This is a genomic window from Gordonia sp. LUNF6 (assembly GCF_047041125.1).
Classification (GTDB): Bacteria; Actinomycetota; Actinomycetes; order Mycobacteriales; family Mycobacteriaceae; genus Gordonia; species Gordonia sihwensis.
Genome location: NZ_CP178181.1, coordinates 3202846 through 3258039, shown reverse-complemented (window position 1 = coordinate 3258039; position 55194 = coordinate 3202846). Strand labels below are relative to the sequence as shown.

Annotated in this window: 57 protein-coding genes (2 of these 57 cut by a window edge); 31 read left to right on the top strand and 26 right to left on the bottom strand. The window is 67.6% G+C overall.

Translation table 11 applies throughout. The features are described 5' to 3' along the window. From ACK8HH_RS15240 to ACK8HH_RS15195, 10 genes are all read left to right on the top strand, one after another. Window positions 1-496: the final stretch of an acyl-CoA dehydrogenase family protein gene (locus ACK8HH_RS15240; protein WP_278124945.1), read on the top strand. The gene continues 596 nt to the left of window position 1, outside the view; 496 of the gene's 1092 nt are visible here — the last part of the coding sequence; the start codon falls outside the window, past its left edge; its stop codon occupies window positions 494-496. Then, window positions 487-1653, top strand: a complete 1167-nt coding sequence (locus ACK8HH_RS15235; protein WP_006897292.1) for an acyl-CoA dehydrogenase family protein — start codon at window positions 487-489, stop codon at window positions 1651-1653. Before ACK8HH_RS15240 ends, ACK8HH_RS15235 begins: the two co-directional genes overlap by 10 nt. A 9-nt stretch (window positions 1654-1662) precedes the next feature. After that, window positions 1663-2697 (top strand): bifunctional MaoC family dehydratase N-terminal/OB-fold nucleic acid binding domain-containing protein, encoded by a 1035-nt coding sequence (locus ACK8HH_RS15230; RefSeq protein ID WP_412475311.1) that lies wholly within the window; start codon window positions 1663-1665, stop codon window positions 2695-2697. Then, entirely contained in the window at window positions 2694-3095 is a 402-nt protein-coding gene (locus ACK8HH_RS15225) for a MaoC/PaaZ C-terminal domain-containing protein (RefSeq protein ID WP_006897290.1), read from the top strand. Before ACK8HH_RS15230 ends, ACK8HH_RS15225 begins: the two co-directional genes overlap by 4 nt. Next, complete coding sequence (locus ACK8HH_RS15220; RefSeq protein ID WP_006897289.1) at window positions 3095-4273, top strand: lipid-transfer protein; 1179 nt, start codon at window positions 3095-3097, stop codon at window positions 4271-4273. Before ACK8HH_RS15225 ends, ACK8HH_RS15220 begins: the two co-directional genes overlap by 1 nt. A gap of 40 nt (window positions 4274-4313) precedes the next feature. Then, window positions 4314-5939, top strand: a complete 1626-nt coding sequence (locus ACK8HH_RS15215; RefSeq protein WP_006897288.1) for an AMP-binding protein — start codon at window positions 4314-4316, stop codon at window positions 5937-5939. Between the two features lie 134 nt (window positions 5940-6073). Next, window positions 6074-6442 carry a DUF732 domain-containing protein gene (locus tag ACK8HH_RS15210; RefSeq protein ID WP_278124940.1) on the top strand — a complete coding sequence of 123 codons (369 nt, stop codon included), beginning with the start codon at window positions 6074-6076 and terminating at the stop codon, window positions 6440-6442. Between the two features lie 35 nt (window positions 6443-6477). Next, window positions 6478-6891: an elongation factor Tu gene (locus ACK8HH_RS15205; RefSeq protein WP_231650061.1), complete on the top strand. Its 414-nt coding sequence runs from the start codon at window positions 6478-6480 to the stop codon at window positions 6889-6891. A gap of 572 nt (window positions 6892-7463) precedes the next feature. Continuing rightward, entirely contained in the window at window positions 7464-8159 is a 696-nt protein-coding gene (locus tag ACK8HH_RS15200) for a hypothetical protein (RefSeq protein ID WP_006897285.1), read from the top strand. 135 nt (window positions 8160-8294) lie between these two features. Then, complete coding sequence (locus ACK8HH_RS15195) at window positions 8295-8567, top strand: hypothetical protein (protein WP_006897284.1); 273 nt, start codon at window positions 8295-8297, stop codon at window positions 8565-8567. Window positions 8568-8577: 10 nt separating this feature from the next. On the opposite strand, the gene ACK8HH_RS15190 is transcribed toward ACK8HH_RS15195, so the two are convergent. Continuing rightward, window positions 8578-10200 (bottom strand): ABC-F family ATP-binding cassette domain-containing protein, encoded by a 1623-nt coding sequence (locus ACK8HH_RS15190; protein WP_278124938.1) that lies wholly within the window; start codon window positions 10198-10200, stop codon window positions 8578-8580. Between the two features lie 161 nt (window positions 10201-10361). Next, complete coding sequence (locus ACK8HH_RS15185) at window positions 10362-11000, bottom strand: TetR/AcrR family transcriptional regulator (protein WP_006897282.1); 639 nt, start codon at window positions 10998-11000, stop codon at window positions 10362-10364. Window positions 11001-11117: 117 nt separating this feature from the next. Between ACK8HH_RS15185 and ACK8HH_RS15180 the strand changes: the two genes are divergently transcribed. Then, window positions 11118-12446 (top strand): flavin-containing monooxygenase, encoded by a 1329-nt coding sequence (locus tag ACK8HH_RS15180; RefSeq protein WP_278124937.1) that lies wholly within the window; start codon window positions 11118-11120, stop codon window positions 12444-12446. After that, complete coding sequence (locus ACK8HH_RS15175; protein ID WP_278124935.1) at window positions 12443-13585, top strand: serine hydrolase domain-containing protein; 1143 nt, start codon at window positions 12443-12445, stop codon at window positions 13583-13585. Before ACK8HH_RS15180 ends, ACK8HH_RS15175 begins: the two co-directional genes overlap by 4 nt. 7 nt (window positions 13586-13592) lie before the next feature. Here the strand turns inward: ACK8HH_RS15175 and ACK8HH_RS15170 are convergent, their stop codons facing one another. Further along, complete coding sequence (locus ACK8HH_RS15170) at window positions 13593-14045, bottom strand: MarR family winged helix-turn-helix transcriptional regulator (RefSeq protein WP_278124933.1); 453 nt, start codon at window positions 14043-14045, stop codon at window positions 13593-13595. A gap of 97 nt (window positions 14046-14142) precedes the next feature. Between ACK8HH_RS15170 and ACK8HH_RS15165 the strand changes: the two genes are divergently transcribed. Next, the gene (locus ACK8HH_RS15165) at window positions 14143-14526 is read left to right on the top strand and encodes a DUF5313 family protein (RefSeq protein ID WP_006897278.1); all 384 of its coding nucleotides are present in this window, start codon (window positions 14143-14145) and stop codon (window positions 14524-14526) included. 5 nt (window positions 14527-14531) lie between these two features. Here the strand turns inward: ACK8HH_RS15165 and ACK8HH_RS15160 are convergent, their stop codons facing one another. The 3 genes from ACK8HH_RS15160 to ACK8HH_RS15150 form a co-directional block, all read right to left on the bottom strand. Then, window positions 14532-15134, bottom strand: coding sequence for a hypothetical protein (locus tag ACK8HH_RS15160; protein ID WP_006897277.1), 603 nt, complete (start codon window positions 15132-15134; stop codon window positions 14532-14534). Window positions 15135-15234: 100 nt separating this feature from the next. After that, window positions 15235-16086 carry an SDR family oxidoreductase gene (locus ACK8HH_RS15155; RefSeq protein WP_006897276.1) on the bottom strand — a complete coding sequence of 284 codons (852 nt, stop codon included), beginning with the start codon at window positions 16084-16086 and terminating at the stop codon, window positions 15235-15237. 58 nt (window positions 16087-16144) lie between these two features. After that, window positions 16145-17692, bottom strand: a complete 1548-nt coding sequence (locus ACK8HH_RS15150; RefSeq protein ID WP_006897275.1) for an MFS transporter — start codon at window positions 17690-17692, stop codon at window positions 16145-16147. Between the two features lie 118 nt (window positions 17693-17810). Between ACK8HH_RS15150 and ACK8HH_RS15145 the strand changes: the two genes are divergently transcribed. Further along, entirely contained in the window at window positions 17811-17948 is a 138-nt protein-coding gene (locus ACK8HH_RS15145; protein ID WP_156150444.1) for a hypothetical protein, read from the top strand. A gap of 39 nt (window positions 17949-17987) precedes the next feature. Here ACK8HH_RS15145 and ACK8HH_RS15140 read toward each other — a convergent pair whose 3' ends face one another. From ACK8HH_RS15140 to ACK8HH_RS15120, 5 genes are all read right to left on the bottom strand, one after another. Then, on the bottom strand, window positions 17988-18419 hold the full coding sequence (locus ACK8HH_RS15140; RefSeq protein ID WP_006897274.1) for a DUF6918 family protein: 432 nt from the start codon (window positions 18417-18419) through the stop codon (window positions 17988-17990). A gap of 14 nt (window positions 18420-18433) precedes the next feature. Continuing rightward, complete coding sequence (locus ACK8HH_RS15135) at window positions 18434-19294, bottom strand: MaoC/PaaZ C-terminal domain-containing protein (protein ID WP_006897273.1); 861 nt, start codon at window positions 19292-19294, stop codon at window positions 18434-18436. A 3-nt stretch (window positions 19295-19297) separates the two neighbouring features. Continuing rightward, complete coding sequence (kstD, locus tag ACK8HH_RS15130) at window positions 19298-21013, bottom strand: 3-oxosteroid 1-dehydrogenase (RefSeq protein WP_006897272.1); 1716 nt, start codon at window positions 21011-21013, stop codon at window positions 19298-19300. 134 nt (window positions 21014-21147) lie between these two features. After that, window positions 21148-22005: a class I SAM-dependent methyltransferase gene (locus ACK8HH_RS15125; RefSeq protein WP_412475310.1), complete on the bottom strand. Its 858-nt coding sequence runs from the start codon at window positions 22003-22005 to the stop codon at window positions 21148-21150. Between the two features lie 48 nt (window positions 22006-22053). After that, window positions 22054-22851, bottom strand: coding sequence for a VOC family protein (locus tag ACK8HH_RS15120; protein ID WP_278127453.1), 798 nt, complete (start codon window positions 22849-22851; stop codon window positions 22054-22056). Between the two features lie 200 nt (window positions 22852-23051). Between ACK8HH_RS15120 and ACK8HH_RS15115 the strand changes: the two genes are divergently transcribed. Both ACK8HH_RS15115 and ACK8HH_RS15110 read left to right on the top strand, forming a co-directional pair. Further along, window positions 23052-23675: a ClpP family protease gene (locus ACK8HH_RS15115; protein ID WP_006897265.1), complete on the top strand. Its 624-nt coding sequence runs from the start codon at window positions 23052-23054 to the stop codon at window positions 23673-23675. Then, window positions 23672-24259, top strand: a complete 588-nt coding sequence (locus tag ACK8HH_RS15110) for a ClpP family protease (protein ID WP_006897264.1) — start codon at window positions 23672-23674, stop codon at window positions 24257-24259. Before ACK8HH_RS15115 ends, ACK8HH_RS15110 begins: the two co-directional genes overlap by 4 nt. A 2-nt stretch (window positions 24260-24261) precedes the next feature. Here the strand turns inward: ACK8HH_RS15110 and ACK8HH_RS15105 are convergent, their stop codons facing one another. The 3 genes from ACK8HH_RS15105 to ACK8HH_RS15095 all read right to left on the bottom strand — a co-directional run bounded on the left by ACK8HH_RS15105 (window position 24262) and on the right by ACK8HH_RS15095 (window position 26212). Continuing rightward, window positions 24262-24576 (bottom strand): helix-turn-helix domain-containing protein, encoded by a 315-nt coding sequence (locus tag ACK8HH_RS15105; RefSeq protein ID WP_006897263.1) that lies wholly within the window; start codon window positions 24574-24576, stop codon window positions 24262-24264. Between the two features lie 86 nt (window positions 24577-24662). After that, window positions 24663-25046: a hypothetical protein gene (locus ACK8HH_RS15100; RefSeq protein WP_006897262.1), complete on the bottom strand. Its 384-nt coding sequence runs from the start codon at window positions 25044-25046 to the stop codon at window positions 24663-24665. After that, a complete protein-coding gene (locus ACK8HH_RS15095) occupies window positions 25046-26212 on the bottom strand; it encodes a Rieske 2Fe-2S domain-containing protein (RefSeq protein ID WP_412475309.1) in 1167 nt (388 codons plus the stop codon). Before ACK8HH_RS15095 ends, ACK8HH_RS15100 begins: the two co-directional genes overlap by 1 nt. Before the next feature lie 157 nt (window positions 26213-26369). Between ACK8HH_RS15095 and hsaA the strand changes: the two genes are divergently transcribed. The 6 genes from hsaA (at window position 26370) to ACK8HH_RS15065 (ending at window position 32334) form a co-directional block, all read left to right on the top strand. Continuing rightward, window positions 26370-27554, top strand: coding sequence for a 3-hydroxy-9,10-secoandrosta-1,3,5(10)-triene-9,17-dione monooxygenase oxygenase subunit (gene hsaA / locus ACK8HH_RS15090; protein WP_006897260.1), 1185 nt, complete (start codon window positions 26370-26372; stop codon window positions 27552-27554). Between the two features lie 38 nt (window positions 27555-27592). Beyond that, window positions 27593-28507 carry an iron-dependent extradiol dioxygenase HsaC gene (hsaC, locus tag ACK8HH_RS15085; RefSeq protein ID WP_006897259.1) on the top strand — a complete coding sequence of 305 codons (915 nt, stop codon included), beginning with the start codon at window positions 27593-27595 and terminating at the stop codon, window positions 28505-28507. A 126-nt stretch (window positions 28508-28633) separates the two neighbouring features. Next, window positions 28634-29209 carry a 3-hydroxy-9,10-secoandrosta-1,3,5(10)-triene-9,17-dione monooxygenase reductase subunit gene (gene hsaB / locus ACK8HH_RS15080; protein WP_412475308.1) on the top strand — a complete coding sequence of 192 codons (576 nt, stop codon included), beginning with the start codon at window positions 28634-28636 and terminating at the stop codon, window positions 29207-29209. Continuing rightward, window positions 29200-30396 (top strand): hypothetical protein, encoded by a 1197-nt coding sequence (locus ACK8HH_RS15075; protein ID WP_082083898.1) that lies wholly within the window; start codon window positions 29200-29202, stop codon window positions 30394-30396. The genes hsaB and ACK8HH_RS15075 overlap by 10 nt, the downstream gene beginning before the upstream one ends. A 26-nt stretch (window positions 30397-30422) precedes the next feature. Further along, a complete protein-coding gene (locus ACK8HH_RS15070; RefSeq protein ID WP_062366001.1) occupies window positions 30423-31205 on the top strand; it encodes an SDR family oxidoreductase in 783 nt (260 codons plus the stop codon). After that, the gene (locus ACK8HH_RS15065) at window positions 31198-32334 is read left to right on the top strand and encodes a sulfotransferase family protein (RefSeq protein ID WP_062365998.1); all 1137 of its coding nucleotides are present in this window, start codon (window positions 31198-31200) and stop codon (window positions 32332-32334) included. Before ACK8HH_RS15070 ends, ACK8HH_RS15065 begins: the two co-directional genes overlap by 8 nt. On the opposite strand, the gene ACK8HH_RS15060 is transcribed toward ACK8HH_RS15065, so the two are convergent. After that, complete coding sequence (locus tag ACK8HH_RS15060; protein WP_412475307.1) at window positions 32310-33878, bottom strand: DUF222 domain-containing protein; 1569 nt, start codon at window positions 33876-33878, stop codon at window positions 32310-32312. The genes ACK8HH_RS15065 and ACK8HH_RS15060 overlap by 25 nt on opposite strands. Before the next feature lie 86 nt (window positions 33879-33964). Continuing rightward, window positions 33965-34834: an alpha/beta fold hydrolase gene (locus ACK8HH_RS15055; protein ID WP_412475306.1), complete on the bottom strand. Its 870-nt coding sequence runs from the start codon at window positions 34832-34834 to the stop codon at window positions 33965-33967. A 174-nt stretch (window positions 34835-35008) separates the two neighbouring features. Between ACK8HH_RS15055 and ACK8HH_RS15050 the strand changes: the two genes are divergently transcribed. Then, window positions 35009-36235, top strand: a complete 1227-nt coding sequence (locus ACK8HH_RS15050; RefSeq protein WP_045537452.1) for an Nramp family divalent metal transporter — start codon at window positions 35009-35011, stop codon at window positions 36233-36235. Window positions 36236-37122: 887 nt separating this feature from the next. Here ACK8HH_RS15050 and ACK8HH_RS15045 read toward each other — a convergent pair. The 9 genes from ACK8HH_RS15045 to ACK8HH_RS15005 all read right to left on the bottom strand — a co-directional run bounded on the left by ACK8HH_RS15045 (window position 37123) and on the right by ACK8HH_RS15005 (window position 44335). Then, window positions 37123-38238 carry an acyl-CoA dehydrogenase family protein gene (locus tag ACK8HH_RS15045; protein WP_375003657.1) on the bottom strand — a complete coding sequence of 372 codons (1116 nt, stop codon included), beginning with the start codon at window positions 38236-38238 and terminating at the stop codon, window positions 37123-37125. Next, window positions 38235-39200, bottom strand: coding sequence for an acyl-CoA dehydrogenase family protein (locus tag ACK8HH_RS15040; protein WP_412475305.1), 966 nt, complete (start codon window positions 39198-39200; stop codon window positions 38235-38237). Before ACK8HH_RS15040 ends, ACK8HH_RS15045 begins: the two co-directional genes overlap by 4 nt. A 3-nt stretch (window positions 39201-39203) precedes the next feature. Next, entirely contained in the window at window positions 39204-40406 is a 1203-nt protein-coding gene (locus ACK8HH_RS15035; protein ID WP_006895764.1) for an acyl-CoA dehydrogenase family protein, read from the bottom strand. Further along, window positions 40406-41317, bottom strand: coding sequence for an enoyl-CoA hydratase (locus ACK8HH_RS15030; RefSeq protein ID WP_006895760.1), 912 nt, complete (start codon window positions 41315-41317; stop codon window positions 40406-40408). The genes ACK8HH_RS15035 and ACK8HH_RS15030 overlap by 1 nt, the downstream gene beginning before the upstream one ends. A 59-nt stretch (window positions 41318-41376) precedes the next feature. Beyond that, complete coding sequence (locus tag ACK8HH_RS15025) at window positions 41377-41826, bottom strand: hypothetical protein (RefSeq protein WP_006895758.1); 450 nt, start codon at window positions 41824-41826, stop codon at window positions 41377-41379. Beyond that, a complete protein-coding gene (locus ACK8HH_RS15020) occupies window positions 41823-42416 on the bottom strand; it encodes a helix-turn-helix transcriptional regulator (protein ID WP_006895756.1) in 594 nt (197 codons plus the stop codon). Before ACK8HH_RS15020 ends, ACK8HH_RS15025 begins: the two co-directional genes overlap by 4 nt. Before the next feature lie 5 nt (window positions 42417-42421). Beyond that, entirely contained in the window at window positions 42422-42772 is a 351-nt protein-coding gene (gene fdxA / locus ACK8HH_RS15015) for a ferredoxin (RefSeq protein WP_006895755.1), read from the bottom strand. Between the two features lie 4 nt (window positions 42773-42776). Beyond that, the gene (locus ACK8HH_RS15010; protein ID WP_412475304.1) at window positions 42777-43376 is read right to left on the bottom strand and encodes a DUF2249 domain-containing protein; all 600 of its coding nucleotides are present in this window, start codon (window positions 43374-43376) and stop codon (window positions 42777-42779) included. 77 nt (window positions 43377-43453) lie between these two features. After that, on the bottom strand, window positions 43454-44335 hold the full coding sequence (locus ACK8HH_RS15005; RefSeq protein ID WP_045539912.1) for an IclR family transcriptional regulator: 882 nt from the start codon (window positions 44333-44335) through the stop codon (window positions 43454-43456). A 51-nt stretch (window positions 44336-44386) separates the two neighbouring features. Between ACK8HH_RS15005 and cysD the strand changes: the two genes are divergently transcribed. From cysD to ACK8HH_RS14990, 3 genes are all read left to right on the top strand, one after another. Beyond that, window positions 44387-45343, top strand: coding sequence for a sulfate adenylyltransferase subunit CysD (gene cysD / locus ACK8HH_RS15000; RefSeq protein WP_006895750.1), 957 nt, complete (start codon window positions 44387-44389; stop codon window positions 45341-45343). Continuing rightward, entirely contained in the window at window positions 45343-47229 is a 1887-nt protein-coding gene (gene cysC / locus ACK8HH_RS14995; protein WP_412475303.1) for an adenylyl-sulfate kinase, read from the top strand. Before cysD ends, cysC begins: the two co-directional genes overlap by 1 nt. Window positions 47230-47312: 83 nt before the next feature. Then, window positions 47313-47963 (top strand): hypothetical protein, encoded by a 651-nt coding sequence (locus ACK8HH_RS14990; RefSeq protein WP_412475302.1) that lies wholly within the window; start codon window positions 47313-47315, stop codon window positions 47961-47963. A gap of 40 nt (window positions 47964-48003) precedes the next feature. Here ACK8HH_RS14990 and eccA read toward each other — a convergent pair whose 3' ends face one another. Next, window positions 48004-49764, bottom strand: a complete 1761-nt coding sequence (eccA, locus tag ACK8HH_RS14985; protein WP_278124910.1) for a type VII secretion AAA-ATPase EccA — start codon at window positions 49762-49764, stop codon at window positions 48004-48006. Window positions 49765-49928: 164 nt separating this feature from the next. Between eccA and purL the strand changes: the two genes are divergently transcribed. The 5 genes from purL to ACK8HH_RS14960 form a co-directional block, all read left to right on the top strand. Continuing rightward, a complete protein-coding gene (gene purL, locus ACK8HH_RS14980; RefSeq protein ID WP_045539527.1) occupies window positions 49929-52223 on the top strand; it encodes a phosphoribosylformylglycinamidine synthase subunit PurL in 2295 nt (764 codons plus the stop codon). A gap of 75 nt (window positions 52224-52298) precedes the next feature. Continuing rightward, window positions 52299-53996, top strand: a complete 1698-nt coding sequence (locus ACK8HH_RS14975) for an alpha/beta hydrolase (protein ID WP_278124907.1) — start codon at window positions 52299-52301, stop codon at window positions 53994-53996. A 122-nt stretch (window positions 53997-54118) separates the two neighbouring features. After that, complete coding sequence (locus ACK8HH_RS14970; protein WP_278124905.1) at window positions 54119-54607, top strand: CD225/dispanin family protein; 489 nt, start codon at window positions 54119-54121, stop codon at window positions 54605-54607. A gap of 34 nt (window positions 54608-54641) precedes the next feature. Beyond that, window positions 54642-55109: a DUF2752 domain-containing protein gene (locus tag ACK8HH_RS14965; RefSeq protein WP_278124903.1), complete on the top strand. Its 468-nt coding sequence runs from the start codon at window positions 54642-54644 to the stop codon at window positions 55107-55109. 9 nt (window positions 55110-55118) lie between these two features. Further along, window positions 55119-55194, top strand: the beginning of a protein-coding gene (locus ACK8HH_RS14960) for a hypothetical protein (protein ID WP_278124901.1). It continues 563 nt past the right edge of the window; 76 of the gene's 639 nt are visible here — the first part of the coding sequence; its start codon is at window positions 55119-55121; the stop codon falls past the right edge of the window.

The following is a 55194-nucleotide window of genomic DNA, read 5'->3' as shown; positions in this document are numbered from 1 at the left end:
CGTGCCGCACTCGCACGTCGTCGCCGACGATCCCCGCCCGGCCGTCGACGCGTACCGGGCGCTGTTCGCCGCGTACGTCGACGGACTGGTGGCCGGTGCTGTCAAGCGGACCGCCGAGCACGTCTCGACCCGCCACCAGTTCGGCAAGCCGATCGCCGGATTCCAGGCCGTCGGCCAGCAGTTGGCGGACGTCTACGTGATCTCCCGGACCATGAATCTGGTCGCCACGGCGGCGGCGTGGGACATCGCGAACGGCGTCGATCCCGAGCAGGATCTCGCCACGGCGATGTATTGGATCGCCGCCGAACTGCCGGCCACTCTGCGCACCATGACGCACCTGCACGGCGGCGTCGGCGTGGACGTGACCTACCCGCTGCACCGCTACTTCTCACTGGTCAAGGACGCCGCTCGTCTGGCGGGCGGCGCACACGCCACGCTCGACAAGCTGGCCGACGAGACCGTTCCCGCCGGACAGGAGGCGCTCGCATGTTCGTAGCGTTCACCGACGAGCAGATCGCCTTGCGCGACGAATTGCGCGCCTACTTCGCCGGCCTCATCAGCCCGGACGAGGAGCGCACGATGCGCACCGAGCGGCACGGTCCGAGCTACCGCAACGTCATCTCCCGCATGGGTGCCGACGGCTGGCTCGGTGTCGGGTGGCCGAAGGAGTTCGGCGGCAAGGGCTTCGGCGAGATCGAACAGCAGATCTTCACCAATGAGGCGGTGCGGGCCGACGTTCCGCTGCCGTCGGTGACTCTGCAGACCGTCGGCCCCACCCTGCAGCGTTACGGGACTCAGGAGCAGAAGGACTTCTTCCTGCCGAAGATCCTCGCCGGCGAGGTGCACTTCGCGATCGGCTACACCGAACCCGACGCCGGTACCGACCTCGCCTCGCTGACCACGCGGGCCGTCGTCGATCCGGCCACCGGCGACTACATCGTGAACGGTCAGAAGATCTTCACCACCGGCGGCCACGACGCCGATTACATCTGGCTCGCCTGCCGCACCGATGCCGAGGTGCCGAAGCACAAGGGCATCTCGATCCTCATCGTCGACACGAAGGATCCCGGCTTCACCTGGACGCCGATCATCACCGCCGACGGTGCGCACCATGTCAACGCCACCTACTACAACGACGTCCGCGTGCCCGCGAGCATGCGCGTCGGGGAGGAGGGCGACGGCTGGAAGCTGATCACCACCCAGCTCAATCATGAGCGCGTCATGCTCGGGCCGTCGGGGCGCATCGGCGGGCTGGAGGACCGGCTGCGCGCGTGGGCCCGGTCCGCCCAGTACGAGGGCGCCCCGGTGATCGAGCAGGAACAGGTGCGACGGCTCCTCGCGCAGATCGGCGCATACGAGCGGCTCAACGAGCTGCTGAACTGGCAGGTCGCGTCGAACGGAGAGATCTCCATGGCGGATGCCGCGGCGACGAAGGTCTTCTCCACCGAGCGGCTTCAGACGATCTACCGGCTGATCGACGACGTCGTCGGACGCTTCGGCGACTTCACCGAACCGGTCACGTCGGAGTTCGCCGAATGGCTCGACATGCAGGCGAAGCGCAACGTCGTCATCACCTTCGGCGGCGGTGTCAACGAGGTGATGCGCGACATGATCGGCACGGCCGGCCTCGGCCTGCCGCGGACGAAGCGATAAGGGGGCGGGATGACGATCACCCGAGAGGCGATCACCGGGCAGTCGACGCCTGAGCAGATCCGTGCCGCGGCGGCTGAGATCGCCGCCCGGGGCGCCAGCGCTCCCCGGACCGGCCGGGACCCGATCAACCAGCCGATGGTGAACAACTGGCTGGAGGCGATGGGCGATGAGAACCCCATCTACGTCGACGACACCGCAGCGCGCGCCGCCGGTCATCCCGGCGTGGTGGCGCCCCCGGCGATGGCGCAGGTGTGGACGATGCGCGGGCTGCACGGTGTCCGTACCGACGACGATCCGCTGGGTCTGGCGACTGAACTCTTCGACGCGGCCGGTTACACCTCGGTGGTCGCCACCAACTGCGACACGGTGTACCACCGGTACACCCGTCCGGGTGAGGAGGTGACGATCACCTCGGAACTGACCGAGGTGGTGGGGCCGAAGCAGACCGCACTCGGGGAGGGCTGGTTCTTCACCACGCGCAACACCTGGCGTGTGGGCGAGGAGACCGTCGCCGAGATGGACTTCCGGATCCTCAAGTTCCGTCCCGCCGCACCGGTGTCGGAGACACCGCGGGAGCAGACCGCCGACTTCGCCGGTCTCGATCCGGCCAAGCTCATTCGACCGTCGGCCTCGCGCGACACCCGCTTCTTCTGGGACGGCGTGGCCGCCCACGAACTGCGCATTCAGAAGGTGCAGGACGGCTCGCTTCGGCATCCGCCGATTCCCGCGGTCTGGACCGAACGCGGCGCCGACGGCGAGTACCCCGACACCGCCTACGTGGTCGCGGCCGGGACCGGCACCGTGTACAGCTACGTCGTCCACCACGCGCCGCGGGTCCCGGGACGGGAACTGCCCTTCGTGGTGGCGCTCGTGGAGCTCGACGAGGGCGTCCGCATGCTGGGACAGCTGCGCGGCGTCGATCCGGACGCGGTGCGGATCGGAATGCCCGTCGAGGTGGAGTTCCTCGATTTCCCGGGAGACGACGACTCCGGCGGCGAGCCGTGGTCGCTCTATGCATGGCGAGCGAAGGAGACGGCGAAGTGACCGTGCAGACCATCCAGGTGGGCCAGACGCTGCCCCCGCTGGTGATCGACGCGTCGCCGACATTCGTCGTGGCATCGGCGATCGCCACCCGCGACTATCAGGACGTCCATCACGATCGAGACCTGGCCCAGCAGAAGGGCTCGAAGGACATCTTCGTGAACATCCTGACCGACACGGGTTTGGTGGAGCGCTTCGTGACCGACTGGGCGGGTCCGCGGGCGCGGATCGGCGCCATCGAACTCAAGCTCGGGGTGCCCTGGTACGCCTACGACACGCTCACCTTCACCGGTGAGGTGACGCAGGTGGACGACGTCGCCGTCACTGTCGCGGTGACCGGCACCAATTCTCTTGGCAAGCACGTGATCTCCAAGGTCACCTTCACCCGCGAGGAGGCGTGATGACGGACCGGACGCTCTCCGGCAAGGCCGCGATCGCCGGGATCGGCGCCACCGACTTCTCGAAGAACTCGGGCCGCAGCGAACTCCGGCTGGCCGCGGAGTGCGTGAACGCGGCCCTGGCCGACGCCGGCCTGTGCGCCACCGACGTCGACGGCCTGGTGACCTTCACGATGGACACCAATATGGAGATCGCGGTGGCTCGGGCGACGGGCATCCCCGAACTCAAGTACTTCTCCCGCATCCACTACGGCGGCGGCGCCGCGGCGTCGACGGTGCAGCAGGCGGCGATGGCGGTCGCCACCGGCGTATGCGACGTGGTGGTCGCCTATCGCGCCTTCAACGAGCGGTCGGGCAACCGATTCGGCCAGGTCAACGCGGCTGTCGCCAACCAGGAGAATTCGTCGGGCACCGACAACGCCTTCTCGTACCCGCACGGACTCTCGACGCCCGCGGCGTTCGTCGCGATGGTCGCGCAGCGGTACATGTACGAGTACGGGGCCACGAGCGAGGACTTCGGGCGCATCGCGGTGGTGGACCGCAAGCACGCGGCGACCAATCCGAACGCCTTCTTCTACGGCAAGCCGATCACCCTCGAAGACCATCAGGCCTCGCGCTACATCGCCGAGCCGCTGCATCTGCTCGACTGCTGCCAGGAGTCCGACGGCGGTGTCGCCATCGTCGTCGTGTCGCCCGAGCGAGCGAAGGACCTCAAGCAGAAGCCGGTGACGATCGCCGGTGCCGCATCGGGCAGCGGTACCGACCAGTTCATCATGACCAGCTACTACCGGGACGCGCTGCCCGAGCTGGCGGAGATGGGACTGGTCGGGCGGCAATTGTTCGCGCAGTCCGGACTCACGCCGTCCGACATCGACATGGCGGTGCTGTACGACCACTTCACGCCCTACACGCTCATTCAACTCGAGGAACTGGGTTTCTGCGGACGCGGAGAGGCGAAGGACTTCGTCTCACAGCCCGGTGCACTCGAAGTGGGCGGTGTGCTGCCGCTCAACACACACGGCGGCCAGCTGGGCGAGGCGTACATCCACGGTATGAACGGCATCGCCGAAGGGGTCCGTCAGCTGCGCGGTACCTCCGTCAACCAGGTCGACGGCGCCGAGCACGTCCTCGTCACCGCGGGCACCGGCGTGCCCACCTCGGGCCTGATCCTGTCCGCCTGACCCCGACCCCGTCGGTTCCCTCCCAAGGAGATCAACAAAGATGAAGTTCAACCTCGCAGACGTCTTCGAGACCGTCGTCGACGCTGTTCCCGAGCGCGTGGTCCTCACCTGGGAGGGCCACGACTACACGTACGCCGAGCTCGACAGGCTCGCCAATCAGGTGGCGCATCACTTCGCCGCGCACGGGGTCGGCAAGGACGACAACGTCGCGCTGTTCCTGAAGAACAGCGTCGAGCACGTCACCTCGCTGATCGGCCTCATCAAAGTCCGTGCGGTGCCGGTGAACGTGAACTACCGCTACACCGACTCCGAGCTGGAGTACATCTTCGACAACTCCGACTCGGCCGCCATCGTCGTGGAGCTTCCCGAACATCAGCGCAGCGTCGCGAACCTGATGGCTTCGCTGCCCGAACTGCGTACCGTCTTCGTGATCGGAGAGGCGGTGGACGAGCTGACCGCCGCGGCGGCCGCCCTCGACGGCCGCACCGTCGAGATCGTCGATTTCAACGGCTACATCGCCCGGTCCACCGAGCGCGACTTCGAGAAGCGGACCGGTGAGGAGCTGTACCTGATCTACACGGGCGGCACCACGGGTTATCCGAAGGGCGTCATGTGGCAGCATGACGACTTCTTCCGCAAGCCGATCTCCGGCGGCAACCCCTACGGACCGCCGCGCGCGGATCTCGCGGAGCTGGCCAAGGAGGTCCAGAACTTCCCGTCGCTGTCGTTCCTGATCGCCGCGCCGCTCATGCACGGAGCCGCCTCGTACTCGCTGTTCACGTTCATTTCGCTGGGCGGGCGTCTGATCCTGGAGCGCGACTTCGACGCCGCCAAGATCGTTCGCAACATCGGCAGGGACAAGACGCAGATGATTCTGATCGTCGGCGATGCGATGGGCATGCCCTTGGCCGACGAGATGGAGAAGCAGAAGGACACCGCCGACTTCTCGACCCTGTTCTCGATCACCTCGGGCGGCGCGCTGTGGAGTCAGAGCGTCCGGGAACGGATGCTCGCGGTGAAGCCGGATCTGATGCTGCGTGACAATTTCGGCGCCTCGGAGTCGGGCAACGACGGCGAGATCAAGATGGACGAGAACGGCAACCTCATGGTGCCGCCGACCGACCGGATGATGGTGGTGGACGAGAAGTTCAACAAGATCACCACTCCCAACGAGGTCGGTCACATCGCCCGCATCGGCAACATCCCGATGGGGTACTACAAGGATCCGGAGAAGACCGCGCGGACCTTCCCGACGCTGGCCGACGGCACACGCATCTCGGTGCTCGGCGACATGGGGTACCTGCGCGAGGACGGCAGCATCGTCTTCCTCGGCCGTGGCAGCCAGTGCATCAACACCGGCGGTGAGAAGGTCTACGCCGAAGAGGTCGAAGGCGCTCTGCACGCGCATCCGGCCGTGGCCGACGCCCTCGTGGTGCCTGCACCGGATCCCAAGTACGGCCAGCGCGTCGCCGCAGTCGTGTCGCTGAACGAGGGCTTCGACGAGCCGTCTCTCGAGGAGATCCAGGAGCACTGCCGCCAGACGCTGGCCGGCTACAAGGTTCCGCGCACGGTGGTCTTCGTCGACGAGGTGAAGCGGACGCCGGCCGGCAAGGCCGACTACAAGTGGGCCAAGGCCACCGCCGCTGAAGAAGGCGCGGCCGTCTAGCTCTTTTCGTCGGTCAGCGGACCCTCATGCCTCGTCCTCGATGCGGTGTGAGGGTCCGCTGACGTGAGGCCTGTCGGGCGATACTGTTCAAGACGACCGCTCGATGCACCCACCCACGACCGAACGGACTGTTCATGCGACTTCGATACCTCGTCATCGCCCCGCTGGTCGCGGGCGCGGTCTTCCTCTCCGCGTGCAGCGGCGATGACAGCAGCAACAGCAGTTCCAACGAGTCGACGTCGGAGGCGCGGACCAGCGTCTATCTCCAGGTGGTGAAATCGTCGGGGTCGTCGTACAAGGACGACGACGCGGCCGTCGCGGCAGGCAAGAAGGCGTGTTCGGAACTGGCGTCGGGCAAGTCGATGATGGAGGTCATCGATTCGATGAACACCGAGGCGGGAGGCAAGGGGCAGGCCGCCGCGGTGGTCGGCGCAGCCATTCCCGCGTTCTGCCCGGATCAGAAGGACAAGACTCTGCCGAGTCAGCTGCGACCCAGCAGCTAGTTCCTCGCGGCGTCTCGGATCGTTAGGGTCGGAGGATGCGATTCTTCAACCGGCAGTCGGAGTCTGCGGCAGCCCAAGCGGACGTGGTCGGACCGTTCCAGTTCCGGATCGAGGACATGTTCACCGTCACGGGCAAGGGACGGCTGTTCACCGGGACCGTGGAGTCCGGGACGGTGGTGACCGGTGCGGCGGCCTCGCTGGTGATCGGCGACAGCGTCGTGTTGGTGCAGGTGGCTCGGGTGGAGACTCGGCGTCGCCGTGCGCCGGCCGTTCTGGAGGAGGGGACGGCCGGCGCGATCGGGCTCGACGGACTGCGGATGGATCAGCTTCCCACCAAACCGTACGGCGGTCAGGTGATCGTCGACATCGATGCGCTCAAGGGCGGCGTGATCCGATCGAGGCTGGCCTCGGACGTCCCGCCCGCCGGGGACGTCGCTGACGGTCAGTGAAACCGGGGGGGAGCGTTCGGGGTAGGCGGATCGGCGATCGGACGGCGAACTGTCTTTCATGTCGCCCACATCTACGACTCACAGGTCATCGTTCCCTTCGTAGGGAAGCGCCGCATCCCTACGATCCTCTGATATGTCCGTCTTGACCAGGAGTAGTCGCCCAGGAGGAATTACGCCTGGGTAGAATTGGTAGCCTTGCGTCGATGTGAGCAACTGCGAATCGTCCACGCCTTCGACCAGCCATATGTCGACAGGGCGCGTTTACGCGGGCCACGAGCCATCTCGGTGAGGGCATCGTCTCCATCGATCACTATGGAAGTGAAGGCGTAGTCAACGTTTCGTGAGGATCCACGCGCGATCTGCCGGCCAGATTAATGCACGCCGCGTCGAGAACCTCTGCGCAGCACGCTCGACGTCGGCGCGGTTTCTCCGGCGTCGATAACGTCTCGTTCACCGGCTCCACTCAAGAGGGCAAGGCCGCAGCCAGTAGCCGAGTTCTCGCTCCCAAGCGGACAAGTCCGTACTCGAATCGGACTACGCTCCAAGTAGACAGTTGCCGAGGGGAGTAGCCAATGGCTTCTGAGTGGGCTCGAGATGAAGTGATTCACGATACCGAAGTGGCTGAATGGGTTGACTCGCTGCTCTTTCAGCCATACTCGGGCACTGTCGGATCACTTGTCCCCGGCGGATACGAGAGGTATCTTCGTGTGTTGCACCCAGCGGAAAGGGTCGTCAACGGTGCTCTGATCGGGAACTATCGATGGTCCGACGTTGCGCGAGTCAATGGCAAGGTAGCTCATGCCGAGATGCAATGGTCAAAGATCTCGCAGGGTGAATTCGAACCCCGCGGGGGATGGTGGAATGAAGGCCCTCATCGAATTAACTCTCTTCGGCCGATGGTGACCGACGAGATCGCACATCATCTGGGGCGCGGACTGAACACCCGTTGTGTATTTGCCTTCTGGGAAGGAAATACGGCGTTTCAAGAGATTTCGTCGATGTGTCCGACCGTCCGGATCGGTGCATTCAACTACTACCTCACCATGGGGGATGTGGGCCGTGCGTCAGAGGTACTTGAAGGGATCCGTCCGAACATGTGGTGGGCCGTCGACCAAAGTTGGTTCGTATGCTCGAACGTCGAGCTGGACTCGACGTATATCGGCGCAGATTCGGCTCGTGCTGAGGAGATTGTTCTCAGCCGTTCTCTTGAGTCCTGGCCCACCCTGCGAAGCCATCGAATCACGATAGACGGCGATCGGTTCAACTGAATGCACCAACGACGGGCTGATTACCCGCGGCATACCTGGTTCGCTCGTACCCGAGGTCCCGGGATCGCTTGGGCATGGCTGTTTGCACTCTTGCTGGCTACTCTTACCGCTGTATTCGCGGCAGCAGAGCCCCTGATGCAAGTCACCGACTGTGAGGTATGGAACGCGAGCGATCCCGATTGCAAGGGAAGCGTTCTCGATTTCTACGGCGGCTACTTCCTTGTCAGGGCCTCTGTGCCGCCATTGGCATGCGTGTTGGCGCTGGGGATCCGAACGCCCGCGTTCTCCGTCATCGCCTGCCTCGTCATCGGGTCCAGCATTCTCATTGCTTCATTCATGCTCTACTTCCTCCCAGTCCTTCTCGTCGTCGCGTGCCTCGCCGGGTATCAGGTGGTCGTGTCTCATTGAGGATCGAGTCTCACTCCGGCAGATCGTCCCGCTGCCTCAGGGTCCCGTCCCCGGGCAGTTCCACGACGGTGTCGAGGCCGAGCCTGTTCAGGAACGGGTAGTCGTGGCTGACGACGATCAGGGCACCGCGGTAAGCATTGAGAGCGTCGGCGAGCTGGTCGACGCTCGTCGTGTCCAGATTGTTGGTCGGCTCGTCGAGAACGAGCACCTGGTGCGGAGGATCGGCGAAGAGCAGCTTCGCCAAGCAGACGCGGAACCGTTCGCCGCCCGAGAGCGTCGACACCGGCCGGTCGACGGTGTCGCCACGCAGGAGGAGCCGCGCAAGGTGATTCCGGATCTGGCCGGTGGCGGTGCCGGGTACGGCGGCTTGGAGGTTCGCGAGTGCCCCGGCACTCTCGTCGAGACCGTCGAGCCGCTGGGGGAGGACGCCGACACGGTCGGTGAACAGGCGTCCGCCGGGGCGGCCGGCAGTGGGTTCGGCGCCGCTGATCATGTGCCCGAGCAGCGTCGACTTGCCCGACCCATTCGGTCCGACGATGGCCAGGCGTTCGGGTCCCTGGACGAACACCGACCGCTCGCCGGCGGTGAGTTCGGCGATGCGCCTGCTTCGCGGAACCGCCGGGTCGGGGAGGTCGAGACTGATGCGGTAGTCGTCGCGAACCCGGGCGTCGGCCGCGTCGAGTGCGGCCTGCGCGACCCGGACCTTCTGGTCGAGTACCGAGCGCATGGCACCGGCCGATCCCTGCGCGCTGTCGGCGAGCATGCCCGCGACGATCCTCGGGACGCCGCCGTCGCGCTGGGCCTTCTTCGCCGTCCGCTCACGCCTGGCCAGCTTGGTCTCAGCCTCCGCCCGCTGCCGCTTCTCCGTCTTCAACACCTGTTGCGCCGCTCGCGCGGCCTGTACGGCGGCAGCCTGCTCCTGGTCCGCGTGAGCCTTCCACGCACTGTAGGGACCGCCGAAGGTCTCCAGCGCGCCATCGTGCAGTTCGGCGGTCGCATCCATGTGTTCGAGGAGTTCGAGGTCATGGCTCACCACGATCAGTGCACCCGGCCAGTCGTCGATCATCTCAGCGAGGCGAGCGCGCGTCGGGCGGTCGAGGTTGTTCGTGGGCTCATCGAGCAGAGTGATGGCCGTGCGGTGCATCCGCAGACCGGCCACCGCTATCAGCATCGCCTCCCCGCCGGACAGTTCCGCGACCGAACGGTCGACGTCGGCGGCGGAGAATCCGAGACGATCGAGCGATTCGGCCGCGCGCGCTTCGACGTCCCAGTCATCACCGATCGTCTCGAAGTGGCGCGCATCCGCGTCGCCGGACTCGATCGCTCGCAGCGCTTCGAGTACGTCGGCGATGCCGAGGAGTTCGGCGACGGTGGAGTCGCCGGTCAGCGTGACGGTCTGCGGCAGATAGCCGACGTCGCCGGCGGTCTCGATCCGGCCGGACGACGGCGTGAGCCTCCCGGCGATGAGCCGGAGCAGGGTGGATTTGCCGGAGCCGTTGCGGCCGACGAGACCGGTGCGGCCGGCGCCGAACGAGCCGTCGACGCCCGACAGCGCGACGCTGCCGTCGGGCCAGGAGAACGAGAGCGAGACGATCGTGACGGACGATTCAGGCGTGGTGGATGTGTGAGGCATGGTGGAGCTCGATTCACGAGAGTCGCCGCGCGAGGTGATGCGCCGGCGAGGCGGATGAGGACACACTGGTGCCGGAGAACCGGCTTCAGGCCCTGTCGACCTCGATCTCGCAATCCACGACGGTGAGGCTACTCGTGTCGGGTGCTCGGCGCATCCGAGATTCAGCGGGTGCCGGGAGGCTGGAGCGCCGGGTACCAGATGTCGGTGAGGACGTCGGCGGCTCGGTCCGGCGCGAACTCGATGGTTCGCTGGACGGTGGAGCGTGTGAAGTACCGCTCCAGCTGGGTCACGAGCAGTTCGATGCGGAAGCGGGCCTCCTCCCGGCGGTCGTCCGGCCACCGCGACAGGTAGTCGGGCATCGCATCGGTCAACGCGGTGATCGACGCGCGGCCCACGCTCCGGAACTCGGGATCGGCGGAGAGGGCCTCGTCCCAGGCCGGGAGGATGTCGCGATTGGCGTCGAACCACTCGAGGGCCCGTTCGATCCACGCGGTGAACGCCGCTCGTGAACCGTCGCGGAGGACGGCGTCCAGGTCGCCGTACACCGACGCTGCGCGCTGCTGCATGGTCTCGGCGCTGATCCTCGCCAGGATGTCCGTCTTGTTGGTGAAGTGCAGGTAGAACGTGGCACGACTGCATCCGACCGCTCGCGTGATGTCGTCGACGGTCACGTCGGCGTAGCCGTTCTCGGTGAACAGACCGCGCGCGGCCTCGAGCAGGGCCAGCCGGGTTCGGCGTTTCTGTTCGTCCCGCAGATTGGGCCGCTGCGCCCCGACCGTGTCCTCCCGCATGAAGACCATGATGCTCGCCGCTCATCTCGATTGACAATGTGACCACTGACTAGACACGTGTCAGTGAGATCCCTACCGTGGGTCTGTGACGGTCGACACGTACGGCCGCTGACGAGAGGACAGAGCATGACACGCGATCGCGTCGCCATCATCGGCGCCGGCTGCTCCGGCTTCACCACGGCCAAGCGACTCAAGGACGAAGGCATCGAGTACGACTGTTTCGAGATGTCGGACGACGTCGGAGGCAACTGGTACTACGACAACCCGAACGGAATGTCGGCCTGCTACCAGTCGCTCCACATCGACACGTCCACCAGCCGGCTGGAGTTCGACGACTACCCGGCGCCGCGCGACTGGCCGCATTTTCCGCACCACACGCTGATGCACCGGTACTTCCGCGACTACGTCGACCACTTCGGGCTGCGCGAGACCATCACGTTCAACACGGCGGTGGAGAAGGCCGACCGTGAACCGGGAGGCGGCTGGACGCTGACCCTGAGCACCGGGGAGCGCCGCGAGTACGGTGCCCTGGTGGTCGCCAACGGTCACCACTGGAATCCGTTCGTCCCGGAGTACCCCGGCAGCTTCGACGGGCAGATCATCCACAGCCACGACTACCGCAGCCCGTTCGCTCCGATCGACATGCACGGTCAGCGCGTGATGGTGGTCGGGATGGGCAACTCGGCGCTCGACATCGCCTCCGAACTCTCCAACCGCTCCGTCGCCGAACACGTCTGGGTCTCGGCGCGGCGTGGCGTATGGGTGCTGTCGAAGTACCGCGGCGGCAAGCCCGCCGACAAGATGATGATGCCGCCGTGGATGCCGAAGAAGCTGGGTCTGGCGATCGCGCGACGGTCGATCAAGAAGTCGATCGGCAGGATGCAGGACTACGGTCTGCCCGAGCCCGATCACGAACCGCTGTCGGCGCACCCCTCGGTGAGCATCGACTTCCTGGCCAAGTCCGGTTCCGGTGACCTGACCTGCGTACCTGCGATCGAGCGTCTCGACGGTGACGCCGTGATCCTGACCGACGGCCGCCGGGTGACGGTCGACGTGATCGTGATGGCGACCGGCTATCGCATGGCGTTCCCGTTCTTCGACGATCCCGCGCTGATGCCCGATGCGCAGCATCGTTTCCCGTTGTTCAAGCGGATCGTTCATCCGGACGTCGACGATCTGTACTACGCCGGCCTGGCGCAGTCGTCTCCCACGATCGTCAATCTGGCCGAGCAGCAGAGCAAACTGATCGCCGATCATCTTCTGGGCCGGTACGTGCTGCCGTCCCGCGCCGAGATGCGGAAGGCGATCGTCGAAGACGAGCGTCGTCACCTGGGGCAGTACTACAACGCGCCGCGCCACACGATTCAGGTCGATTTCGCGCGGTACAAAGTGGATCTGCTGGCCGAACTCGCGGCCGGGCGAGAACGCGCCAAGCGCCCGGTGGCCGCACGATGACGGTCTCGGGAACGTGCGTGTCCGCGTTCGAGCCGGTGCGGGATCTGTTCGCCGCCAAGCTCGAGTCGGGCGAAGAGGTGGGTGCCTGCCTCGCTGTGGTCTCCGGTGACGACATGGTCGTGGATCTCTGGGGCGGCACGGCCGACGTGCCCTCGGGACGTGTGTGGGAACGCGACACCCTCGCGAACACGTATTCGCTGACCAAGACGATGACGGCGCTCGCGGTCCTGCTGCTCGCCGATCGCGGGGAGGTGGATCTCGATGCGCCGGTCGCCCGCTACTGGCCGGAGTTCGGGGCGGCGGGCAAGCAGAACGTCCTGGTCCGGCAGGTGCTGGGACATACGAGCGGCGTCGCAGGCTGGGATGCGAACATCAGCCTGAGCGACATCTACTCGCACGAGGAGGCGGCGGCGCTGCTGGCCGCGCAGGAGCCCTGGTGGACGCCCGGCGCGGGTTCGGGCTACCACGTGCTCACCTTCGGGACCCTGCTCGGGGAGGTGGTCCGGCGTGTCACCGGCTCGAGCCTCGGACGGTTCTTCGCCGAGGAACTCGCCGGTCCGCTCGGCGCCGACTACCGCATCGGAGTGACGGACGAGGCGCCGGAGCGGTTCGCCTCGATGGTCGCTCCGTCATCCGCGGCGGCGGACTACTCGTCGATTCCGCCCGACAGCCTGATCCGCCGAACGCTCCTGAACCCGGCGTTCGCGCCGTCGATCGTCACCGACCCCGATTTCCTCGCGGCCGAGATCGGAGCGGCGAACGGCCAGGGGAACGCCCGGTCGGTGGCTCGGCTCGCGTCGCTCGTCTCCGGAGGCGGTGCCGTCGGCGGGCGAGCGGCGCTGTCGCGCACCACTCTCGAGCGGATCTTCGACGTCCAGGCGGACGGCGTCGACAGAGTCCTCGGTGTACCGGTGCGTTTCGGTCTCGGCTGGGCGCTTCCGGGTGCGGTGATGCCAGGCGTCCCGGAGGGACGGGTCTGCTGGTGGACCGGGTTCGGCGGTTCGGTGGTGGTCGCCGATCTCGACCGCGACCTCGCCGTGGCCTACGTGATGAACAAGATGTCGCCGGAACTCGTCGGCGCTGCGAAGCCCAACGAGTATCTGGCGGCGGTGTACGACTGCGTCGGTCGCGGTCGGTGATCTCCGGTCAGCCGGCTTCGGCGGCCACCGCAGCCGCGTTCACCTTGGTCAGAACGGCGTGGAGTTCGCCGAGCAGTTCCAGGTCTCCGCCCAGGGCGTCGACCACCTGCGGCGGGATGTCGAGTGCCTGCTCGCGCAGTGCCACACCGGCCTCGGTGAGATGGATCTCCACCTTGCGTTCGTCGTCGTCGCTGCGTCGTCGTTCGATGACGCCGTCGGCTTCGAGGCGCTTGAGCAGCGGGGACAGAGTCGCCGAGTCGAGCTGCAGTAACCGGCCGATCTCGTTGACCGGCAGCGGTGCGTGCTGCCACAGCGCCAGCATCACCAGGTACTGGGGGTGGGTGAGGCCGAGCGGTTCCAGCAGCCGTCGATACACCCGGAGCACCGATCGGTTGGCGAGGGCGAGCGCGAAGCAGACCTGCCGTTCCAGCAGGAGGGGATTACCGGGGATGTGGGCCATGACACGAGTCTACGACTATTTCATAGGGCGCTATTGAATCGCGTGATAGATAGTGCAATATTGAGTAGTGCACGATCTAAAGACGGAGGTTTTCAGGATGAGCGGTCGCCCGAATCCGATTCAATGGGTTGTCTACGCCTACGGGGGCACGCTCCCCGAGTCGAAGCGCGAGTGGGTGCGCAACGATCTCACCGGCCGGACCGCGACCCTCCGTCACCTGATCCGTTCGCAGTTCTGCTTTCTGCCGCTCTACCTCGTCATGTTCTTCGCGTTCGGCGGCGAGATGTGGATCCGCGGCCTGATGGTTTTGCTGGCGGTGCTGCTCGCGCTGATCTTCTCCGCGTCGTACATGGATCAGAACCGGGTTCTCCGCATGCGTAAGCACGGGCTCGGCAACTCACCGCTGACCCAGCGACAGCAGGCGCGAGCCGATCGGGAGAAGGAGCGCTACGAGGCCGTCTACGCCGACCGCCGTGGCTGATCCGCTCAGGACGTGGTCAGCACGCCGTTCGCGACGGTGAACCAGCCGTCCGGTGAGGTGCACGTGATCGCGTCGCCGGGCAGCGCGGTGCACGAGAGGTCGCCGAAGGTCAGCCGGTGTCCGGCCGTCAGCGCGGGGGCCGGGGTCGGCCCGCCTTCGGTGATCGTCGGTTCGGTTCCCTGCGCGGTCAACGTGATCGCGTTCGGTGGCCCGTCGAATGCGCCGATGCGGATACTCGGCGCGTCCTCGGGGTAAGGGGCGGCGCAGGTGATGCGCTGCGGCAGGCGGGACCCCGCCGGCTGCAGTACGCATTCGCGAAGGGGATCTCGCGCATAGCTCCATCGGTAGCTTCCCGGTTGCCCGGAAACGGCGTAGGGGGCCGTGTCGACGGTGGTGGCCGACGAGGTGGTCTCGCCGGTGAGCGGGATCGACGTGACGATGACGGTGGAGGTGCGCGCCGGCGGCGGTGCGATGGCCGAGATGCCGCTCAGCGAACTGGTCGGTGCGGACTCGTCGCCCGGTGTGCATGACGACAGCGCCGCTGCCGTCAGGAGTGCCAGTGCGGTGATCGTGAACGCTCGCGCGTCGGCCGTGAAGGTGCACTTCATCCGTGCCCCCTGAAGGTCGGTGCCCCTGCGATGCCCGTCAGATTACCCGCAGGAGCAGGTCGATTCGGACGATCCTCTCCGTCATGTCATCGGCCGGACGTCACTCGCCGTCCGTGAGCGGCTTCTCGTACGCCGACCGCACCGAGGATCCCGTCACCGCGGCGACCTGGTTCGGCACCGTGGCACGCAGGGCGCGGTCGCGCACCGATTGCGGCAGAACGCCGGAGATCGCGACCAGGGCTCCGACGGTCCGCGGCACCCATACCTGGAAGCGCCTGGTCTCGATCGCCGACACCACCGCGGCCGCGACGTCGTCCGGACTCAGCCGCTTCACCGATCCCGAGGAGGTCCCGGCCGCCAACTCGGTGTCGACCACGGTCGGCATCACCGCGGTGATCGCGACGCCGGTGCCGCGCAGTTCCTCCCGTACGCCGGTGAGGTAGCCGAGAACCCCGTGTTTGGTTGCGGCATAAGAGGATTCGCCCGGCGGAGCGAGACGCGACGCCGCTGAAGCCACCGTGACGATGTGGCCGCGTCCGCGGTGCCGCATCTCCGGCGCGGCCAGGCGCACACCGCGGATCACTCCCAGCAGGTTCACCGCCACCATCCGCTCGGCGGCGATCGCGGGTTCGGTGTCGAAGGGGCCGACCCACATCACGCCCGCGTTGTTGACGAGCACGTCGATCGGACCGAGGTCGGCTGCCGCATCGGCCAGGAAGGCGGCGAACGAGTCGTCGTCGGTGACGTCCAGGCGGTAGCCGCGGGCGGTTCCGCCGAGTCTGTCCGCCGCACGGTGAGCCGCGTCGGCGTCGAGGTCGCCGATCGCCACGCGAGCGCCGAGGGCCGTCAACCGGTCGGCGATCGCGAAGCCGATACCCCGCGCGGCGCCGGTGATCGCCACGGTGGTGCCTGCGATCTGAACGGGTCGGTGCCGGCGGAACGAGAAGCGCATGAGTCCAGTCTGCCCCTCGGCGACCGTCGAAGCGAGAGGCCCCGGCGGACGGAGGTGCTCAGTCGTCGAGGCGGGGTTCGGGTGCGAGGACCGCGCGAGGAGCGAACCAGCCGAGGAAGGCCGCGCCCGCGAGCAGGATCGAACCGAGCACCAGACAGGCGGACTGCAGCGGAGGCAGGAACGCCGCATACGCGCCCTCGGTGATCTTCTCGGCGAGCGAAGACGCCTGCGGTGGCAGGTGACCGGCCACCTCCACGGCACCCGCCAGCGAGCCGCGCACCCCGTCGGCGGCGCGTTCGGCGGCGTCCGGGTCGATCGTCGCCAGCTGGTCGTGGACGTCCTGCGCGGTGCCGGTGATGCGTCTGTCGTACCCGGCCGCCAGGATGCTGCCCGCCAGGGCGATACCGATCGCCGCACCGAGTTCGCGGGCGGTGTCGTTGACAGCCGATCCGACGCCTTGGTTCTCCAACGGGGTATTGGACATGATCGCGGTGGTGGACGGGGCCGTCGCCAGCCCGATACCGACAGCGCACACGCCGAGCATCACGCCCAGCTTCCAGTACACGTCGGCGTCGACGATCCCGAGCGCGAGTACGCCGGCCGCGGCGATCGCGATGCCGGTGGCGAGAACCGCACGCAGCGAGTAGCGGACCGCCACGAGGTTCCCGATCATGGCGAAGACGCCGACGCCGACCACCATCGGGAACAGCGCGACCGCCGACTTGAGTGCCGAGTAGCCGAACACCAGCTGCAACTGCAGGAGCAGCAGATAGAAGACGCCGAAGGAGGCGAGGAACTGCAGCGCCACCGACAGGGAACCGGCGGCGAAAGCGCGGTTGCGAAACAGGTTCACGTCGAGCAGAGGCGAGGATCTGCGCAGTTCGATCACGATGAACGCGGCGATCATCGCCGCGCCACCGATCAGGCAGATCAGGATGAGCGGGTTCGTCCATCCCCGATGCGGCGCCTCGAGCAGGCCGTAGACGACGGCGGCGATCGCGGTCATCGACGTCAGCGAGCCGATGTAGTCGAACCGTCCCGGGGCGTCGTCCTTCGAACTGCCGATCGTGACGGTGAGCAGGAGGGTGGCCGCCGACGACGCCGCGAACGTGATGAAGACCGAATGCCATCCGAAGAAGTTGAGCAGAACCCCGGTGACGAAGAAGCCCATTATCGCGCCGGCCCCGGCCACGCCGGCCCAGATGCTGATCGCGAGCGCGCGCTTCTCACGCGGGACACCGGCCGTGATGAGCGACAGTGTGGCCGGCATGATCATCGCGGCGCCGACGCCGGCGACCACGCGGGTGAGGATGAGCTGGGTGGGGGTGTCCACCCAGACCGCGGCCAGTGAGCCGATTCCGAAGACCACCAGACCGATCATCAGAACCGGCTTGCGTCCGATCCGGTCGCCGATCGCACCCGCGGGCAGCAGCAGCGCGGCCAGTACCAAGGTGTAGCCGTCGATGATCCACGTCATCTGCGCGGTGGTGGCGCCGGTGGCGCGGGCGATGTCGGGCAGCGCGGTGTTGAGCGCGGCCATCGCCGCCACCACCAGGCTCACCGCGAGACAGGCGACGAGGATCAGCCACGCCGTCGCGAAGGTCATCGAATCGTTGCTGGTTCTTTGCCCGACACGCACAGTCTGTTCATCGCCTTCTTTTGTAACTTGTGACACATTGGTCACACGGACAACAGATCACGATCTCGAGGGAGAGTTGATCACCATGGCTTCCAACCAGCTGACGTCCGGCGTCACCGAGATCCGGCAGGGCCGAATCCACATCTGGCGTCTGCTCGCGATGGTCGCGGTTCTCGCCGCGATCCTCACCGTCCTGCTCCTGATAGTCGCAAGCGCGGCTTGATCGTCTTCACGATCAAGCCGCGCTCGCGTCGTCACTGAACTAGCCCGCGTACTTCTCGACGACCGCGCCCACCGGGTCCAGAGCGTCGATGACGTGGCCCTTGGCCTTGCCGCGGACGCTCTTGTACGCCTTCGCGAGGACCGACGGGGCGCTCTGCGCCTGTCCGTCGGTGACGGCGAGCAGCGCCTCGGCGGCCTGGTCGCCGTTGGCTGCCAGGTGAGCGCCGAAGGGCGTGCCCGCGGGCCTCGAATCCCACAGCGGCGAGAGCGCGGTCATGAAGTCGGGCAGCATCTTGTTCGTCGCCACCTGGACCACGCCCGGCTTGAACTTCTGAGCCGCGGAGTACGCGGTCTTGATCGCCGCGCCCGACAGGCCGGACTGCTTCTTCACCTCCGCGTCGATGACGTCGGCGAAGTCGGAAGCCATGGCTTCGCGGTTGGCGTCGAGCAGGGGCAGGAGCGAGGCGGTCATGCAGAGCCTTTCGGTCAGGATTCGAGGAACACGACGTTGCTCAGGGCCGGTGCGTCGTCGCGGTCGACGACGGTGGTGGCCACGAGCAGTCGGTCGCCATCTTCCCAGGCGCGGACTCGGAGCGTCTCGCCGGGGAACACAACTCCGGCGAAGCTCACACCGTAATCGGCCACGGCCGAGACGTCGCCGCCGAAGACCTCGTCGACCACGGCCCGGCAGACGCTGCCGTACGTGCACAGCCCGTGCAGGATCGGCCGCGGGAAGCCGGCCTCGGACGCGAATTCCGGATCGCTGTGCAGGGGGTTTCGATCACCGCACAGTCGGTAGAGGAGCGCCTGGTTCGGCTGGGTCGGCACCAGGATCTCGCGGTCGGCGGCGCGGTCGGGGAGATCCACCCGGGTCGACGAGCCGCGCTCGCCGCCGAATCCGCCCTCGCCCTTGGCGAAGATCGACGATCGTGCCGTCCAGAGCGGCTCGCCGTTCTCGTCGCGAGTGACCGATTCCTGGATGACGACCGCGGCCGAGCCCTTGTCCTGCACCTCGGCGATGCGCGTGCGGGTGGTCGCGGTGCCGGTCGCGGGCAGCGGCCGGTGCACCCGCACCTGCTGGGCGCCATGAACCACCTTCGACAGGTCGATGTCCACTCCGGGGAACGACACCTTCGGTGCCTCGGTGGCGTTGAACGTCGCCGCGACGGTGGCGAACGACGGCAGTACCTTCGGCTCCGAGTCGTGGACGTACTGCAGACCCGCGGTGTCCAACGGGTCGTGGGCCCCGCCCACGGCGAGGTTGTAGAGCGCCACTTCGCGCGGCGTCCACGAGAACGTCACTTCACCGAGGTCGGCGCCGGCGGCGACTGAGGGATCGATGGGCATGAATCAGGCTCCTGCGTGCGAGACGGTGGCGTTCTTGGCCTTCTCGACGGCGTCGAGCGCGGCGAGATATCCGAACACCATGGCCGGGCCGATCGTGGCGCCGGGACCGGCGTAGGTATGGCCCATCACCGGCGCGCTGGTGTTGCCCGCGGCGTAGAGGCCTTCGATCACGCTGCCGTCGGCTCGCAGTGCGCGTCCCGCGGTGTCGGTGTTGACGCCGCCCTTGGTGCCCAGATCGCCCGGAACCATCTTCACGGCGTAGAAGGGCGCCTTGTCGACGACGCCGAGGCTCGGGTTGGGCTTGTTGGTGATGTCGCCGTAGTAGTGGTCGTAGGCGCTGTCGCCGCGGTGGAAGTCCTCGTCCTTGCCGCTGCGGGCGAATCCGTTGAAGCGCTCGGTGGTGGCCTGCAGCTTGTCCGCGGGCAGGCCGGTCTTCTCGGCGAGCTCGGCGATGGTCGTGGCCTTCACGACGACGCCCGACTTGAGCCAGCTCTTCGGCAGCGGCTGTCGTGCGGTGACGCCTGCGAACAGGTATCGGTTGCGGCAGCGCTGATCGAAGATGAGCCAGCCGGGCACGTTCTCGCCTGGGCCGTCGCCCTGGCCGAACTGGCCGCCGTACATCTGGTGGACGGCCTCGACGTAGGGGAGCGATTCGTTCATGAAGCGCTCGCCCCGGGTGTTCACGATGAAGGTGCCCGGCACCGAGCGTTCCGAGAGCGCGAACCACGGACCCTTGGGCAGCGGAATGGTGGGTCCCCACCAGGCGTCGTCCATCAGGGAGACGTCGGCGCCGACCGCGAGCGCGGCGTTGATGCCGTCGCCGGTGTTGGTCGGTGCACCGGTGGTCCACTCGCTGCCGATCGGCGCGCGCTGGTACTTCGCGCGCATCTCGGCGTTGTGCTCGAAGCCGCCGCTGCCGAGGATCACACCGTAACGGGCACGCAGTTCGGTGGCGGCGCCGTCACCCGTCCCTACCTTGACTCCGACCACGGCGCCGTTGTCGGTCACCAGATCGGTCAACGGAGTGTTGAGCCGGATGTCGACGCCCGCCTGCCGGCAACCGAGCAGCAGCTCCGCGGCCAGGGCGGCTCCCATGGCGATCATCTTCTTGCCGCGGCTGCGGGCCCAGAAGAAGCGTGCACCGACCTTCGCCATTCGGACGGGGCCGCGCCAGTGCCGGAATCCGGTGTTGAGCCAGCGGTAATCGGACTGCAGGACGACCATGTTCAGCGGTGCCTTGGTGTACTGGGGATGCAGCGTCGCGAGATCGTCGCCGAGGCGTCGGGCGTCGAACGGCTTGGGCTCCACCGAACGTCCCATCGCACGACCGCCGGGGGCCTCGGGGTAGTAGTCCGAGTATCCCTTGACCCACTCGAGTTCCAGTGGTGCATGGGCGATCAGATAGTCGAGAGCCTCCGGTCCGCGGTCGATGTAGGTGTCGATCCGCTCGGCGGGAGCGTGCTCGCCGATGATGGCGTGGGCGTACTTGCGTGCTTCCTCGGGGGTGTCCTCGACGCCGTCTCGGCGCAGGATCGAGTTGTTCGGAATCCAGACGCCACCACCGGACCGCGACGTGGATCCGCCCCAGTACGGCGACTTCTCGATGAGGACGGTCTTGAGGCCTTTGCTGGCCGCGGTCAGCGCGGCCGCGAGACCGGCGCCGCCGGCACCGACCACGATGACGTCGAACGTCTCCGGCTCGCCGGCTTCGGTGTTCATGGCTTCGGTGGTCATTTCCTGCCCTTCGTCTGCATGCTGCGCTCATCGCGCCAAAGTAGAACGTGTTGCAGAACAGCCTAAACTAGAACACGTTCGCACTGAAAGGGCGGCTCGAGACTGACGGTGGCCGTGACTCAGGCGGCGGCCGTCACCAGCCAGCAGTGATTCGGGTGCTTCACCGCACCGTCGACGAGGTTGGCGCGCAGATCGGCCCGGACGCGGTCGAGGAGTTCGGCCCAGCCCGCCTCGCCGAGCGTGCCGCGGACTCGGTCGGAGACGAGTTGTCCGCTGCTGGTGGCGAGGATGACGGCGAGACGTTCTTCGACCCCGTCCGTGCGACCGCCCGCGCCGTCGGGAGTCGAGTAGTCGCTCTCGAATGTGAAGGGGTCGATGGAGATCTCCGACCAACCGGAACCGTCGAGAATCGATCGGAGGTAGTCGCGGTCGTCGAAGGCCAGCGGGCCCGGTGTGCCCGGCGCCGGACGTTCCGGCGGCTCGTCGAGCGCGGAGACGAGTGTCTTGGTGCCGAGACTGAAGATCCGGTTGCTTGAGCCCTCCTGCCAGCAGATGAACGCGAGTCGACCGTCCGGCACCGCCGCTCGGCGGATGTTCTCGAACGCTTCGACCGGACGGTCGAAGAACATCACGCCGAATCGCGACACGATGCGGTCGAAGCCGCGGTCGCCGATGAGCCCGCGCAGATCCGCGGTCTGCGCGTCGGCGACCACAGCCCGTGCGCCGGGAACCCGACGGTTCGCTGCGTCGACCATCGCGGGCGAGATGTCGACGCCGACGGCATCCGTGCCTGCGGCGACCGCCGCCTCCAGGAGCGTGCCTCCGCCGCATCCCACATCGAGAACGGAGCCGGTCAGGTCGGCGGCTTCCACGAGCGCTCGGGTGGCCGGAGCGAAGATCGCATCGAAGATCGCGTCCTGTTCAGCCCACGCCGCCCCGTGCTGAGTCCAGTCGGGTCGCAGAGAGTCCTTCGCCATGTCTGGGACGCTATCGGCGGCGACACTCGGTCCGCAACGGATCGTGAGTCACATCCCGGGGGGCGGGGTCGCGACGCAGATGGCTGCGCCCATCGGGTCCTTGAACGAGGCGAGGACGCCGTACGGCGTGTCATCGGCGGGCATCAGGATCTCGCCGCCCAGCCTCCCGACAGCGGCGAGCGTGGCGGGGACGTCGTCGACGGTGATGTACACCTGCCAGAACGACGGGTGCCCGTCGCCGAGCATCCCGGCCGCGTCCATGATCCCGGCGGTGCCTTCGCGGCCGTCGCCGCCGGTCACCATCACCTGCGCGTAGCGGCCCGGCCCGTCTGAGCCGCCGCCGATCTCCTCCAGTTCCCAGTCGAATACCCGCGGGTAGAACGCCGATGACGCGGCGTAGTCCATCGACATCTCGTCGAACCAGTACGGTGTGCCGGGCTCGCCGCGCCGCACGAAGCCGGGGTGCGTTCCGGGCTGCCAGACGCCGAACGCCCCGCCCGCCGGATCGAGATACACGGCCATGGTCCCCATGTCGCCGACCGGCATCGGCGGCACGACCACGCTGCCGCCCGCCGCGGTCACCGAGTCGGTGGTGGCACTCGCGTCGTCGCTGCGGAAGTACACCGACCAGACATTCGTGGGCCCGTTGTCGGAGCCGCTCATGGGCATCAGGCCGGCGACGCGCGACCCGCCGGCGGTGAAGTTGCGGTAGCCGCCGAAATCGGCGGACGGTTCCTCGGTCGACCAGCCGAACAGCGTGCCGTAGAAGTCGGAGGCGCGGTCGACGTCGCTGGTCATCAAGTCGAACCAGATCGGGGCGCCGGGCGCGGCGGAATAGGAGGGCATGACGGTCTCGCTTTCGTTCGCGGTGGCTGTCGCTGAAATGGACGTCACCTGTAGATCCTTCTCCATCGCCGCTTCGGTGTCCACGGTCACGCTGCCTCGCCTTGCGTGCCGACGGTCGCGGGGGCCGGGTCCGCCGTCGGCGGATCCGCTGCGGGCAGATCCGCATGTACCGGCACCGTCCGACGGCGCACGCTGGTGCCATGACGAAACCCGATGAATCCCAACACTTCACCCGCGACGACCGCCAAGACCTGTATCGGCGGCGGGTCGTGGTACTCGACGGCCAGTTGGACGACGACAACGGCACCCTTCTCGCGACGCAGATGCTCTCCCTGGCCGCGGCCGACGACAGCGCCGACATCTCGCTCTGGATCCACTCACCCGGCGGGTCGGTTCCGGCGATGCTCGCGATCCGGGACGTGATGAACGTGGTGCCGTGCGATGTCTCGACCCTGGCTCTCGGGATCGCCTGCAGCGCGGGACAGTTCCTGTTGTCGGCGGGGGCCCGGGGCAAACGCCGGGCCATGCCGCACGCTCGCATCCTCATGCACCAGGGGTCGGCGGGTATCGGCGGAACCGCTGCCGATGTGGAGTTGCAGGCCGACGACCTGCGGTACACGCGGGACACGGTCCTGGGCCTGATCGCCGAGGACACCGGCCGCCCGCTGGAACAGATCTTCGAGGACTCGATCCGCGATCGGTGGTTCAGTGCGGAGCAGGCACGCGACTACGGTTTCGTCGACGAGGTGGTCGGGAACTTTACGGACGTGGTCCCGCACGCCGATCGGACCGGTTTCGGCCTCACGGGGAAGGCTGCGCGATGAGCTCCTACCCGATCCCGAACGTCGTCGAGCGGACGCCCGCCGGCGAACGGTTCACCGACGTCTACTCGCATCTGCTCGCGAGCCGGATCGTCTATCTCGGCACTCCGATCGACGCGGGCGTCGCGAACGCCCTCGTCGCGCAGTTGATCTACCTCGAAGCCGACAACCCCGACCGGGATATCGAGCTGTACATCAACTGCGAAGGCGGCGACCCGGCGGCGATGCTCGCGATCTACGACACCATGCAGTACATCCGGCCGCCGGTGGCCACGACGTGCGTGGGGCAGGCGGTGTCGGTGGGAGCGGTGCTCCTCGCGGCCGGGGCGCCGGGCAAGCGGTCCGCGACGCCGCATTCGAGGCTGGTGCTGCATCAGCCTGCGGCGGAGGGACGCGGCACGATCCCCGACTTGATCATCCAGGCCGACGAACTGGTGCGCGTGCGATCGCAGATGGAGCGAATCCTGGCGCGCCATACCGGGCACGACGAGGCGGAACTGCGCGCCGACACCGATCACACGCGGGTGTTCACCGCCGCCGACGCCGTCGGCTACGGGTTGATCGATCAAGTGGTCGACGAGCGGTGACCTCAGGCCGCGCAGGCCAGCGCGGTCGGACGCGACGGCGCCGGGGCCGTCGCGGTCGGCTGCGTCTCGCGGAGATGCTCGCCGACCGCTACGGTCACGTCGCCCAATGTGGTGTCCAGGGCGCCGACCACGGCGGCGATCATCTCACTGGAGGGATCCTTTCGTCCACGCTCGATCTCCGACAGATACTGCACCGACACTCCGGCGCGGGCGGCGGTGTCGGCGAGACGTTCGCCCCGCCGGAGCCGAAGGCTGCGCAGATGTTCTCCGAGCGCTTCCCGGAGCAATGGTGTGCGGACGATCGCGACGACTCCCATGACTCCAAATTAGGCCAGGCGGCGAAGATGACGCCGCCGACTCTGCTCAGAGCAGAATCGGCGGCGTGGCTGTGGGGAGACCGACCTCACCAGTAGCCGTCGGGATCCTCTTCCGGGGACTCGCTCGGGATGATGCCCTCGGCGACCCCGTGATCGATGCTCGCCGACAGCCGCGGGCACGTGGGCAGCAGTGCGGCATTGCCGCCCGAGGCCCGGATCTCGGAGATCTGCGAGCACCGGGCCAGCGCGTCGTCGTTCCACTGGACGCTGGTGTGGTGCGCGCTGGTCTTCTTCACCATCACGTGTGCGTGGCATGTGCGGCACTCGATGTCCGTCATGCCGCCGGTGAGGTAGTGCTTGCGGTCCCGGGCGGTGGCGTCGGCGATCGCGGCGACGCGCTCGGGATCGCCGGCCCACTGCGGGGCCTTCGCCCAGCCGGGGACCGCGGCCCGCTCGTCGGCGCGAGTCATCAGACCGACGCGCCCTCGGAATCGTTGGCCTCGGCCTCGGCGGCCTCCTTCTCGGCCTGGATCCGCAGGTTCTCCTGGACTTCCTTGTTCCAGGTCTCCTGAGCCTTGGCGGTGTCGATCTCGTACTCGAAGCGGCCCGTCATCTCCTCGGTGACGTCGGCGACGTCCACGTAGAACTGCTCGTACCAGCGTCGCAGCTGGTAAACGGGTCCGTCCTCCTCCACCAGCAGCGGATTGTCGATGCGGGTCTTGCGCTTCCAGATCGCGACGTCCTGCATGAACCCGACTTCGACGCCCTTGGTGATCGTCTTGACCATGCCGTCGGTCTGCTCGGGCGAGAGTCCCTGCGGGATCTTCGCCATGACGCCGAACATGAGGACGAACGAGTTCGAGTCGATGGGGTAGTGGCAGTTGGTCAGAATCGTCTCGACCGAGTACTTACCGTAGTACTGCACCATCGGGTTCAGCATGTAAGACGGGCCGTAATACGCGGCGATCGACTCCAGCCGGGTGTCGCCGTAGGCGGTCGAGATGCCGACGTCGGGGCGGCCGTGGCTGTTCATGTACTGCGCCGCGGTCTCACCTTCGAAGACGTTCTTGAAGTAGTCCGGCAGCGCGTAGTGCACGTAGAAGAAGTGCGCCATGTCGACCACGTTGTCGATGATCTCGCGGCAGTTGGAGCCCTCGATCACGAGCTTGTTCCAGGTCCACCCGGTCCACTCGTCGGTGCCGAACTCGGCGAGTTCGGGAATGATGACGTCCTCCGGCGGCGGGTTGCCCTCGGGATCGTTGTAGACGAAGACCTGGCCGTTGCGGATCATCGTCGGCCACGTACGGGTCTTGGCCAGCTTCGGGTGCCGCTTCGCGTAGGGCACCTCGGCGCAACGCCCCTTGCCGTTCCACTGCCATCCGTGGAACGGGCACGCCACGTTGTCGCCCTTGACGGTGCCCATGGACAGGTCGGCGCCCATATGGCGGCAGTAGGCGTCCAGAGTGTGGATGTCGCCCTTGCTGTCGGCCCACACCACCAGCTTGGTACCGAAGATCTCCAGCGAGTGGGTCTCGCCGTCGTTGTACTCGTCCACCAGGCCGATGCAGTGCCAGCCTCGCGCGAATCGGGTGGGGGGCGTGCCGGTGTCGATCTCCCGGATGTCGGTTTCAGCCATCTTCTCGGCCTCCTCGTCGGTCTCGTTTCGGGCTCTGGCCCGTCTGACTCGATAGTAGAACATGTTCCACTAGAATGAGAACGTGTTCTAGTCCAAAACGAGAACGTGTTCTAATATTGGTCGTAAGTCGATGACGGCACACGAACAGGAGTGACTCATGTCAGCACAGCGGAGCGAAGCCGCGCAGCAGGTTCTGGACAAGATCGATGCATTGCTGCCGGATCTCGCGCAGCGCGCGCAGTCCACGGAGGATGCGCGACGCATCCCCGCGGAGGTCGCGGACATGCTCCAGGAGACCGGCTTCTTCAAGCTCCTGCAGCCCGCGCAGTGGGGCGGTCACGAGACCGACCCCGTCACCTTCTACGAGGCGGTGCGCCGTCTGGCCACGGCCTGCGGTTCCACCGGGTGGGTCGCAGGCATCGTCGGTGTCCACAACTGGCATCTCGCGCTGTTCAGCCAGCAGGCGCAGGAAGACGTCTGGGGCGAGGATCCCAATGTCCGCATCTCGTCCTCGTACGCACCGATGGGCATGGGTGAGGTCGTCGACGGCGGCTACAAGGTCAACGGCTCCTGGGCGTGGTCGTCCGGCTGCGACATCGCCGACTGGGTGGTCGTCGGCGGACCGGTCATCAAGAACGGCAAGCCGGTCGACTTCGTCAGCTTCCTGATCCCGCGGACCGACTACAACATCAAGGACGTGTGGAACGTCGTGGGCCTGCGCGGCACCGGCTCCAACACCATCGAGGTCAAGGACGTCTTCGTTCCCACGCACCGGGTTCTGAGCTTCGGCGTCATGAGCAAGGGCGCCGCTCCCGGGCTCGAGCGCAACACGGCGCCGGTCTACAAGATGCCGTGGGGCACCATCCACCCGTCGACCATCTCGACCCCGATCGTCGGCATGGCCTACGGCGCCTACGCCGCCCACGTCGAGCATCAGGGCAAGCGCGTCCGCGCCGCCTACGCGGGCGAGAAGGCCAAGGACGATCCGTTCGCCAAGGTTCGCATCGCCGAGGCCGCCTCGGACATCGACGCCGCGTGGCGTCAGCTCTCGGGCAATCTGCAGGCCGAGTACGACCTGATCGTCGCCGGTGAAGAGGTGCCGATGGAACTGCGTCTGGCCGCGCGCCGCGACCAGGTCCGAGCGACGTCGCGTGCGATCGACTCCATCGATCTGCTCTTCGAGAACTCCGGCGCGCACGCACTGGAGAACGGGACGCCGATCCAGCGTTTCTGGCGCGACGCCCACGCCGGCCGCGTTCATGCGGCCAACGACCCGGAACGGGCCTACCAGGCCTTCGGCAACGGCGAGTTCGGCATCCCCATCGGCGACACGATGGTATAGCGCGACGGCCCGACTACTTGACGAGGAACGACGAACACATGACTGACGACCAGAGCCCGATCCGGTCTCTCGGCTACATGCGGATAGACGCCACGGACATGGACGCGTGGCGTGAGTACGGGCTGAAGGTGCTCGGCATGGTGGAGGGTTCGGGGTCCATCCCGGGCGCCCTCTATCTGCGGATGGACGACTTCCCGGCGCGCCTGGTGATCGTGCCCTCCGATCGCGATCATCTCGCGTGCTCGGGCTGGGAGTGCGCCACCGCGGCCGGGCTGCAGGAGGTCCGTGACCGGCTCAGCGCCGCGGGTGTCGAGTTCCGGGAGGGCACCCCGGAGGAGATCGCCGACCGCCGCGTCGACGAGTTGATCGTCTTCTCCGATCCCGACGGGAACGTCCTCGAGGCCTTCCACGGGGTGGCGCTGCAGCATCGCCGGGTGGTGAGCCCGTACGGCCACACCTTCGTCACCGGCGAGCAGGGCCTGGGTCACGTGGTCCTCACCACCACCGACGACGCGCGGGCGCTGACGTTCTACCGGGACGTTCTGGGCTTCCGGCTCCGCGACTCGATGCGGCTCCCGCCGCAGGTGGTCGGGCGTCAGGAGGGTGAGGAGCCGGCGTGGCTGCGGTTCTTCGGTTGCAACCCTCGGCACCACTCGCTGGCGTTCCTGCCGATCCCGAACAGCACCGGCATCGTGCATCTGATGGTCGAGGTCGAGAACTCCGACGACGTCGGCCTGGCCCACGACCGCGCGCTGCGCAAGAAGGTGCCGATGTCGGCCACGCTCGGTCGCCACGTGAACGACCTGATGCTCTCGTTCTACATGAAGACGCCCGGCGGCTTCGACGTCGAGTTCGGTTGCGAGGGCAGGCAGGTGGACGACACCGACTGGATCGCCCGCGAATCGACGGCGGTCAGCCTCTGGGGTCACGATTTCACGATCGGTATGAAGTAGGTCCGAGCCCGTTCCGCCGGTCGAGCGAGCGGAGTGAGTCGATTGCCCACTCCGTCCGCTCGGCCCGATCATCCGGCCGCACTGCACCCGACCCACTGCATCCGACCCCACCGAAGGGAAACCGACATGACTCCGCACTCCCCGTACGGGACCGACGACTTCGACTCCCGGCAGTTCCGGACCGCGATGGGCCAGTTCTGCACCGGGGTCACGGTGATCACCACGCTCGACGAGGAGGAGAAGCCGGTCGGCTTCGCCTGTCAGTCGTTCGCGGCGCTGTCGCTGGACCCGCCGCTGGTCCTGTTCTGTCCGCAGAAGATGTCGCGAACCTGGCCGGTGATCGAGGCGCGGGGACAGTTCTGCGTCAACGTGCTGTCGAACCGGCAGCAGGATGTCAGCGCGACCTTCGGCGCGCCGGGGGCCGACAAGTTCAAGTCGATCACCTGGGATCCGTCGCCCGCGGGGCTGCCGGTGCTGCGGCACAGTCTCACCTGGGTGGAGTGCTCGGTGGACTCGGTCACCGACGGGGGCGACCACTGGATCGTCATCGGGCGGGCTCAGATCCTCGGCGAAGTGCTGCAGGACAAGCCTCTGCTGTTCTATCGCGGCGGCTACCTGTCCACCGAGCATCCGCGGGTGACGCCGGCTCAGGCCGAACTCGACAACTTCCTCACTTGGACCGGAGGCGACACGTGGCTGTGACCGAGCCCGCGGAGTCGGTCACCGCGCCGTTCACCGCGGCGATCGCCGAAGCCGAGGCGCTGGTGCGCAGTGCGGACTTCGCCGAGACCGACGCCGAGCGCGCGGAGGGTCTCGACTATCTGGCGGGCGGCATCTCGTCGATTCTCCAGGTGGCACGCGCGGGGGAGAAGACGCATCCCTATTTCGTGACTTCCACGGGGCCGTACTCCAAGATGGGGCTCGACAACCCGGACACGCTCTATTACCACGCGACGGTGGTTCCCGAGGCCACGTACGTGGTGCGGGGCGTGCGCGGCACCACCGCTGATCTGGCCTTTCAGGTGATCCGGGGCAATTACACGGCGGATGAGGTCCCCGGCGGAGAGACCGCCTTCGACGATCGCGTGATCCCGATCGCCGACGACGGGAGTTTCGAGATCACGTTCGGGCCGGAGCGGCCGGGAGTGCCCGACGGCACCCACTTCGTGCTGGGTGAGGGCGCGACCATGCTCTCGGTCCGGGAGGTGTACAGCGACTGGGCCGCCGAGCAGAAGGGTTCGATCACCATTGAGCGGGTGGACACCGTCGGACTTCCACCCGCGGAACTCTCCACCGACCGGATCGCCAAGCGCTACGCCGTGGCGGCGAAGATGCTGACCTCGCGCGTGAACACATGGTTCAACTTCCCCAAGTGGTTCTACCTCGGTGAGCCGGTCAACACCTTCACGGCGCCGCGCACCACGCCGGGCGGGTTGGCGACTCAGTACTCGTCGGTCGGTCACTTCGATCTGCCCGCGGGCCGGTCGATGGTGGTGACCGTGCCGTGCTCCGATGCGCCCTACCAGGGCTTTCAGCTCGGCAGCATGTGGTACATCTCGCTCGACTATGTGAATCATCAGACGTCGCTGAACTCGGCTCAGGCTCAGGTGGACCCGGACGGAATGATCCGGATGGTGATTGCGGCGAACGATCCGGGAATCGCGAACTGGGTGGAGACCACCGGCCGGCGGCGCGGCATCCTGCAGTTCCGGTGGCAGCGGACCGATGCGCCGATCACTGCCGAGCAGGGTCCCACGGCCGTGGTGGTGAACGATGCCGACGTTCCCTCGCATCTGCCGTACTACCGGGACAACCGGATCGACGCCGCCGGCTGGGCAGAGCGGATCGCGGTCCGGCAACGGGCATTCGCCCGCCGGATGCTCGGATAGACAGGCTCGGATAGACAGGACGGGTAATGGCAGGTCTTCTCGACGGAAAGATCGTCGTCGTCTCCGGAGTGGGTCCGGCGCTGGGCCGTGCGGTGTGCGTGCGTTCCGCGGCCCAGGGGGCTCGCGTGGTGCTCGCGGCACGGACCGAGTCGCGGCTCGCGGAGATCGCGGCCGAGATCCGGCAGGCGGGCGGCGAGGCGCTGACCGTCCCCACCGACATCACCGACGATTCCGCGGTGGCGAACCTCGTCGATCGCACCGTGGCCGAGTTCGGCGGGGTCGACGTCCTGGTCAACAACGCCTTTGCGGTCCCGTCGATGAAGCCGCTGGGCCGCACCGACTTCGACCAGATCACTTCCGGTCTCGACCTCACCGTGCTCGGCACACTTCGAGTCATCAAGGCGTTCACGCCCGCGTTGAGCGAGGCGAACGGGTCGATCGTGAACGTCAACTCCATGGTGATCCGGCATTCGGAGCCGCGTTACGGCAGCTACAAGATCGCTAAGTCGGCGCTGCTGTCGATGTCGCAGACACTGGCCACCGAGCTCGGCGGCGAGGGGATTCGGGTCAACAGCGTCGCGCCCGGATACATCTGGGACGACCAGCTGAAGTGGTACTTCGGCGAGGTCGCGAAGAAATACGGGATCACCCCGGAGCAGGTCTACGAGCAGACCGCGTCGCGCAGCGATCTGAAACGGCTGCCGGAGCCGGCGGAGATCGCAGACGCGGTGCTGTTCCTCGCCTCCGACCTCGCGCGGGCGATCACCGGACACACTCTCGACGTGAACTGCGGTGAATACCATGACTGAGTCCCGAACCACTGTCGGCACGGTCGACGAACTGCACGAGGCGGCGATCCGCGCCGTCGGCCTCGACGACTTCGGCGACACGGACTACCTCGAAGGTCTCGAGGTGCTGCTGTCGTCGTACGCGCAGTCCGCCGATCTGGAACCGTTGGGCAGCAAGATGTTCCGCTACTTCCTCAAGGGCGCGCTGATCGCACGGCTGCTCAGCGAGGCGGGGTGGAAGAACAACCCGGATTACGTGCGGGTGCCGGTGGAACGGCCGGTGTTCGTCACCGGACTGCCGCGGACCGGCACCACCGCGTTGCACAGGCTGCTGGCCGCCGACCCCGCCCATCAGGGGCTGGAGATGTGGCTGACGGAGTTCCCGCAGCCGCGGCCTCCGCGCGAGACATGGGACGCGAACCCGGTCTTTCAGCGGATAGACGCCGGGTTGTCGCAGCATCACGTGGAGAACCCGGAGTTCATGGGGCTGCACTACATGGGCGCGGCCGAGGTGGAGGAGTGCTGGCAACTGCTGCGGCAGTCGCTGATGTCGATCTCGTACGAATCGCTCGCGCACATTCCCGAGTACTCGGAGTGGCTCGCGCAGCAGGATTGGACGCCCGCCTACGAGCGCCACCGGCGCAATCTCCAGCTCATCGGCGGCAACGACGTCGATCGGCGCTGGGTGCTGAAGAACCCGAGCCATCTCTTCGCGCTCGACGCGATCATGGAGGTGTATCCCGACGCTGTCATCGTGCAGACACATCGCGCGCCGGAGACGATCATCGGATCCATGTGCAGCCTCGCCGAGCAGGCGACGGCGGGCTACTCGCGTGCGTTCACCAGGGACCGGATCGGGCAGACGCAACTCGATCTGTGGTCGCGCGGTCTGCACGCGTTCTCTCGGGCGCGCGAGAAGTACGACCCGGCGCAGTTCGTCGACGTCGACTTCACCGATCTGAGGGCGGACCCGTTCGGAACCGTGGAGCGCGTGTACGACGCGATCGGTGCCGAGTTCACCGACGCCGCCAAAGGGGCGATGACCGCGCTCGACGAGGATTCCAAGTCGGGCGACCGCCGGCCGCAGCACAAGTACGCGCTCGCGGACTACGGGCTCACCGCAGATCAGGTGCGCAAGGCGTTCGCGTAGGAGCGGTCCACGCTCAGATCCTCGGGGCGCGCGGTGCTCCGCCGGTCAGGCGGCGATGAGGCGGGCGAGGTAGGCCTCGCCGCGGGAGTCGCCCGGTGCGGGCGGGGCGTGCGGACCCTGATCGGGCAGGAGTTCGGCGTGGTGGATCTGGTTGACCCTCCACCCTTTCCGAGGGTACCGAGCAGCGACGGGTCCCACGCGATGCGCCCGGCGTGTGGACCGTCGATGAGAAGCATCGTCTCCCAGTCGCCGAGGGCCTTGCCCACTGAGCGATTGTGACGGCCGCACGCGGCCCCGAGGTGGTCGACATCGGTGGGGCCGCCGTCCGCGTAATCGGGGAAGTGGTGGGCCTGGGTGCGGGAGACCGGGGCTGCGCAGCCGGGGGCGGTGCAGCCGCGGTCGCGGGCGAAGAGCATCAGCCGCTGGGCTTTCGACGCGAGGCGTCGTCCCCGACCCAGGTAGAGGGCCTGGCCGGTGTGGTGAGAGAACACCGCCAAATGCGGAGTCGCGTCGGCAGCGACTTCGATCAACTCAGCGACGGGCAGCCGAGTACCCGTCGCGGTCAAGGCGACACCCGCGTGCTCGCGCAGTTCTTTGTTTGTGACGGTGACGACGATCTGCGACGACAGCCGGCCGTTCCCGGTGGTTGCGGCGGCGGTCAGTGCGCGTTCGGCGTCGAGCAGCGCGACGAGGGCGTCGTGGCCGCGTTGTCCGGCGGTGCGGTCGTCGCGCTCGGCCGCAGCGGCGACCGCGGCGGGGTCGGCGACTTCGCACGCCCCGCGTGGAGACTCCGGATCTGCCGGGTTGTTCATGCCGGGTGCGGCCCACGAACCCAACAGGAGTTCGAAGCGGGCCCGCAGCGCCGGGGTCAGGGACGCAGTCACTTTGCTCATCAGCCGCCGGTCCTGCGGCATCAAGGCGAACTTGCGGTGCCGCTTGCGGTCCCGCTCGTCGGTCAGTGATCCGTCGGGGTCCAGGTGCGCTAGCAGCCGGATCCCGGCGGCTCGGACGCCGTCCGGGGTCAGCTCCCGCGCCACAGCAGCCAACTGGGCCTCGGCCTGTTCACGCGTCAGTGGGTCGACGGCGGCCGGGATTCTGTCCATGATCGCATCGATCTCCCGGACGTGGGCCGCACCGATGACCCCGTCGGTGACCGCATCGGCGGTGGCCAGGCGCGCCGGTGGGAGGGTTTGGCCCTGTAGTCCGGTGAAGCGGCCGATCGCGGCAACGCTGGTCCGTCGGCGGCGGGCCTCACCGTCGCCCAGACGCAGTCCCGAGGACAGGTACTGATGCAGTGACAGGTAGCCGTCCTTGCGGTAGGCGCCGCGGTCGGAGACCTCCACCAGCAGCGCGGCGTCGACGGCGTCGAGCCGGCGGTGCACTCGCTCGAGAACCTCGGCGATCTCGAGGAGCTGTTCCTCGGTGGCGGCGGTGAACCGGGCAGCGGCGAGTGCAACCGTCGCCCCCTCGATCATGGCGACCAGGGTGGCCGGATCTGTTGGCAGCGCCGTTGACGGCTCGGCTTCCGTCTGATCTGCATCCATCCGACTCACCCCCTATCCGTGTCGTCGATCACTCACTATCCGATTGTATGTACGAAGTCTATCGCGGGGGTACGACAAGGCCTGGGTTACAAACCGCTACGGTCCAGGAATCCCTCGATCGCCGCGGCGAAGACCTCGTTGTCGTCTCCGGCAACCATGTGGCCTGCGCCGCTGACGTCGGCGGTCTCCGCGTGGGGGATCAATGCGCGCATGTGCTGCACGCCGGCGTCGCTCACAACATCCGACTTCCCGCCGCGGACGATGAGCGTCGGAACGGTGACGTTCCGGGCGGCCTCGGCCAGGCGTTCGGGATCGGTGTGCCGGCGCGGTTCGTCGCCGTCGCCCGACCGGATGAACTGCGGGTCCCAGTGCCAGTACCAGCGTCCGTCGTCGCGGCGTCGCACGTTCTTGCGCAGTCCGTCCAGGGTCGCCGGACGTGTTCGTGCCGGGTTGTACGCCGCCACCGCGTCGGCCACCTCCTCCAGGCTCGCGAATCCGTCGACGTGATCGGTCATGAACGCCTTGATGCGGTCGATGCCCGTCTGCTCCACGTTCACCACGATGTCCACCAGCACGAGCGCCGCCGCGGCCGACGGGTCCTCGCCCGCGGTGCAGAGGCCGGTGATGCCGCCGAGCGACGCACCGACGATCACGGGGGCGCCAGACAGTGTCGGGAGCACGCCGCGCAGGTCGGAGACGAACGCCTCCAACCCGTAGTCGTGGTCGCGCGCCCAGTCGCTGTCGCCGTGTCCGCGCAGATCGATGGTGTCGACATCCCGTCCGCGCGAGACCAGGGCGGAGGCGGTGCGGTCCCACGAATGGCGGGTCTGCCCTCCGCCGTGCAGCAGCAGCGCGGGAGCGGCCGCGGGGCCGGAACCGTTTGCGCGCCAGTGGTCGCCGCGCAGTGTGAGGTCGCCGATTTCGACAGCGAAGGACTGCGGGACTGTGACGGTCATGATGGCGGCCTTCCGATGCGACGATTTCCTCTCTTGTGGGTACTACATATCGGAGTCGTCCGCGTGGGTGGGGTGTCGTGCGCGCCGGAATCGAGCAAGTGACGAGTCATTGGTGAGCATCCGCACATTAGAGTTCGGTTGACCGAATCATTGGTGAACGCCTAGCCTCATTACATGCTTCGCACAAGGGGGTCGGGGACTCGTTTGCGCGCCGTGGGCCTGCTGGGACCGGCGTTCGTCGCGGCGATCGCCTACGTCGATCCCGGCAATGTCGCGGCCAACATCACCGCTGGCGCGAAGTACGGGTATCTCCTCGTCTGGGTACTGGTCGTCGCCAACGTGATGGCGGTGATGGTGCAGTATCAGTCGGCCAAACTCGGGGTGGTGACGGGGAAGACGCTCCCCGAGACGTTGGGGCGGCGCCTGTCGCGGCGGTCGCGTCTGCTGTTCTGGGCCCAGGCCGAACTCGTGGCGGGAGCCACCGACATCGCCGAGGTGATCGGCGGTGCGATCGCCCTCAACCTGCTCTTCGGACTGCCGTTGCCGATCGGCGGAGTGATCGTCGGCCTGGTGTCGATGGCGATCCTCTCGATGGCCGATCGGCGCCGACAGCGGCGATTCGAAACTGCGATCGTGGCGCTGTTGGCCGTGATCGTCTTCGGTTTCCTGGCCGGACTGCTCGTGAATCCGCCCGACGCCGGCGGGATCATCAACGGCATGGTTCCCCGGCTCGACGGCGCCGAGACTGTGCTGCTCGCGGCATCGATGCTGGGGGCGACGGTGATGCCCCACGCGATCTATCTGCATTCGTCCCTGGTGATCGACCGGCATGGTCAGCCGATCGGCGCCGGCCGCACGCGCAGGCTGCTCGCGGTCACGCGGATCGACGTCGTCATCGCGCTCGTGATCGCGGGCACTGTGAACATCGCGCTCCTGGTCCTCGCTGCGTCGAGTCTGTATGGACGCGAGGGCACCGACAGCATCGAGGGGGCGCACGATGCGGTACGCGATGCGCTCGGGCCGGTGGTGGCGGCGGTGTTCGCCGTCGGTCTGCTCGCGTCCGGTATCGCTTCGACGTCGGTCGGCGCGTACGCCGGTGGCGCGATCATGGGAGGGCTGCTCAAGCGGCGGATTCCGATTCTCGTACGCCGCGCGGTGACGCTGATCCCGGCGGTCGTCGTCCTGGCGCTGGGTGTGAATCCGACGATGGCGCTGGTCATCTCGCAGGTGGTGCTCAGCTTCGGGATCCCGTTCGCGATCGTTCCCCTGCGTCGCTACACCGCGGACCGGGCCTTGATGGGCGAGTTCGCCGACGGCCGCCCGTTGCGCTGGGCCTCCGCTGTCGCCGCAGTCGCCATCGTCGTGCTCAACGTGGTGTTGATCGGTCTGACGTTCGCGTAGGTGCGCTGTCTGGGCGGGTCTGCGCGCGGTGGTTGGGGACACTCGCCGTCGTCCCCAGGCCTATGAGTAGGCGTGTGAGCGTAGCGAGCGCGTCGTATCGAGACATGGTGTGTAGCGGGTTGGTTTCGACTCGCTTCGCTCGCTCAACGAGCCTGGGGGCTCGCTCAACCTGCCTGAGAGGGGCGCTCGCCGTCGTTCCGAGGTTTGTCGAGTGGGCGTGTGAGCGTAGCGAGCGCGTCGTATCGAGACATGGTGTGTGCGGGTTGGTTTCGACTCGCTTCGCTCGCTCAACGAGCCTGGGGGCTCGCTCAACCAGCCTGAGAGGGGCGCTCGCCGTCGTTCCGAGGTTCGTCGAGTGGGCGTGTGAGCGTAGCGAGCGCGTCGTATCGAGACATGCTGCGCGCGTTGTGGTTTCGACTCGCTTCGCTCGCTCAACCGGCCTGGAGGGGGCGCTCGTCGTCGTTCCGAGGTTCGTCGAGTAGGCGTGTGAGCGTAGCGAGTGCGGCGTATCGAGACATGGTGTGTGCGGTTGGTTTCGTCTCGCTTCGCTCGCTCAACGAGCCTGGGGGGTCGCTCAACGAGCCTGAGAGGGACGTTCGCCGTCGTTCCGAGGTTTGTCGAGTAGGCGTGTGAGCGTAGCGAGCGCGGCGTATCGAGACATGGTGTGTGCGGTTGGTTTCGTCTCGCTTCGCTCGCTCAACGAGCCTGGGGGGTCGCTCAACGAGCCTGAGAGGGGCGCTCGTCGTCGTTCCGAGGTTTGTCGAGTAGGCGTGTGAGCGTAGCGAGCGCGGCGTGTCGAGACATGGTGTGTGCGGTTGGTTTCGACTCGCTTCGCTCGCTCAACCAGCCGGGGGAGGGCTCGCTCAACCGGCCTGGGGAGGACTGCCTCAACCTGCCTGGGGAGGCTCGCTCAGACTCACCCGGGCCAGCGCGTGATGCGGCTGGCCGAACAGCTGGGCGTCGGCCTGGGCACGTTTGAAGAACATGCCGATGTCGTGTTCCCAGGTGATGCCGATGCCGCCGTGCAACTGGACGGCGGAGCCGGTGACCGACATGTAACCCTCCGAGCAGTAGACGTGAGCGGCGGCGGCGAGTTCGGCCGCGTCGTCGCGGCCCTGGACGAGCGCATCGATCGCCGCGGCGGACATCGACCGCATCGCCTCCACCTTCACGTACATGTCGGCCATCGCGTGCTTGAGCGCCTGGAACGAGGCGAGCGCCCGCCCGAACTGCTTGCGCGAGGTGGTGTGCTCCACCGTCAGTTCGAGGGCCCGGGCGGCGCCGCCAACCTGCTCGGCCGACAACATCGCCCAAGCCAGGGTGCGGATACGCTCGGCGACGTCCGGTGGCGACGCGAGGGTCGTCGACGACACCTCGTCGAAACTGACGCGAGCCAGCGGTCGCGTGGGATCGAGCAGCGGCAGCGGGGTGACGGTGACGCCCTCGGCATTCGCGTCCACCTCGTGCAGCGTCTGAGCAGCCCCGGCGTCGCCCGGCCGACCGGCCACCACCAGGAAGACATCGGCCGACTCGCCGTCGATCACGTATCCGGCGGTCCCACTGAGCAGGCCCGCCTCGGCGACCACACCGGGCGTCGACCACCCTGCGGCGTCGGCCCAGCACAGGGCGCCGATGCGTTCGCCCGAAGCCAATCCAGGCAGCAGCCGGGCGGCTGCGTCGTCGTCGCCGGAGGCGAGGACGGCACCCGCGGCCAGAACCGCGGACGAGAACACGGGCACCGGAGCGAGTGCGGCGCCCACCTCCTCGACGGCCAAGGCGGTCTCGGTGAGGGCGGCGCCGGCACCGTCGTACTGCTCGGGGACGGCGAGGGCCGCGACTCCCACCTCGGTGCAGAGTGTCTCCCACACGGCGCGGTCCATGCGGCCCTGCGTGCGGATGGCGGCGCGGACCGAGGCGGAATCGGATCGGCGGCGCAGCACGTCGCGGATCGACTCGGCCAAGGCTGCGCGGTCTTCGGCGCTGATGCTCTCGTGAGTGCTCACAGGGTCTCCAGGATCAGGGCGCGGTGCTCGGCGGGAGTGCCCCACGCCGACACGAGCGCACGGGTCTTGGTCAGGTACAGCGAGAGATCGTGCTCGGCGGTGTATCCGATGGCGCCGAGCACCTGCAGACTCCGGCGTGAGGCGAGGTACGCCGCATCCGCCGCGGCGACCTTCGCAGCGGAGACCTCGCGCGCCACATCGGTGTCCGCCGGCGCGTTTCCATCGAGACCCACCGCTGCACCGTGGACCAGGGGCCGGGCCATCTCGATGGCGATGGCGACGTCGGCCAGGTGGTGTTTGACGGCCTGGTACGAGCCGATGGCGCGGTTGAACTGTTTGCGCGCCTTGGCGTATTCCGAAGCGATGTCGAGCATCGCGCCGCCCAGCCCGATCAGCTGCGCGGCCGTCGCCAGCGCGCCGAGATGCGCGACCGCCCTCTCGTCCGCGGTCCCGAGCGCGGCTCCGGCTTCGACGTCGGCCACTGTCCGGGTCGGATCGACCGACGGGTGTTCGGCGACGACGGTCCCCGAAGAGAGGGCCCCGTCGCGCAGGACGTAGACGTCCGCATCGACCGGCGCGGCGGCGCGACGGGCGGTGGCCGACGTCGCGATGGTGGCCGGACGGCCGTTCAGCAGCGCCGCCAGCGCATCGGACGCGCCCGCGGCCGCGAGCGCGCAGGGGACGGCGGCGAAGGTCTCGGCGACCGGGCCGGGCAGCGCGAACCGGCCGATCTGCTCTGCGGCGACCACCATCTCAGTGGCACCGGCACCCGAGCCGCCCAGATCGTCGTCGACGAGCAGACCGGTGATTCCGGCCTCGGCGAGCCGGCCGTAGACGGTGAGGGCGGGGGTGCGGTCGCCCTCCGACCATGCGCGTGCGACCGCTGCTCCGCCTGCCTTCTCGCCGATGGCGGCGACGGTGGACGCCAGGTCGGTGTGGATGTCGTTGAGGAGGAAGTCCATGGTCTATCGGTCTCCGCGGGGCAGGCCGAGGAGTCGCTCGGCGATCACGTTTCGCTGGATCTCGTTGGTGCCGGCGTAAATCGGTCCCGACAGCGAGAAGAGGTAGCCGTCCATCCAGGGGTCGGCGAGTTCGGCGTCGGCGCCCTGCAGGTCGAGTGCGGTCTCGTGGGCGGCGATGTCCCACTGCGACCAGAACACCTTGTTGATCGACGACTCCATGCCGAGCTGTCCGCCTGCCGCCAGCCGGCTGACCGTCTGATACGTCGACAGTTCGTAGGCGCGTGCACCGATCCAGGCGTCGGCGACGCCCTTGTCGGTGGCGGCGGTCGACGGTGCGTCGGCGCCGCGTTCCTTCCACAGTCTCACCAGACGATCGGTGGCAGCGAGGAATCGGCCCGGCGACCGCAACGACAGTCCGCGTTCGTTGGCCGCGGTGCTCATCGCGACCTTCCACCCGTTGTTCACCTGGCCGATGACGCCCGAGTGGGCTGGGTCGTCGGGGTCGTCGGGCACGAAGACGTTCTCCAGGAAGAGTTCGGCGAACCCCGCCTCACCGTCGAGCTGAGCGATCGGGCGCACGGTCACGCCCTCGCTGCGCAGGTCGAACATGAAGTACGTGATGTTCCTGTGCCGGCCCGATTTCGCCCCGCTCGCTTCGCTCCCGGCGGCGGGCGCCTCCGGGTCGGTGCGGAACAATCCGAACCCCCAGTCGGCGAAACTCGACCGGGAGCTCCAGGTCTTCTGCCCGTTCAGCAGCCAGCCGCCGTCGGTGCGGGTGGCGGTGGACCGCAGCGACGCGAGGTCGGACCCGGCCTCCGGCTCACTCCATGCCTGCCCCCAGATGTCGTCCGCACGAGCCATGCGCGGCATGATGCGGGCGAGCTGTTCCGGACTCGCGTGCTCGAAGAGGGTCGGGGCGAGCAGGAAGATGCCGTTCTGACTCACACGGCCAGGCGCCCCCGATCGGTAGTACTCCTCTTCGAAGATCAGCCAGTGCAGCAGCGGCTCGTCGCGTCCGCCGAATTCCTCGGGCCAACTGACCACCGACATCCGGTCGGCCGCCATCTCGGCCTCCCACGCGCGGTGCGCTTCGAAACCTTCGGCGGTGTCCATCGAAGGCAGCGGGTCGGCGGGCACGTGCTCGGCCAGCCAGGCGCGGACCTCGGCGCGGAACTTCTGGGCGGCGTCGTCGAACAGCAGGTCCATCAGGCCTCACCCTTCTGCGCGGCGTCGCGCATGCTGCGCGCGTCCATGCCGCCGAGCGAGTCCCCCGAATCGGCGTCGTTGGCCGCGTGTGCGAAGTGATGCCAGCCGAACACCGAGTCCATGGCATTGCGCATCCCCATCTGGTCTTCGCAGATGTTGACGGCCTTTTTGCTCAGGAACAGTCCCTGCATCGGCATCTCGGTCATCTGCGCGCAGAGCTCGTCGACCTTGGCGCTCAGACCCTCGCGCGGAACGACGTGGTTCACCATTCCCCAGTCCAGCGCCTGCGCCGCGGTGAAGCGCTGGCCGGTGAACAGGATCTCCTTGGCACGCCGCGCCCCGAGGACGTACGCGTGCGCGAAGTACTCGACGCCGGGAATGCCCATCCGGGCGACGGGGTCGGAGAAGAAGGCGTCGTCGGAGGCGACGATGAAGTCGGCCGACCACGCGAGCATCAGGCCTCCGGCGATGCACGCGCCGTGCACCTGAGCGATGACGGGCTTCGGGATCTCCCGCCAGCGGCGGCACATCCCCATGTACACCTCGATCTCGCGGGCCAGTCGCTGGTTGCTGTCGAGCGGCTCGCCGTCGCCGCGCGTGTGATCCCAGTGCAGCGTCGCCACATTGGGATAGAACGTGTCGAAGTCGCGTTCGGGGGTGCCGATGTCGTGGCCCGCGGAGAAGTGCTTTCCATTGGCGCGCAGCACGATCACCTTGATCTCGGTGTCGTCGACGGCTTTCCGGAACGCCGCGTCCAGCGAGTACGTCATCACCGAGTTCTGCGCGTTGCGGTAATCGGGACGGTTCAGCGTGACATAGGCGACGGCGCCGGCGGTCTCGTATGCGACGGGCGACGTGTCGGGGCCGAGGTCGTCGGGCCCCAACGGGGGAGGGATGACGGCGTTGCTCATACCTACAGACTCTAACCTAGCAAGTGCTTGGTTGGTAGGCCGGGCGCCGGCGCGGGCCGTCAGCGGGAGGCGAGAACCATCCCGATGGGCACGCTCACGATGAGGACCGTCAGGACCGCGAGGTAGGCGTACGCCGCCGGCGCCTTCGACCCCAGAAGGCGCAGGCCGGCCCGCCACGTGGCGGCCAGGACGACGAGCAGCAGGATCGACCCGACGTCGACCACGGCCGGTGTGTCGGTCAGCGAGCCGGCGATCACCAGGGCGTTCGCCGCGATCCACCCCGTCAGCTGTGATGCGTGGAAGCGCGCGCTCATCGGCTGCGGGGCACGTTGCTGTGCGATGCCGATCGCGATGAGGGCGACGCCGCAGACGAGCACCAGGTAGGCCGCCAGCCAACTGCCCTTCGCCAGATCGAGCGGGCGCGCCACGGCGGCCACCAAGCCGCCGGCGATGACGGCGGCCGACCCCGTCGCAGTGAAGAGGTCGATCTCCACGCTCAACCGGCTCACCGGCGGCCTCCCGCCAGGACCGCCAAGCAGTGGTCGCCGTCGACGAAGGCGTCCAGCCGCTCGAGGCGGAGGTCGGTGTGGTGCCTGCTGAGCACGCCCTGCACTATGCCCCGGTGCACCGAGCAGGTCAGGGCCGGCTGTCGTCGGGCGAGTTCGAGGAACGGGCAGCGGTTCAGGCGGATCCGGTCGCCCGCCGCTTCGGGCGCGAAACCGAGATCGTCGAGTACGGCGAGCAGATCTTCGACCGGTTCGTCGGAACCGGAGCTGCCGGCCGCCCCCCATTCGCGACCGGCGGCCACCGCACGCGCGGCCGCGTCCGGCGTGTCGGCCAGTGTTCGGAGCAACACCTCGGCCAGGATCCCGTAATTGCGAGGGCCGGACGGGTCCATCGCGGGGCGCGCCCGATAGAGGAGCCGAGGCCGCCCCGGCCCGTCGTGCTCGGCGGTGTCGACGACGATCAGCCCGTCCGCGGTGAGTGCGCGCAGATGAAAGCGGACGGTGGTCTGCGGAATGTCGGTCGCCTCCGCCACTTCGGCGACGGTCATCGGCGCGGCCGCCGCGCGGAGGGTGTCCAGGATCGTGGTGCGCACGGCGGTCAGTGGTCGGTGCCCTGCGGCGGGAGGGAGGCCACCAGCGGTGCGTCGGCCCCGGTGGGCCCGAGCTTCATCGCGCCGCCGGGTGAGCCCAGCGGTGCGTCGCGGCCGGGCAGGGTCTCGACGAAGAAATCCGCGTTGTCGGTGATGTACGGCGTCCATTCGTCGGGGACGTCGTCCTCGTAGAAGATGGCCTCCACCGGGCACACCGGCTCGCAGGCGCCGCAGTCGACGCATTCGTCGGGGTGGATGTAGAGGCTGCGGCCGCCTTCGTAGATGCAGTCGACGGGACATTCCTCCACGCACGCCCGGTCCATCACATCGACGCAGGGGAGCGCGATCACGTAGGCCATGTCGTCACCGCCCGGTGCCGAGCGGCTCGATCGTGAGCGTGGGCTCGCGGTGGGTGTGGACGGTGAGATAGCTCAGCCCATCGGGACCGGCGGTGAACGATCGCTCCGACCGCCGCGGCAACCAGAGCAGATCGCCCGCGGACACCGCCACATCGCCGGTCTCGGTGCCGACGGTGCCCGACCCCGCGACCACGTGGATCAGGACGTCCACCTCCGCTCCCCGGTGCGTGTCGATACCGCCGCCCGGGGCCAGCCGGATCAGGTTGGAATCGAGCCCGCGGCCGTCGAAGTCGAGCTTCCACGCCACGCCGGCGGCGTCGACCGGTCCGTCGGTGAGCTCGGCGGTGTTGCCGAGCAGGCGGGGCGGCGGGGCCGCGGTTGTCTTGCTGATGCGGATGCGGTAGTCGCGCTTCTCGCGCACCAGATAGTCCCAGCCGTATCCGCCGGGCAGTCGTTCGTCGAACTCGTCGTGCAGATGCCGCGGATCGTGGTCGTTGATCAGGATGATCGCCTCGCCGACGTCGAGTGAGTCGAAGGTGCCGAAGATCTTGGGGTGGCGCTGGGGCTTGGGGATCTCGCGGACATCCAGGGTGACGTCGGGCATGACCAGTCCTCCTAATAAAAACAATGAAGTCTTGTAAAAAATCTAGCGCGATTCGTGACGTGGGGCAACGCGTGTGTTCAGCGGCGGACGGCGGCGCTCACCTCGTCGGCGGCCGCACGCGTCGCGGCACCGAGCCCTGCGACCTCGTCCGCGGGCATCGTCGAATCGGGGCAGGAGACGATCGCGCCGATCGCGGTTCCGTCGGCGTCGAAGATGGGGGCGCCGACGCTCACCGCGCCCACCTCGCCGGTCAATTCCGCGGGCAGGTAATCGATCGCCGACAGTTCCGACACGAGTTCCGACATCCGCGATCGCAACTGGGCGGGCATTTCGTCGAGATTGCCCAGGGTGTCGATGATGGCGCGGTGGTGTCCGGTGATCCGCTCGATCGAATAGCCCCGATCGCGGATCGCGTCGAGGACGGCGGCGAGGCGGGCGCGCTGGTCCGCGGACGCCTCGGCCAGCCAGTCGGTGCGCTCGGGCTCGTCCGACCATGCGATGAACTCGCGGCACAGCGGCGGTCGGAGGTGGACGCGGCGCAACGGCGGCACCCAGGAATCGGGAGCGGTCTGCGGGACGACCTGATCGGCCACGGTCACCAGATCGCCGGTGCGGCGCGCGAGGAACGCCGGCACTCCGGTCTCTTCGACGAGGGTCTGCATCGCGGGGATCGCGCTCGCCGCCACCAGGTCCAGACGTGCGGCGCGCCGGGACACGGTGAGGAACTCGGGGCCGAGTGAGAAGGAGTTGTCCCGCCGCCTGGACAGCCAGCCGAGTTCGCACAGCTGAGTGGCGATCGCGTGTGCGGTCCCGCGGGGGATGCCGGTCACTCGCACGACCTCTGCGAGCGTGAGGGAATCGCCCGCGCGCTCGACGAGGAGCGACATCACGTCCACCACACGGCGCGTCGGCGGGGACGATTGACGCTCGGGGCGTCCGTCACCTACCGTTGCTGTCATATTGCCAACACTAAGTGTCGAATATTCGACAAGTCAAGGAAAGTGGCGTCGATGATCACATCGCCCGACGGGACCCGTCCGGCCGCCCCGGCCGGAACCGGCCGACGGTACGAGCTGACGACTCTCGAGGAACTGGAGGCCGAGTCCGTCCACATCTTCCGCGAAGTGGGCGCCACTTTCGAGCGCCCCGCCATGCTCTTCTCCGGGGGCAAGGACTCGGTGGTGATGTTCCATCTGGCGCGCAAGGCGTTCTGGCCGGCGCCGGTCCCCTTTCCGCTCATGCACGTCGACACCGGACACAACTTCGATGAAGTGATCGAGTACCGCGACCGGGTGGTCGAGCAGACCGGGGTGTCGCTGATCGTCAGCAGCGTGCAGGACGACATCGACGCCGGCCGGGTGGTCGAGCAGACCGGGCCGGGCACGTCGCGCAATCGGCTGCAGACAGCGGCGCTGCTGAGGGGGATCGCGGAGCATCGGTTCGACGCGGTGTTCGGCGGTGCGCGACGTGACGAGGAGAAGGCACGCGCCAAGGAACGGTTCTTCAGTTTCCGCGACTCGTTCGGAGCATGGGACCCGCGCAACCAGCGGCCCGAACTGTGGAACCTGTACAACGGCCACTGCGCGCGGGGTGAGCACATCCGGGTGTTCCCGTTGAGCAACTGGACCGAGCTCGACATCTGGAACTACATCGCCCAGGAGGGCATCGAACTCCCGTCGATCTACTACGCGCACGAGCGTGAGGTGGTGCCCCGTGACGGCATGCTCCTGGCGAAGACGCGCTTCCTGGAGACCTATCCGGGTGAGACCGCACACGTCGAGCGCGTTCGTTTCCGCACGGTTGGCGATGCCACCTGCACCGGTTGTGTCCGAAGCGAGGCCGACACCCCGGAGAAGGTGATCGCCGAAGTCGCCGCCACTCGGGTCACCGAGCGGGGCGCCACGCGAGCGGACGACCGGATCTCCGAAGCCGGCATGGAAGACCGCAAGAAAGAGGGCTACTTCTGATGCGCATCGACAACCGTGCGGCCGGCCCGGCCGACACCGAGGTGATCGCTCCGGCGGAACTGCTCAGGATCGCCACCGCGGGCAGCGTGGACGACGGCAAGTCGACTCTGATCGGCCGGCTCCTCTACGACTCGAAGTCGATCCTCACCGACCAGCTCGAAGCGATCGAGCGCACCAGCGCCCAGCGCGGAGACGAGTACGCCGATCTGGCGCTGCTCACCGACGGGCTGCGCGCCGAGCGCGAGCAGGGGATCACCATCGACGTGGCGTATCGCTACTTCGCGACGCAGAACCGGAAGTTCATCATCGCGGATTCGCCGGGACACGTGCAGTACACCCGCAACATGGTCACCGGCGCGTCCACCGCCGACCTCGCGATCATCCTGATCGACGCTCGCAAGGGCGTGCTCGAGCAGACGCGCCGCCATGCCTTCCTATCGTCGCTCCTGGGGATCCCGCACTTGACGGTCTGCGTCAACAAGATGGATCTCGTCGACTACTCGCAGGAGCGGTTCGAGGAGATCTGCGACGAAGTGGTCGCGTTCGCGGCCAAGCTCAACGTCGGCGACATGAGTTTCATCCCGATCTCGGCTCTGCGCGGTGACAATGTCGTCGACCGGTCCGAGGCGATGCCCTGGTACACCGGCCGACCGCTGCTCAGCCATCTGGAGAACGTGTACATCGCCTCCGACCGCAACCTGCGCGACGCGCGGTTCCCGGTGCAGTATGTGATCCGACCGCAGCGCAGCGACGGCCTCGACCACCGCGCCTTCGCCGGCACCGTCGCCGGAGGGACGTTCGCGGTGGGCGACAAGGTCGTCGCGCTGCCCGGCGGATTCGGGACCACGGTGAAGCAGATCTGGGGACCCGGCGGCGTCGAACTCCAGGAGGCGTTCGCCTCCCAGGCGGTCTCGATCGCGTTGGACGACGAGATCGACATCGTGCGCGGCGACATGCTGGTGCGGCCCAACAATCGCCCGCACGTGGGACGTGAACTGGACGCGATGGTCTGCTGGTTCTCCGAGAGCACCGCTCTCGCTCCAGGCAACACCTACGTGATGCTCTGCGGAACCCGGGAGACGCGCGTGCGCGTGCAGGGACTCAACTACCGGCTCGACGTCAACACTCTCCATCGGGACGAGGACGCGACGGCCCTCACGCTCAACGAGATCGGCCGGCTGTCGTTGCACGCGCAGCATCCGGTGATGTTCGACGAGTACCGCCGCAACCGCGCCACCGGCAGTTTCATTCTGATCGACGAGACCACCAACGCGACAGTGGCCGCGGGCATGATCAGTGCACCGCTCGCACACGACAGCCACGTGGTGTGGCAGTCGAGCAAGGTGACGCGCGCAGGACGGTCGCATCGCGGCGCGACCGTATGGCTCACCGGGCTCTCGGGGTCCGGTAAATCGACCATCGCCACCGAGTTGGAGCGGCGGATCGTCGCCGAAGGCAGGCCCGCCTACCTGCTCGACGGCGACAATCTGCGTCACGGGCTCAACGGCGACCTCGGCTTCAGCGACGACGACCGGCGCGAGAACATCCGCCGGACCGCGGAGGTCGCGTCGCTGTTCGCCGATTCCGGAGCGATCGCGTTGGTGTCGCTGATCAGCCCGTTCGCCGCAGAGCGGCAGCGGGCCAGGGAGATTCACGAAGCGGCTGATCTGCCGTTCTATGAGATCTTCGTCGACACTCCGCTCGACGACTGCGAGGCACGTGACCCCAAAGGCCTCTACGCGAAAGCCCGGGCCGGCGAGATCACCCAGTTCACCGGCATCGACTCTCCGTACGAAGTGCCCGAGAGCCCAGACCTGGTGGTGCGCCCGGGCGATGGGTCACCGAAGCAGATCGTCGACCGGATCATGCGCGAACTGGGGCTGTAGCCGGTGCGAGCAGCCCCAGCGCCGCTCCGTACAATTTCAGCCGGCGGGAGATTACGCAGTCCGTAACCAGGGGGAGTCGGCGAATGCGCGGTCAGCGACCACACCAGACGATGTCTGGGCACGATACGGCGGTCTGGCACACCGTACGGATCAACGATCTCATCGATCGTGGGAACATCGATGAATGCCCGCGGGTGACAACGACATTCGCGCCGATGGATGCGAGCGAACACGTCTTCGCTCAAGGCCCGTTCGGATTGTTCAACTTCGAAGCGATGGGTGACGGTTCGTACGTCCACAGCAGCGGCGCGGTTTTCGCGACGGGTGGAGCCGCTGCGGCTTTCGCCGGCGCATTCACCATCGCGCAGGCGCTGGGGAACAGACAGCGGAAGCGCGTGGTCAGAGCGGCCGCCCAGCCGCGTTGGAGACAGATCGACGCGGGTTCGTTGTGGGTCAGCAGTCATGGCGTGCATTTCGCCACTGCGATGAAGTACTACTCCTGGGCGTACTCGGCGATCGATGCCTTGGAACTCATTTCTCCCGGGACCATCCGTTTCGAAGGCAGGTCTCTCAACGGACCGATCTCATGGGTTCTCGAGTCAGATTGGGCTGAACTCGCTTTTACGTTGTGGGCGAGGTCCAGACACCCGAATCATCCCCAGTTCGTCAGTCGGGCATGGGTGCCGGCGGGTTGGCGGGAGCGAGTCATCGCAGGCGGATACGCTCTCCCCTGATTTGGATTCGGGGCTGTGAGCGTACTTCGTCGCGGCCTGGTCATTCGGGCCTGCCTCGGTGCAACTGGGAGATCGCCGCGCGGACATCGGCGCCGGTCACGGTCATCAGATCCGATTCGGTCAGCATCGCGAGCTCGGCGGTCCGGGCGAGCCGCAGCTCGCGTTCCTCCTCGGCGGCTTCGACGACGTTGCGCACGAAACGGGCGTTGCCCGCGGTATCGGATGCGCGGCGGCCCTCACGGATCAGGCCGTAGAGGTCGGCGAACTCTGTTTCGAGCATCGCCGTCGCCTCCGCCGACAGCCGGGCGTCCCGGTGCTGAGCGATCGATTCGGCGATCCGGATCAGCTCACCCGGTGTGTACGAGGTGAATCGGATCCGGCGGGCGAAGCGGGACGCCAGACCCTCGTTCGCGGCCAGGAGTCGGTCGATGTCGTCGTCGTAGCCTGCGATGATCACGACCAGGCGGTCCCGGTCGTTCTCCATGCGAGCGAGCAGCGTGTCGACGGCTTCGCGGCCGAAGGCGTCGCCGCCGGCGAGCCCCTCCTGAACGAGGGTGTACGCCTCGTCGATGAACAGCACACCGTCGAGGGCGGAGTCCACGACCGCTGACGTCTTCGGTGCCGTGGCGCCCAGGTGCTGTCCGACGAGGTCTTTTCGACTGACTTCGACGACCGTGTCCGTCGACAGCAGACCGAGCGCACGGTACAGCCGCGCGACCAGACGAGCGATCGTGGTCTTACCGGTCCCAGGCGGTCCGGTGAAGGCGAGGTGCAGACTGCGCGACTGTGTGCGCAGTCCCTTCTCCGATCGCAACTGTGCGAGGGTGACCGCCGCGCGCAGCCGCTCGACTTGTTCTTTGACCGGCGCCAGCCCGATCTGAGCGGCGAGTTCCTCGGACACCTCCCGCAGGGCGAGTTCGTCGACGCCGCGCCCCCGTTCGGCGCGAGGGCCGCCGGCGGGTTCGACCGCGCGATCGACCGTCAGCTGCAGCGACGGATCGGCGAGCGCGCGGGCGGCGTCGGTGAGCCGTGAGTCCAGGGCGTAGGCCTCTTCGAACGCAGACCGGGCAGCGGACTCGTCGCCCTGTGCGCGCAGGGCCAGCCCCATCGTGAAGAGGGCCTGCGGCCGGCAATTGGTGAGCACCGAGTCCCCGGCGCTCGACAGTCTGCGCAGCCCCTCCTCGAACAGGCCCAACTGCACACAGGCCGTTCCGATCATGAAGTCGGCTGCGGCGCAGAGATACTCGTCGTTCCACGTGCTTGAGACGGAGAGTGTCCGCAGGACATCGCGCCAACGGCGCTTGCGTAGCTCGACAATGCCGCGGCAGAAGTCGGCGGTCGAGCCGGCGTGCTCGATCTCGGCCAGTACGCCCTCGGCGCCGGCCACGTCTCCGCCGGCCAGCAGGGACGCCGCATATGCCGCGGCGGCGTCCGCCGGTCCGGTGATCGGCAGGTCGATGAACATCCCGCTCGGCAGATGCCCGGCCAGCACACCGGTCGGAAGTCCCAAGCGGCGTTGCTCGGCGCCGATCGAATCGCGCGCTCGGTACAGCCCCAGCAGCACCGGACCCGATCGATCGCCGACGGCGACCCGTCCCAGCCAGGCGTCGCCGAGTGCGCCGTCGAGCTCGGTGGCGCGGGTGAAGGCCGCCTCGGCTCGTTTCGGATCGGGCGGCCCGCCGCCGGTCAGGAATCCGGCAGCCGTGAGCCCGGCGATGAAGTACTCGCGGGCAGGCGACTTGCCGTCTGCCGCTCCGCGCGTGGATAGAGCGCGCGTGGATAGAATCTGCCCCTCGGCCATGTGGTCCCCCCGAACCTGGTGTGCGCAAACTGTATCCATACCCTCCGACAAGCGGGGCCGGACCGCGCGAACTCCCAGCAGAGGGCACCCGCGCGCCGCATCCCGGTGGTGCTCGCGCACCCCGGCCGGAGGCGTGGCCGTCCACCCACGTGACCTCGCATAGAATGGTCGCCGTGAGCGCCCAGGTCGATACCGTTTCCCACGCCGCTGATACCCCCGATCAGCCGCAGCCCTATGCCGAGCTCGGTCTCAAGGACGACGAATACGCCCGGATCCGGGAGATCCTCGGCCGCCGTCCCACCGACGCCGAACTCGCCATGTACTCGGTGATGTGGTCTGAACACTGCAGCTACAAGTCGTCGAAGGTGCACCTGCGCTACTTCGGCGAGACGACCACCGAGGAGATGCGGGCGGGAATGCTCGCCGGCATCGGCGAGAACGCGGGCGTGGTCGATGTCGGCGACGGATGGGCCGTCACGTTCAAGGTCGAGTCGCACAACCACCCGAGCTACGTCGAGCCCTACCAGGGCGCGGCGACCGGCGTCGGCGGCATCGTCCGCGACATCATGGCGATGGGCGCGCGGCCGATCGCGGTCATGGACCAGCTCCGATTCGGTGCGGCCGATGCGCCCGACACCCGGCGCGTGGTCGACGGCGTGGTCCGCGGCATCGGCGGCTACGGCAACTCCCTCGGCCTGCCCAACATCGGCGGCGAGACGGTGTTCGACCCCAGCTACCAGGGCAATCCGCTGGTGAACGCGCTGTGCGCCGGCGTGCTGCGCGTGGAGGACCTGCATCTGGCATTCGCATCGGGCACGGGCAACAAGATCATCCTGTTCGGCGCCCGCACCGGACTCGACGGTATCGGCGGCGTCTCGGTCCTGGCGTCGGAGACCTTCGACGACGACGGCGGCAACGGCCCGAGCCGCAAGAAGCTGCCGAGCGTGCAGGTCGGCGACCCGTTCACCGAGAAGGTGCTGATCGAGTGCTGCCTGGACCTGTACAAGGCAGGTCTCGTCGTCGGCATCCAGGACCTGGGCGGTGCCGGACTCTCCTGTGCCACCAGCGAATTGGCAGCGGCAGGCGACGGCGGCATGCACATCGAGCTCGAGAAGGTGCCGATGCGAGCCGAGGGCATGACCCCGGCGGAGGTGCTCTCGTCGGAGTCGCAGGAGCGCATGTGCGCGGTCGTGACCCCGGAGAACGTCGACGCCTTCATGGAGGTGTGCCGCAAATGGGACGTCCTCGCCACGGTGATCGGCGAGGTCACCGACGGCGAGCACCTGGAGGTGACGTGGCACGGTGAGACCGTGGTCGACGTGCCGCCGCGCACCGTCGCCCACGAGGGACCGGTTTACGAACGACCCGTCGCACGCCCCGACTGGCAGGACGACGTGGTCGCCTCGACCACCGAGGGTCTGGCGCGCCCGCAGACCTCCGACGAACTGCGCGCCACGTTCCTCAAGTTGCTCGCGAGCCCGGCGCTGTGCAGCCGAAAGTTCATCACCGAGCAGTACGACCGCTACGTGCGCGGCAACACCGTCCTGGCCGAGCACGCGGACTCGGGCATGATCCGGATCGACGAGGAGACCGGTCGCGGCATCGCGATCGCCACCGACACGTCGGGTCGCTACACCTATCTCGATCCCTACGCCGGCGCCCAGCTGGCACTGGCCGAGGCCTACCGCAACGTGGTGGTCTCCGGTGCCGGCCCGCGCGCCGTCACCAACTGTCTCAACTTCGGTTCTCCCGAGGACCCCGCCGTGATGTGGCAGTTCAGCCAGGCCGTTCGCGGTCTCGCAGACGGCTGTGCGCAGCTCGGCATCCCGGTGACCGGAGGCAACGTCAGCTTCTACAACCAGACCGGTTCCACCGCGATCCTCCCGACACCGGTCGTCGGCGTGCTCGGTGTGATCGACGACGTCCGCCGGCGCATCCCGACCGACATCGGCACCGAGCCGGGCGAGACGTTGATCCTGCTCGGCGACACCCGTGACGAGTTCGACGGCTCGATCTGGGCACAGGTGGAGCACGATCATCTCGGCGGCGTGCCGCCGAAGGTCGACCTCGAACGCGAGCGTCTGCTCGGCGAGATCCTGGTCGCCGCATCGCGTGACGGTCTCGTCTCCGCAGCGCACGACGTCTCCGAGGGCGGTCTGATCCAGACCGTCGCCGAAGCCGCACTGGCGGGCGAGACCGGCTGCCGCATTCTGCTGCCCGAGGGCGCCGACCCGTTCGTGACGCTGTTCTCGGAATCGGCGGGGCGCGTCCTGGTGGCCGTGCCGCGCACCGAGGAGTCGAGGTTCTGCGCGATGCTCGACGCCCGGCAGATGCCGTGGACGCGCATCGGTGTCGTGGATCAGGGCAGCGACGCGCTGGAGGTCCAGGATCACTTCGAGGTCAAGCTCGACGAACTGCGCGAGGTGCACGAGGGAACGCTGCCCCGGTTGTTCGGGTAGCCGTTGGGTCACGATGAGCGACTGACGAAGGCGGCGCCGCGGAGAACTCCGCGCGCCGCCGTTCGTCATTCGTCGATGTGGTTCGGATCGGCGGTGACCCGGACGATGCGGGTACTACGCATCGACGCGCCGGGGCTGGCGATCGGGACCGTCTTCTACATCTGGTCGCTGACGCCCTCGCTGCTTCCTCGGCTCTGGGCGTTTCAGGGTCTCATCGGCGGAATCGCCGCGGCGACCGGCTACGCGGTCGGCTCGCTGCTGGCCTTCGCGATCGGGCGGCTGGTTCTCTCACGCGTCGCCTGGTGGCCGCCGCCGGCCCGCGTTCGTCGCGTTTTGCGCATCGGCGTCCCCATCCTGTGCGCGGTGGCCTCGACGGTCGCTCTGTACTACGGCGTGCGGTCGCAGGCCCAGCTCGCCGACCTGATGGGAACCGACCCTCCGTCGTACCTCGGCTATCTGCGGGCGATGGCGTTGAGCCTGGTGATCGCGGTCGCGATCGTCGCGGTGTTCCGGGTGCTTCGGGACGTCGGCCGGTGGCTGGCGCGCACCATCAACCGGATCTTCCGCATCCCGCGGCGGGTGGCGGGGGTGATCTCGCTCATCGTGATGCTGGTCGTGACGTACACGCTGATCGACGGCGTCGCGCTGCGCGGCAGTTACGCGGCGATGAACGCCGTCTTCAGCGCCACCAACGACACCACGCGCGACGGCGCGGTGCAGCCCGCCCTGGCCGAGAAGTCGGGAAGCCCTCAGTCCGCGGCACGGTGGGAGACCCTCGGATTCGAGGGCCGGAACTTCGTCTCCGGAGGCATTCGAGCGGCCGAACTGGCGAAGTACAACGGCCGGCCCGCGAAGGAGCCGATCCGCGTCTACGCCGGTCTGGAGTCGGCGGACGGCCCGGACGCGCAGATGAAGCTGGTAGTCGACGAATTGGAGCGGACCGGCGCCTTCGATCGTCAGACGCTCGTGATCATTCCGACCACCGGCACCGGCTGGGTCAATCCGACCGCCGCGCAGACTTTCGAACTCGTCGCGAACGGCGACAGTGCGTTGGTCGCGGCACAGTACTCGTACCTGCCGAGCTGGGTCTCGTTCCTCGCCGACCGCGAGAAAGCCGCGGAGGCCGGACGCCGCCTGGTGACGGCGGTGCACGACAGGTGGCTGACCAAGCCGCCCGGTCACCGGCCGAAACTGTTCGTCTACGGCGAGAGCCTCGGCACGCAGGCGGGTGAGGGGGCGTTCGACGATCTGAATGCGATCCGCTCGACGGTCGACGGTGTGCTGTGGGTCGGGCCGCCCGACTCGAATCCGTTGTGGCGCGCGCTCGTCGACCGTCGTGACCCGGGCACCCCGGAGGCGGAGCCGACTTACGCGAACGGGCTGGTGGTCCGCTTCGCCAACGACGCGGCGGCCATCGGCCGCAATCCGGATCCCTGGCTCGCGCCGCGGGTGCTGTACATCCAGCACCCGTCCGATCCCGTGGTCTGGTGGTCGCCCGAGTTGCTCTACCAGAAGCCGGACTGGCTTTCCGAGCCCGCCGCCGGCGACCGCAGTCCCGCGATGCGGTGGTACCCGATTGTCACGTTCTGGCAGGTCAGCGCGGACCTGGGCAATGCAGCCGGAGTACCCGACGGACACGGACACAATTACGGCACCGTCATCCTCGACGGTTGGATCGCAGTGACCCAGCCCGCGGGCTGGACCGATGCGGACACCGCGCGGGTGCGGTCCGCGCTGCTCGATCTGCGAGGCCACGACGGTCCGGAGAAGTGAAGGCGGACAGGCGAGTCGGGCGATTACGGCAGTAGGTCGTTCGGTCGACACGGTTGTGTTGTGGTCGTACCGCCGGGCTATCGTTCGGTGATCGAAAATCCACTGAGAGGAAGCGCGACCACATGACGAACCCGAACGAGTCCCCCGACAACAATGCCGGTGGGCAACCCTTCGGTGCGCCGCAGTATGGGAACGACCCTCAGTACCCGGCGAATCCCCAGTACGGCGCTTCCCAGTACGGATCGCCCCAGTACGGATCGGCCCAGTACGGATCGCCCCAGTACGGCGCCGCACCCGGGTACGGCGCGCCCCAGTACGGGTACCAGGGCGGCGCACCGGGTGTGGAGCCGGACAACAACCTGGTCTGGGCGATTCTCAGCACGGTGCTGTGCTGTCTGCCCCTCGGCATCGTCTCGATCGTCAAGGCGACCTCGGTCAGCAAGCTGTGGGCGATCGGTGACTACGCCGGCGCGCAGCGGGCGGCCGACGATGCGAAGAAGTTCGCGATCTGGAGCGCCGTCGCCTCGGTCGTCGTCTGGGTGATCCTCGTGATCGTGTACGTCGTGATCATCGCCGCCGCCGTCAGCACGTCGACGACGACCACTCCCTAGGCCGCGATCCGCGCACCGACTCGATGAACAAGCGATGACTCGGATCGACACCGACAGCGCGACGTCGACGCCCGCCCACAGGTGGGCGTCGACGGTCGTGCGGCATCGTGTCTATACGCCGCTCGCCGCTCTCACCGGCGCGGCGGCGGTGTGCGTCGCGGTCTGGTTCGGTGATCCCACCACGCCCGGCGGGTATCTGCCTCCGTGCCCGACCAAACTGCTGCTCCACATCGACTGTCCGGGATGCGGTTCCACACGCGCGCTGTACTGCCTGCTGCATGGCGACATACCTGCGGCGTTGCATTACAACGCCGTCGGCGTCCTCGCTTTCGTGCTCATCGCGGCAGCGTTCGTCAGTTACACGATCGGGTTGTGGAAGGGCAGACGCATCCGCAGCTGGCAGCACTGGAGGTACGCGCCGGTGGTGACGCTGGTCGTCGTGGCCGCGTGGTTCGTCGTCCGCAACATTCCGATCGCCCCGTTCGACAGTCTGAAAGTGTGAGGCCCGGCAGTGACCGATGCGCAGAAACCGGAACCGACCCCCGAGGCGGACGGAACCACGCCGATAGAGAACCCGACGACGCCGA

Coding starts and splice junctions, on each gene's coding strand:
- ACK8HH_RS15235 (WP_006897292.1), top strand. CDS start 487: ATGTTCGTAGCGTTCACCGACGAGCAGATCGCCTTGCGCGACGAATTG.
- ACK8HH_RS15230 (WP_412475311.1), top strand. CDS start 1,663: ATGACGATCACCCGAGAGGCGATCACCGGGCAGTCGACGCCTGAGCAG.
- ACK8HH_RS15220 (WP_006897289.1), top strand. CDS start 3,095: ATGACGGACCGGACGCTCTCCGGCAAGGCCGCGATCGCCGGGATCGGC.
- ACK8HH_RS15215 (WP_006897288.1), top strand. CDS start 4,314: ATGAAGTTCAACCTCGCAGACGTCTTCGAGACCGTCGTCGACGCTGTT.
- ACK8HH_RS15210 (WP_278124940.1), top strand. CDS start 6,074: ATGCGACTTCGATACCTCGTCATCGCCCCGCTGGTCGCGGGCGCGGTC.
- ACK8HH_RS15205 (WP_231650061.1), top strand. CDS start 6,478: ATGCGATTCTTCAACCGGCAGTCGGAGTCTGCGGCAGCCCAAGCGGAC.
- ACK8HH_RS15200 (WP_006897285.1), top strand. CDS start 7,464: ATGGCTTCTGAGTGGGCTCGAGATGAAGTGATTCACGATACCGAAGTG.
- ACK8HH_RS15195 (WP_006897284.1), top strand. CDS start 8,295: ATGCAAGTCACCGACTGTGAGGTATGGAACGCGAGCGATCCCGATTGC.
- ACK8HH_RS15190 (WP_278124938.1), bottom strand. CDS start 10,200: ATGCCTCACACATCCACCACGCCTGAATCGTCCGTCACGATCGTCTCG.
- ACK8HH_RS15185 (WP_006897282.1), bottom strand. CDS start 11,000: ATGGTCTTCATGCGGGAGGACACGGTCGGGGCGCAGCGGCCCAATCTG.
- ACK8HH_RS15180 (WP_278124937.1), top strand. CDS start 11,118: ATGACACGCGATCGCGTCGCCATCATCGGCGCCGGCTGCTCCGGCTTC.
- ACK8HH_RS15175 (WP_278124935.1), top strand. CDS start 12,443: ATGACGGTCTCGGGAACGTGCGTGTCCGCGTTCGAGCCGGTGCGGGAT.
- ACK8HH_RS15170 (WP_278124933.1), bottom strand. CDS start 14,045: ATGGCCCACATCCCCGGTAATCCCCTCCTGCTGGAACGGCAGGTCTGC.
- ACK8HH_RS15165 (WP_006897278.1), top strand. CDS start 14,143: ATGAGCGGTCGCCCGAATCCGATTCAATGGGTTGTCTACGCCTACGGG.
- ACK8HH_RS15160 (WP_006897277.1), bottom strand. CDS start 15,134: ATGAAGTGCACCTTCACGGCCGACGCGCGAGCGTTCACGATCACCGCA.
- ACK8HH_RS15155 (WP_006897276.1), bottom strand. CDS start 16,086: ATGCGCTTCTCGTTCCGCCGGCACCGACCCGTTCAGATCGCAGGCACC.
- ACK8HH_RS15150 (WP_006897275.1), bottom strand. CDS start 17,692: ATGACCTTCGCGACGGCGTGGCTGATCCTCGTCGCCTGTCTCGCGGTG.
- ACK8HH_RS15145 (WP_156150444.1), top strand. CDS start 17,811: ATGGCTTCCAACCAGCTGACGTCCGGCGTCACCGAGATCCGGCAGGGC.
- ACK8HH_RS15140 (WP_006897274.1), bottom strand. CDS start 18,419: ATGACCGCCTCGCTCCTGCCCCTGCTCGACGCCAACCGCGAAGCCATG.
- ACK8HH_RS15135 (WP_006897273.1), bottom strand. CDS start 19,294: ATGCCCATCGATCCCTCAGTCGCCGCCGGCGCCGACCTCGGTGAAGTG.
- kstD (WP_006897272.1), bottom strand. CDS start 21,013: ATGAACACCGAAGCCGGCGAGCCGGAGACGTTCGACGTCATCGTGGTC.
- ACK8HH_RS15125 (WP_412475310.1), bottom strand. CDS start 22,005: ATGGCGAAGGACTCTCTGCGACCCGACTGGACTCAGCACGGGGCGGCG.
- ACK8HH_RS15120 (WP_278127453.1), bottom strand. CDS start 22,851: ATGCCCTCCTATTCCGCCGCGCCCGGCGCCCCGATCTGGTTCGACTTG.
- ACK8HH_RS15115 (WP_006897265.1), top strand. CDS start 23,052: ATGACGAAACCCGATGAATCCCAACACTTCACCCGCGACGACCGCCAA.
- ACK8HH_RS15110 (WP_006897264.1), top strand. CDS start 23,672: ATGAGCTCCTACCCGATCCCGAACGTCGTCGAGCGGACGCCCGCCGGC.
- ACK8HH_RS15105 (WP_006897263.1), bottom strand. CDS start 24,576: ATGGGAGTCGTCGCGATCGTCCGCACACCATTGCTCCGGGAAGCGCTC.
- ACK8HH_RS15100 (WP_006897262.1), bottom strand. CDS start 25,046: ATGACTCGCGCCGACGAGCGGGCCGCGGTCCCCGGCTGGGCGAAGGCC.
- ACK8HH_RS15095 (WP_412475309.1), bottom strand. CDS start 26,212: ATGGCTGAAACCGACATCCGGGAGATCGACACCGGCACGCCCCCCACC.
- hsaA (WP_006897260.1), top strand. CDS start 26,370: ATGTCAGCACAGCGGAGCGAAGCCGCGCAGCAGGTTCTGGACAAGATC.
- hsaC (WP_006897259.1), top strand. CDS start 27,593: ATGACTGACGACCAGAGCCCGATCCGGTCTCTCGGCTACATGCGGATA.
- hsaB (WP_412475308.1), top strand. CDS start 28,634: ATGACTCCGCACTCCCCGTACGGGACCGACGACTTCGACTCCCGGCAG.
- ACK8HH_RS15070 (WP_062366001.1), top strand. CDS start 30,423: ATGGCAGGTCTTCTCGACGGAAAGATCGTCGTCGTCTCCGGAGTGGGT.
- ACK8HH_RS15065 (WP_062365998.1), top strand. CDS start 31,198: ATGACTGAGTCCCGAACCACTGTCGGCACGGTCGACGAACTGCACGAG.
- ACK8HH_RS15060 (WP_412475307.1), bottom strand. CDS start 33,878: ATGGATGCAGATCAGACGGAAGCCGAGCCGTCAACGGCGCTGCCAACA.
- ACK8HH_RS15055 (WP_412475306.1), bottom strand. CDS start 34,834: ATGACCGTCACAGTCCCGCAGTCCTTCGCTGTCGAAATCGGCGACCTC.
- ACK8HH_RS15050 (WP_045537452.1), top strand. CDS start 35,009: ATGCTTCGCACAAGGGGGTCGGGGACTCGTTTGCGCGCCGTGGGCCTG.
- ACK8HH_RS15040 (WP_412475305.1), bottom strand. CDS start 39,200: ATGGACTTCCTCCTCAACGACATCCACACCGACCTGGCGTCCACCGTC.
- ACK8HH_RS15035 (WP_006895764.1), bottom strand. CDS start 40,406: ATGGACCTGCTGTTCGACGACGCCGCCCAGAAGTTCCGCGCCGAGGTC.
- ACK8HH_RS15030 (WP_006895760.1), bottom strand. CDS start 41,317: ATGAGCAACGCCGTCATCCCTCCCCCGTTGGGGCCCGACGACCTCGGC.
- fdxA (WP_006895755.1), bottom strand. CDS start 42,772: ATGGCCTACGTGATCGCGCTCCCCTGCGTCGATGTGATGGACCGGGCG.
- ACK8HH_RS15010 (WP_412475304.1), bottom strand. CDS start 43,376: ATGCCCGACGTCACCCTGGATGTCCGCGAGATCCCCAAGCCCCAGCGC.
- ACK8HH_RS15005 (WP_045539912.1), bottom strand. CDS start 44,335: ATGACAGCAACGGTAGGTGACGGACGCCCCGAGCGTCAATCGTCCCCG.
- cysD (WP_006895750.1), top strand. CDS start 44,387: ATGATCACATCGCCCGACGGGACCCGTCCGGCCGCCCCGGCCGGAACC.
- cysC (WP_412475303.1), top strand. CDS start 45,343: ATGCGCATCGACAACCGTGCGGCCGGCCCGGCCGACACCGAGGTGATC.
- ACK8HH_RS14990 (WP_412475302.1), top strand. CDS start 47,313: ATGCGCGGTCAGCGACCACACCAGACGATGTCTGGGCACGATACGGCG.
- eccA (WP_278124910.1), bottom strand. CDS start 49,764: ATGGCCGAGGGGCAGATTCTATCCACGCGCGCTCTATCCACGCGCGGA.
- purL (WP_045539527.1), top strand. CDS start 49,929: ATGGTCGCCGTGAGCGCCCAGGTCGATACCGTTTCCCACGCCGCTGAT.
- ACK8HH_RS14975 (WP_278124907.1), top strand. CDS start 52,299: ATGTGGTTCGGATCGGCGGTGACCCGGACGATGCGGGTACTACGCATC.
- ACK8HH_RS14970 (WP_278124905.1), top strand. CDS start 54,119: ATGACGAACCCGAACGAGTCCCCCGACAACAATGCCGGTGGGCAACCC.
- ACK8HH_RS14965 (WP_278124903.1), top strand. CDS start 54,642: ATGACTCGGATCGACACCGACAGCGCGACGTCGACGCCCGCCCACAGG.